53 protein-coding genes and 1 pseudogene are annotated in these 47,667 nt (G+C 67.1%); 27 read left to right on the top strand and 27 right to left on the bottom strand.

Features of this window, described 5'->3' with window-relative positions:
• The 8 genes and pseudogenes from JZZ72_RS19840 to JZZ72_RS19805 all read right to left on the bottom strand — a co-directional run.
• Window positions 1–113, bottom strand: a pseudogene (locus JZZ72_RS19840) (urease accessory protein UreF); the annotation flags it as partial.
• Window positions 113–658, bottom strand: a complete 546-nt coding sequence (locus JZZ72_RS19835; RefSeq protein WP_058540237.1) for a HupE/UreJ family protein — start codon at window positions 656–658, stop codon at window positions 113–115. The pseudogene JZZ72_RS19840 and the gene JZZ72_RS19835, both read right to left, overlap by 1 nt.
• Window positions 659–678: 20 nt before the next feature.
• On the bottom strand, window positions 679–1,164 hold the full coding sequence (gene ureE, locus JZZ72_RS19830; protein ID WP_210014993.1) for an urease accessory protein UreE: 486 nt from the start codon (window positions 1,162–1,164) through the stop codon (window positions 679–681).
• 9 nt (window positions 1,165–1,173) lie between these two features.
• On the bottom strand, window positions 1,174–2,877 hold the full coding sequence (ureC, locus tag JZZ72_RS19825; RefSeq protein WP_043859639.1) for an urease subunit alpha: 1,704 nt from the start codon (window positions 2,875–2,877) through the stop codon (window positions 1,174–1,176).
• Window positions 2,874–3,191, bottom strand: a complete 318-nt coding sequence (locus JZZ72_RS19820) for an urease subunit beta (protein WP_054914443.1) — start codon at window positions 3,189–3,191, stop codon at window positions 2,874–2,876. Before JZZ72_RS19820 ends, ureC begins: the two co-directional genes overlap by 4 nt.
• 18 nt (window positions 3,192–3,209) lie before the next feature.
• Complete coding sequence (locus tag JZZ72_RS19815) at window positions 3,210–3,512, bottom strand: urease subunit gamma (RefSeq protein ID WP_043859641.1); 303 nt, start codon at window positions 3,510–3,512, stop codon at window positions 3,210–3,212.
• An 11-nt stretch (window positions 3,513–3,523) separates the two neighbouring features.
• The gene (locus JZZ72_RS19810; protein ID WP_210014992.1) at window positions 3,524–4,360 is read right to left on the bottom strand and encodes an urease accessory protein UreD; all 837 of its coding nucleotides are present in this window, start codon (window positions 4,358–4,360) and stop codon (window positions 3,524–3,526) included.
• A 145-nt stretch (window positions 4,361–4,505) separates the two neighbouring features.
• Window positions 4,506–4,907: a hypothetical protein gene (locus tag JZZ72_RS19805; RefSeq protein ID WP_213085977.1), complete on the bottom strand. Its 402-nt coding sequence runs from the start codon at window positions 4,905–4,907 to the stop codon at window positions 4,506–4,508.
• Window positions 4,908–5,018: 111 nt separating this feature from the next.
• On the opposite strand from JZZ72_RS19805, the gene alkB reads away from it, so the two are divergent.
• The 8 genes from alkB (at window position 5,019) to JZZ72_RS19765 (ending at window position 12,504) form a co-directional block, all read left to right on the top strand.
• Window positions 5,019–5,684, top strand: coding sequence for a DNA oxidative demethylase AlkB (gene alkB, locus JZZ72_RS19800; protein ID WP_054914441.1), 666 nt, complete (start codon window positions 5,019–5,021; stop codon window positions 5,682–5,684).
• Window positions 5,685–5,745: 61 nt separating this feature from the next.
• Window positions 5,746–8,253 carry a DNA ligase D gene (gene ligD / locus JZZ72_RS19795; protein WP_210014991.1) on the top strand — a complete coding sequence of 836 codons (2,508 nt, stop codon included), beginning with the start codon at window positions 5,746–5,748 and terminating at the stop codon, window positions 8,251–8,253.
• A complete protein-coding gene (locus JZZ72_RS19790) occupies window positions 8,250–8,522 on the top strand; it encodes a hypothetical protein (RefSeq protein ID WP_078481216.1) in 273 nt (90 codons plus the stop codon). The genes ligD and JZZ72_RS19790 overlap by 4 nt, the downstream gene beginning before the upstream one ends.
• Window positions 8,519–9,562, top strand: a complete 1,044-nt coding sequence (locus JZZ72_RS19785; protein ID WP_210014990.1) for an acyl-CoA dehydrogenase family protein — start codon at window positions 8,519–8,521, stop codon at window positions 9,560–9,562. Before JZZ72_RS19790 ends, JZZ72_RS19785 begins: the two co-directional genes overlap by 4 nt.
• Window positions 9,559–10,320, top strand: a complete 762-nt coding sequence (locus tag JZZ72_RS19780) for a PIG-L deacetylase family protein (protein ID WP_088515078.1) — start codon at window positions 9,559–9,561, stop codon at window positions 10,318–10,320. Before JZZ72_RS19785 ends, JZZ72_RS19780 begins: the two co-directional genes overlap by 4 nt.
• Before the next feature lie 11 nt (window positions 10,321–10,331).
• Window positions 10,332–10,931, top strand: coding sequence for a class I SAM-dependent methyltransferase (locus tag JZZ72_RS19775; RefSeq protein ID WP_054914437.1), 600 nt, complete (start codon window positions 10,332–10,334; stop codon window positions 10,929–10,931).
• Complete coding sequence (locus JZZ72_RS19770; protein WP_043860031.1) at window positions 10,928–11,587, top strand: glycosyltransferase; 660 nt, start codon at window positions 10,928–10,930, stop codon at window positions 11,585–11,587. The genes JZZ72_RS19775 and JZZ72_RS19770 overlap by 4 nt, the downstream gene beginning before the upstream one ends.
• Window positions 11,584–12,504 carry a DUF72 domain-containing protein gene (locus tag JZZ72_RS19765; RefSeq protein ID WP_210014989.1) on the top strand — a complete coding sequence of 307 codons (921 nt, stop codon included), beginning with the start codon at window positions 11,584–11,586 and terminating at the stop codon, window positions 12,502–12,504. Before JZZ72_RS19770 ends, JZZ72_RS19765 begins: the two co-directional genes overlap by 4 nt.
• Window positions 12,505–12,582: 78 nt before the next feature.
• Here the strand turns inward: JZZ72_RS19765 and JZZ72_RS19760 are convergent, their stop codons facing one another.
• A complete protein-coding gene (locus tag JZZ72_RS19760; RefSeq protein ID WP_210014988.1) occupies window positions 12,583–13,470 on the bottom strand; it encodes a LysR family transcriptional regulator in 888 nt (295 codons plus the stop codon).
• A 113-nt stretch (window positions 13,471–13,583) separates the two neighbouring features.
• On the opposite strand from JZZ72_RS19760, the gene JZZ72_RS19755 reads away from it, so the two are divergent.
• The gene (locus tag JZZ72_RS19755) at window positions 13,584–14,777 is read left to right on the top strand and encodes an MFS transporter (protein ID WP_210014987.1); all 1,194 of its coding nucleotides are present in this window, start codon (window positions 13,584–13,586) and stop codon (window positions 14,775–14,777) included.
• Window positions 14,778–14,782: 5 nt separating this feature from the next.
• Window positions 14,783–15,154 (top strand): DUF4440 domain-containing protein, encoded by a 372-nt coding sequence (locus tag JZZ72_RS19750; RefSeq protein WP_210014986.1) that lies wholly within the window; start codon window positions 14,783–14,785, stop codon window positions 15,152–15,154.
• 78 nt (window positions 15,155–15,232) lie between these two features.
• Here the strand turns inward: JZZ72_RS19750 and ku are convergent, their stop codons facing one another.
• The 3 genes from ku to JZZ72_RS19735 are packed head-to-tail and all read right to left on the bottom strand — an operon-like array spanning window position 15,233 to window position 17,184.
• On the bottom strand, window positions 15,233–16,063 hold the full coding sequence (ku, locus tag JZZ72_RS19745) for a non-homologous end joining protein Ku (protein WP_210014985.1): 831 nt from the start codon (window positions 16,061–16,063) through the stop codon (window positions 15,233–15,235).
• Window positions 16,064–16,077: 14 nt separating this feature from the next.
• Window positions 16,078–16,986: an SDR family oxidoreductase gene (locus JZZ72_RS19740; RefSeq protein WP_043860037.1), complete on the bottom strand. Its 909-nt coding sequence runs from the start codon at window positions 16,984–16,986 to the stop codon at window positions 16,078–16,080.
• 27 nt (window positions 16,987–17,013) lie between these two features.
• Window positions 17,014–17,184 carry a metallothionein gene (locus JZZ72_RS19735; RefSeq protein ID WP_043860038.1) on the bottom strand — a complete coding sequence of 57 codons (171 nt, stop codon included), beginning with the start codon at window positions 17,182–17,184 and terminating at the stop codon, window positions 17,014–17,016.
• Between the two features lie 189 nt (window positions 17,185–17,373).
• Between JZZ72_RS19735 and JZZ72_RS19730 the strand changes: the two genes are divergently transcribed.
• Complete coding sequence (locus tag JZZ72_RS19730) at window positions 17,374–17,988, top strand: Yip1 family protein (RefSeq protein ID WP_054914434.1); 615 nt, start codon at window positions 17,374–17,376, stop codon at window positions 17,986–17,988.
• A gap of 15 nt (window positions 17,989–18,003) precedes the next feature.
• On the opposite strand, the gene JZZ72_RS19725 is transcribed toward JZZ72_RS19730, so the two are convergent.
• The 3 genes from JZZ72_RS19725 to JZZ72_RS19715 all read right to left on the bottom strand — a co-directional run bounded on the left by JZZ72_RS19725 (window position 18,004) and on the right by JZZ72_RS19715 (window position 20,700).
• Window positions 18,004–18,267: a DUF1652 domain-containing protein gene (locus tag JZZ72_RS19725; protein ID WP_088515081.1), complete on the bottom strand. Its 264-nt coding sequence runs from the start codon at window positions 18,265–18,267 to the stop codon at window positions 18,004–18,006.
• Between the two features lie 127 nt (window positions 18,268–18,394).
• A complete protein-coding gene (locus JZZ72_RS19720; RefSeq protein WP_043860041.1) occupies window positions 18,395–19,348 on the bottom strand; it encodes a methyltransferase in 954 nt (317 codons plus the stop codon).
• 11 nt (window positions 19,349–19,359) lie between these two features.
• Window positions 19,360–20,700 (bottom strand): iron-containing redox enzyme family protein, encoded by a 1,341-nt coding sequence (locus tag JZZ72_RS19715; protein ID WP_210014984.1) that lies wholly within the window; start codon window positions 20,698–20,700, stop codon window positions 19,360–19,362.
• Window positions 20,701–20,914: 214 nt separating this feature from the next.
• On the opposite strand from JZZ72_RS19715, the gene JZZ72_RS19710 reads away from it, so the two are divergent.
• From JZZ72_RS19710 to JZZ72_RS19700, 3 genes are all read left to right on the top strand, one after another.
• Window positions 20,915–21,088, top strand: coding sequence for a KGG domain-containing protein (locus JZZ72_RS19710; protein WP_371920451.1), 174 nt, complete (start codon window positions 20,915–20,917; stop codon window positions 21,086–21,088).
• A gap of 49 nt (window positions 21,089–21,137) precedes the next feature.
• Window positions 21,138–21,698: an ATP-dependent Clp protease proteolytic subunit gene (locus JZZ72_RS19705; protein ID WP_210014983.1), complete on the top strand. Its 561-nt coding sequence runs from the start codon at window positions 21,138–21,140 to the stop codon at window positions 21,696–21,698.
• A 104-nt stretch (window positions 21,699–21,802) separates the two neighbouring features.
• The gene (locus JZZ72_RS19700) at window positions 21,803–22,030 is read left to right on the top strand and encodes a DUF6555 family protein (protein WP_043860044.1); all 228 of its coding nucleotides are present in this window, start codon (window positions 21,803–21,805) and stop codon (window positions 22,028–22,030) included.
• Window positions 22,031–22,084: 54 nt separating this feature from the next.
• Here JZZ72_RS19700 and JZZ72_RS19695 read toward each other — a convergent pair whose 3' ends face one another.
• From JZZ72_RS19695 to JZZ72_RS19675, 5 genes are all read right to left on the bottom strand, one after another.
• Window positions 22,085–22,780 carry a glutathione S-transferase N-terminal domain-containing protein gene (locus tag JZZ72_RS19695; RefSeq protein ID WP_043860045.1) on the bottom strand — a complete coding sequence of 232 codons (696 nt, stop codon included), beginning with the start codon at window positions 22,778–22,780 and terminating at the stop codon, window positions 22,085–22,087.
• The gene (locus JZZ72_RS19690) at window positions 22,773–23,309 is read right to left on the bottom strand and encodes a GNAT family N-acetyltransferase (RefSeq protein WP_123753076.1); all 537 of its coding nucleotides are present in this window, start codon (window positions 23,307–23,309) and stop codon (window positions 22,773–22,775) included. Before JZZ72_RS19690 ends, JZZ72_RS19695 begins: the two co-directional genes overlap by 8 nt.
• Before the next feature lie 75 nt (window positions 23,310–23,384).
• Window positions 23,385–23,867 carry a DUF934 domain-containing protein gene (locus JZZ72_RS19685; protein WP_210014982.1) on the bottom strand — a complete coding sequence of 161 codons (483 nt, stop codon included), beginning with the start codon at window positions 23,865–23,867 and terminating at the stop codon, window positions 23,385–23,387.
• Window positions 23,855–25,537: a nitrite/sulfite reductase gene (locus JZZ72_RS19680; RefSeq protein ID WP_100632707.1), complete on the bottom strand. Its 1,683-nt coding sequence runs from the start codon at window positions 25,535–25,537 to the stop codon at window positions 23,855–23,857. The genes JZZ72_RS19685 and JZZ72_RS19680 overlap by 13 nt, the downstream gene beginning before the upstream one ends.
• A 184-nt stretch (window positions 25,538–25,721) precedes the next feature.
• Entirely contained in the window at window positions 25,722–26,798 is a 1,077-nt protein-coding gene (locus tag JZZ72_RS19675; RefSeq protein ID WP_043860049.1) for a sigma-54 interaction domain-containing protein, read from the bottom strand.
• A 300-nt stretch (window positions 26,799–27,098) separates the two neighbouring features.
• Here JZZ72_RS19675 and JZZ72_RS19670 point away from each other — a divergent pair, with 300 nt between their 5' ends.
• Genes JZZ72_RS19670 through JZZ72_RS19660 form a run of 3 tightly spaced genes read left to right on the top strand, consistent with a single transcriptional unit; the run spans window position 27,099 to window position 31,112 of the window.
• Entirely contained in the window at window positions 27,099–28,322 is a 1,224-nt protein-coding gene (locus JZZ72_RS19670; RefSeq protein ID WP_210014981.1) for an alpha/beta fold hydrolase, read from the top strand.
• A gap of 15 nt (window positions 28,323–28,337) precedes the next feature.
• A complete protein-coding gene (locus JZZ72_RS19665) occupies window positions 28,338–29,534 on the top strand; it encodes an LLM class flavin-dependent oxidoreductase (protein WP_043860051.1) in 1,197 nt (398 codons plus the stop codon).
• A gap of 3 nt (window positions 29,535–29,537) precedes the next feature.
• Window positions 29,538–31,112, top strand: coding sequence for an ABC transporter substrate-binding protein (locus tag JZZ72_RS19660; RefSeq protein ID WP_054914430.1), 1,575 nt, complete (start codon window positions 29,538–29,540; stop codon window positions 31,110–31,112).
• Window positions 31,113–31,230: 118 nt separating this feature from the next.
• Here JZZ72_RS19660 and hpaA read toward each other — a convergent pair whose 3' ends face one another.
• Window positions 31,231–32,133 carry a 4-hydroxyphenylacetate catabolism regulatory protein HpaA gene (hpaA, locus tag JZZ72_RS19655; RefSeq protein ID WP_043860076.1) on the bottom strand — a complete coding sequence of 301 codons (903 nt, stop codon included), beginning with the start codon at window positions 32,131–32,133 and terminating at the stop codon, window positions 31,231–31,233.
• 151 nt (window positions 32,134–32,284) lie between these two features.
• On the opposite strand from hpaA, the gene JZZ72_RS19650 reads away from it, so the two are divergent.
• From JZZ72_RS19650 to hpaI, 8 genes are all read left to right on the top strand, one after another.
• Window positions 32,285–32,956 carry a fumarylacetoacetate hydrolase family protein gene (locus JZZ72_RS19650; protein ID WP_043860075.1) on the top strand — a complete coding sequence of 224 codons (672 nt, stop codon included), beginning with the start codon at window positions 32,285–32,287 and terminating at the stop codon, window positions 32,954–32,956.
• Window positions 32,956–33,729, top strand: coding sequence for a fumarylacetoacetate hydrolase family protein (locus JZZ72_RS19645; RefSeq protein ID WP_054914429.1), 774 nt, complete (start codon window positions 32,956–32,958; stop codon window positions 33,727–33,729). The genes JZZ72_RS19650 and JZZ72_RS19645 overlap by 1 nt, the downstream gene beginning before the upstream one ends.
• 5 nt (window positions 33,730–33,734) lie before the next feature.
• Window positions 33,735–35,195 (top strand): 5-carboxymethyl-2-hydroxymuconate semialdehyde dehydrogenase, encoded by a 1,461-nt coding sequence (gene hpaE, locus JZZ72_RS19640; RefSeq protein WP_043860079.1) that lies wholly within the window; start codon window positions 33,735–33,737, stop codon window positions 35,193–35,195.
• Window positions 35,196–35,314: 119 nt separating this feature from the next.
• Complete coding sequence (gene hpaD, locus JZZ72_RS19635; RefSeq protein ID WP_210014980.1) at window positions 35,315–36,172, top strand: 3,4-dihydroxyphenylacetate 2,3-dioxygenase; 858 nt, start codon at window positions 35,315–35,317, stop codon at window positions 36,170–36,172.
• A 19-nt stretch (window positions 36,173–36,191) separates the two neighbouring features.
• Window positions 36,192–36,587 carry a tautomerase family protein gene (locus tag JZZ72_RS19630; protein WP_043860072.1) on the top strand — a complete coding sequence of 132 codons (396 nt, stop codon included), beginning with the start codon at window positions 36,192–36,194 and terminating at the stop codon, window positions 36,585–36,587.
• A 50-nt stretch (window positions 36,588–36,637) separates the two neighbouring features.
• Window positions 36,638–37,942, top strand: a complete 1,305-nt coding sequence (locus JZZ72_RS19625; protein ID WP_043860071.1) for an MFS transporter — start codon at window positions 36,638–36,640, stop codon at window positions 37,940–37,942.
• 12 nt (window positions 37,943–37,954) lie between these two features.
• Window positions 37,955–38,758 carry a 2-oxo-hept-4-ene-1,7-dioate hydratase gene (gene hpaH / locus JZZ72_RS19620; protein ID WP_100632704.1) on the top strand — a complete coding sequence of 268 codons (804 nt, stop codon included), beginning with the start codon at window positions 37,955–37,957 and terminating at the stop codon, window positions 38,756–38,758.
• 15 nt (window positions 38,759–38,773) lie between these two features.
• Window positions 38,774–39,577 (top strand): 4-hydroxy-2-oxoheptanedioate aldolase, encoded by an 804-nt coding sequence (hpaI, locus tag JZZ72_RS19615; RefSeq protein ID WP_058540257.1) that lies wholly within the window; start codon window positions 38,774–38,776, stop codon window positions 39,575–39,577.
• An 81-nt stretch (window positions 39,578–39,658) separates the two neighbouring features.
• Here the strand turns inward: hpaI and hpaR are convergent, their stop codons facing one another.
• Window positions 39,659–40,081: a homoprotocatechuate degradation operon regulator HpaR gene (hpaR, locus tag JZZ72_RS19610; RefSeq protein ID WP_043860068.1), complete on the bottom strand. Its 423-nt coding sequence runs from the start codon at window positions 40,079–40,081 to the stop codon at window positions 39,659–39,661.
• A 179-nt stretch (window positions 40,082–40,260) separates the two neighbouring features.
• Here hpaR and JZZ72_RS19605 point away from each other — a divergent pair, with 179 nt between their 5' ends.
• Window positions 40,261–41,559, top strand: a complete 1,299-nt coding sequence (locus tag JZZ72_RS19605; RefSeq protein ID WP_210014979.1) for an NAD(P)/FAD-dependent oxidoreductase — start codon at window positions 40,261–40,263, stop codon at window positions 41,557–41,559.
• A 34-nt stretch (window positions 41,560–41,593) separates the two neighbouring features.
• Window positions 41,594–41,959, top strand: coding sequence for a cupin domain-containing protein (locus JZZ72_RS19600; protein ID WP_100632703.1), 366 nt, complete (start codon window positions 41,594–41,596; stop codon window positions 41,957–41,959).
• Window positions 41,960–42,036: 77 nt separating this feature from the next.
• On the opposite strand, the gene JZZ72_RS19595 is transcribed toward JZZ72_RS19600, so the two are convergent.
• From JZZ72_RS19595 to JZZ72_RS19575, 5 genes are all read right to left on the bottom strand, one after another.
• Window positions 42,037–42,621 carry a TetR/AcrR family transcriptional regulator gene (locus tag JZZ72_RS19595; RefSeq protein ID WP_078481241.1) on the bottom strand — a complete coding sequence of 195 codons (585 nt, stop codon included), beginning with the start codon at window positions 42,619–42,621 and terminating at the stop codon, window positions 42,037–42,039.
• Window positions 42,622–42,637: 16 nt separating this feature from the next.
• Complete coding sequence (locus tag JZZ72_RS19590; protein ID WP_210014978.1) at window positions 42,638–43,852, bottom strand: multidrug effflux MFS transporter; 1,215 nt, start codon at window positions 43,850–43,852, stop codon at window positions 42,638–42,640.
• A gap of 119 nt (window positions 43,853–43,971) precedes the next feature.
• The gene (gene feaR, locus JZZ72_RS19585; RefSeq protein ID WP_058540261.1) at window positions 43,972–44,925 is read right to left on the bottom strand and encodes a transcriptional regulator FeaR; all 954 of its coding nucleotides are present in this window, start codon (window positions 44,923–44,925) and stop codon (window positions 43,972–43,974) included.
• Window positions 44,926–45,042: 117 nt separating this feature from the next.
• Window positions 45,043–45,633, bottom strand: coding sequence for a DUF3156 family protein (locus JZZ72_RS19580; protein ID WP_210014977.1), 591 nt, complete (start codon window positions 45,631–45,633; stop codon window positions 45,043–45,045).
• Entirely contained in the window at window positions 45,593–47,095 is a 1,503-nt protein-coding gene (locus JZZ72_RS19575) for an APC family permease (RefSeq protein ID WP_088515095.1), read from the bottom strand. The genes JZZ72_RS19580 and JZZ72_RS19575 overlap by 41 nt, the downstream gene beginning before the upstream one ends.
• Between the last annotated feature and the right edge of the window lie 572 nt (window positions 47,096–47,667).

Raw genomic sequence — 47,667 nt, 5'->3', positions numbered from 1 at the left:
ACCCAGCCCGCCTCCACCGCCCACTCCAACCCCTGGGAATAGGTGAAGCCCCCCACCGGCAGGTTGGCGCTGACCAGTTGCAGCAGGCGCAGCAACTGCAGGTTGGCGCTCATCAGCCGGCCAGCACCAGGGCGGCACCGGCCAGCAGGCCGCCGCCACAGGCCTTCTGCAGCCCAGGGTGACGGCGCAACAGGCGCCCGGCGCCATAGCCTGCCAGCAGCAACAGGCCGCTGACCGCGACAAAGCCTGCGCTGAACACCCAGAACGCGCCCGGGCTGGCTTCGACGCCGTGGGCCCAGCCGTGAAACAGCGCGAACACCGGCATGACCAGCGCCAGCAGCACCTGGCGGCTGGGCAGCAGCAGCGCCGCGGCGGCCACCAGCAGCGAGCCGATGATCATGCTCTCCATGCCGATCACGCCCCCGAACAGATGGCCCATCAGCGCGCCGCCGAACATCGCCGCCAGCGTGGCCAGCGGCAGCGCCAGGGTGCGCCCGGTCAGGGCGGCCAGCACCCCGGTGCCCAGCAGCATCAGCAGGTGGTCAAGCCCGGTGAGCGGGTGCAGCAACCCGTCCTGCAGGGGGTTGCTGTCGTGGCCGGGGTGGGCGAACGCAGGGACGGCGATCAGCAGCAAGGCAAACGCGAGGGTCTTTTTCATCGTGCAACTCCATGTCGAAATCAGTGGGCGTGGCCAGGCACGCGAACAAAGGGGTGATCGTTGTGGCTGTGGCTGTGCGGCGCGCTCTGGTAGGCGCCGGCCTCGGGCTCGAACGGCGCCTGCTCCACCGTCACCTCAAGGCCGAAGCCACGCACCATGTCGTCCAGCACATGGTCGTGCTGGTACCGCACGAAATCGCGCTCGATCTGCAACGGCACATGCCGATTGCCCAGGTGATAGGCGGCGCGGGCCAGCGCCAGCGTGTCGGCGCAGCGCACCGTCGAAACCTGCTCCGGCGCCGCCAGCACGCGAATCACCTCACGCCCCTGGGCGTCGGCCAGCAGCTCGCCGCCGCGAATCAGCTGGCCGCGTTCGAGCATCAGCCCGGCCTCGCGCCCGTCATCCAGGGTGATGCGCACGCGGCTCTTGATGCGCGTATCCAGGCTCAGGGTGGCAGTGGCGCCGATGTGTGCGGCCTGGTTCAGGCGTTGCGTCAACAGGATCATGCTCGCTCCTCAAAACAGAAAATAACGCTGCGCCATCGGCAGCACGCTGGCCGGTTCGCACACCAGCAGCTCGCCGTCGGCGCGTACCTCATAGGTTTGTGAATCCACTTCGATGGTGGGCATCAGCCCGTTGTGCAGCATGTCGGCCTTGCGCACCGTGCGACAGCCCCGGGCCACGCCGATCAGGCTGCGCAGGCGCAGTTCATGGTGAACGCCACGCTCCACCGCGGCCTGGGACAGGAACGTCATGCGCGTGGCGTTGCGCGCCTGGCCCAGGGCGCCGAACATCGGCCGGTAGTGCACCGGCTGCGGCGTGGGGATCGAGCCGTTGATGTCGCCCATCGGCGCCATCACGATCATCCCGCCCTTGAGCACCAGTGCAGGCTTGACCCCGAAGAACGCCGGCGACCACAGCACCAGGTCGGCCAGCTTGCCGGCCTCCAGCGAACCGACTTCATGGGCGATGCCATGGGTCAGCGCCGGGTTGATGGTGTACTTGGCGATGTAGCGCTTGACCCGGAAGTTGTCGCTGCGCGCGGTGTCAGGCGCCAACGGGCCGCGGCGCAGTTTCATCTGGTGCGCCACCTGCCAGGTGCGCAGCACCACCTCGCCCACCCGGCCCATGGCCTGGGAGTCGGACGAGGTCATCGAGAACGCGCCGATGTCGTGCAGGATGTCTTCGGCGGCAATCGTCTCGCGGCGGATGCGCGACTCGGCGAAGGCCACGTCCTCGGGGATGCTGGTGTCCAGGTGGTGGCACACCATCAGCATGTCCAGGTGCTCGTCCACGGTGTTGACGGTGTACGGCAGGGTCGGGTTGGTGGAGGACGGCAGCACGTTGGCGTAGCCCGCCGCACGGATGATGTCCGGCGCATGCCCGCCGCCCGCGCCTTCGGTATGGAAGGTGTGGATGGTGCGGTCGCCGATGGCGGCCAGGGTGTCTTCGATGCAGCCGCTTTCGTTGAGGGTGTCGCTGTGCAGCGCCACCTGCACGTCCATCGCCTCGGCCACGCCCAGGCAACAGTCGATGGCCGCCGGGGTCGAGCCCCAGTCTTCGTGCAGCTTGAGCCCCACCGCCCCGGCCTCGATCTGCTCGCGCAGGGCCTGGGGTTGCGAGGCATTGCCCTTGCCCAGCAGGCCGATGTTGATCGGCAGTTCGTCGGCGGCCTGGAGCATGCGCGCCAGGTACCAGGTGCCCGAAGTACAGGTGGTGGCGTTGGTGCCGGTGGCCGGCCCGGTGCCGCCGCCGATGAAGGTGGTGATGCCCGACACCAGCGCCTCGTCGACCTGCTGCGGGCAGATGAAATGAATGTGCGAGTCGATGCCGCCGGCGGTGACGATCTTGCCCTCGGCGGCGATCACCTCGGTGCCCGGCCCCACCGCCAGGGTCACGCCGGGCTGCACGTCGGGGTTGCCGGCCTTGCCGATGCCGAAGATGCGCCCGTTCTTCACGCCGATATCGGCCTTGACGATGCCCCAGTGGTCGATGATCAGGGCGTTGGTCAGCACCAGGTCCATGGCCTCGGCGGCCAGCATCTGGCCCTGGCCCATGCCGTCGCGGATCACCTTGCCGCCGCCGAACTTGACCTCTTCACCGTAGACCGTGAAGTCCTGCTCGACCTCCACCCACAGCTCGGTGTCGGCCAGGCGCACGCGGTCGCCCACGGTGGGGCCGAACATGTCGGCATAGGCACGCCGGGAAATACGGCTCATGCCACGGCCTCCAGCTTGCCCATCACCCGGCCCTGGAAGCCATACACCTCGCGCTTGCCGGCATAGGCCACCAGGTTGACGGTGCGCGCCTGGCCGGGTTCGAAGCGCACGGCAGTGCCGGCGGCGATGTCCAGGCGAAAGCCGCGGGTGGCCTCGCGCTCGAACACCAGAAAGGCGTTGACCTCGTAGAAGTGATAGTGCGAGCCGACCTGGATCGGCCGGTCGCCATGGTTGGCCACGCTGACGCTGATCGTGGCGCGACCGGCGTTGAGTTCGATGTCGCCGTCGGCGACCTGGATTTCTCCGGGAATCATGGGCTGCTCCTGGGCAGGTCAGACGATAGGGTCGTGGACGGTGACCAGCTTGGTCCCGTCGGGAAAGGTCGCTTCCACCTGCACGTCGTGGATCATCTCGCTGACACCTTCCATCACCTGGTCACGCCCCAGCACTTCGCGGCCCAGGCTCATCAGCTCGGCCACCGTGCGCCCGTCGCGGGCACCTTCCATCACGCTGGCACTGATCAGCGCCACCGCCTCGGGGTAGTTGAGCTTCAGGCCACGGGCCAGGCGGCGCTCGGCGAGCAACGCGGCGGTGAACAGCAGCAGTTTGTCTTTCTCTCTCGGGGTCAGCTCCATGGTGCGGTCTCTCAAGTGGCCCAGATGCGCGGCGGGCATGGCGGCAAGCCGACGACGATCGGTCGCAGGGCGCGCCACAGCCGCTGCAGGGTGGATTGCAGGCGTTGGTTGTCGTGGTCGAGCAGGCGCACTACCAGCAGCTGGCCAAGCAGCGTGGCGCCGGCGGGCACCGGCAGCGGGTGGGTCAGTTCGCGCACCTGTTCAAGCAGTTGCTCGTTGGCCGGGGCGGCGCAGAAGGTGGCCAGCAGCGGGTGGCCGCCCAGCTTGTGCAGGTGCCCACCCTGCAGGCGCAGGCGCTCGTGCAGGCCGGGGTCGTCGGGCATGTCCACCTGCAGCCGGCTGTCCACGGCGCCATGGCTGAAGGCCTCGCCCATTACCGGGCGGCCCAGGCACAGGGTTTCCCAGGCCAGCAGGCGCGCGCCGGGGGCCAGGCTGAAATGGCTGTGCAGCGATACCCGCGCGCCGGGGAAGCAGATGCTGTCCTGGGGCAGCCACTCCAGGGTGCTGCCCTCGGCCAGGTGAAAGCGCTGGCGCAGCACCGAGGTGGGCCCGGCGCTGCGGTAGAACTTGGTGGCGCCTGGCATGGTCAGCAGCGCATGGCTGCCCGGCTCCAGATGCAGATTCAGGGCCAGGCGATCACCCCCCACCACACCGCCCGGGGGGTGCAGCACATACACATGGCAGGGGTCGCCTTCGGGGTAGAACGGGCGCTGCACCAGAAGTGGGCCGAAATGCTGGCGTGCACCAATTCGGGTCCGCCCCTGACCTGCGACGAAGCGCAGGTTCAGTTCGGCGTTCCAGCCGGCCGGATCAACCGGCGCGGGGATAAATCGTTGAGCTTGCGTCATGCACGGCGGCCCTGGGCAATGGAGTGGCGACACGGCAAGGCCGGTGTCTGACCAATCGATCAGCTATCGATGCCAGGGGCAATGCAGGTTGCGAGCCAATGTTGTGCATTGGCGTGGTCACGGCGTAGGAAACGCCCTGCGATGGTTACTGCTGGCCAAACAGGTCATGGGCGTCGAGCAGCCGGTAGGCGATCTCGGGACGTCTTTCGAGGGCGCGGCGGATGGCCGCCGGTATGCTCTGACGGGTCTTGCGGCACAACCCTGGCGGGCCCTCGACCTCGATACGGATACCGCGCATGGTGCGCACTTCATTGGGGCCGGGGGCGATGTGCACCTGGATGCCGAGCTGATCGAACAGGCGGCGCTGCAGGTGTTCGAGGTCGGGCAGGCTCTGCAGGTTTTCCAGGCGTTGGAGCAGGCGGTTTTCTTCCTGGCGGGTCAGGCGCAGAATGCGCAGGTCGGCGCCCGGCGTTTGGAGCAGGCGTTCGCGCTCGCAGATGCAGGCACCGGGTGGGCAGGGTTGGCGCAGCGGTATGATGGGCTCCATGAGGCCCAAGCATAGTCACCGGCCCCTGCGCCGGCAACGCCCGCTCCTGCCCGGTTTGCGTCGCCTGCAGGCGCTGGCGTTGCCGGCGAAGGCGTCACTGGAGATCCTTGCATGAAACAACCCGAACTCGACCTGTTCGGCCCACCTGCCCTCGGCGCCCCCGAATGGATCGGCAAGCAGACGCTGCTGCTGCCAGGCTTTGCCCTGGACCTCGTCGAGCCCCTGCTGCCGGCCCTGCGCACGGTGCTGCGCGCCGCACCGTTTCGCAACCAGCTCACCCCCGGCGGGCGCACCATCGAGGTGGCGGTCACCAATTGCGGGCCACTGGGCTGGGTCAGCGACCGCCTGGGCTACCGCTACAGCCCCTTCGACCCGCTCACCGGCAAGCCCTGGCCTGCCCTGCCCACGCTGCTCGCCGAGCTGGCCGCTGCCGCCGCAGAGGCCGCCGGCTTCGCCCATTTCAGGCCCGACGCCTGCCTGATCAACCACTACCAGCCCGGCAACCGCCTGACCCTGCACCAGGACCGCAACGAACGCGACTTCAGCCAGCCCATCGTGTCGATCTCGCTGGGCCTGCCGGCGGTGTTCCTGTTCGGCGGGCACACCCGCAGCGAGCCCACCCGCAAGGTCGGCCTGCAGCACGGCGACGTGATGGTCTGGGGCGGCGAGGATCGCCTGCGCTTTCACGGGGTCAACCCGCTCAAGGACGGCGAGCACCCACTGCTGGGCGCCCGCCGCATCAACCTGACCCTGCGCAAGGCCGGTCAACCCGATTGAACTCCCGCCGGTCTGCGCCCCTCCCACTTCATAGGGTTTGTATGAACGATGGAGCACGGCAATGGCCAAGCCACTGCAGGAATACCAGCGCAAGCGCAACTTCGACGCCACCCCGGAGCCGGCCGGCAAGGCCCGCCGCGGTGCGCGCGCGCAGGCATTGCAGTTCTGCATCCAGAAGCACGACGCCAGCCACCTGCATTACGACTTTCGCCTGGAGCTGAACGGCACCCTCAAGAGCTGGGCCATCCCCAAGGGCCCGTCACTGGACCCCAAGGTCAAGCGCCTGGCCGTCCACGTCGAAGACCACCCGCTGGACTACGCCAGCTTCGAGGGCAGCATCCCCGCAGGCCATTACGGTGCGGGCGAAGTGATCGTGTGGGACCGCGGCGTGTGGCTGCCCGAGGGCGACCCGGCCCAGGGCTATGCCAGCGGCAAGCTGCGCTTTCGCCTGCAGGGCGAAAAGCTGAACGGCACCTGGCATCTGTTTCGCACCCGCCTTGGCGGCAAGAAGGAACAGTGGATGCTGGTCAAGTCCGACGACGAGGCTGCCCGCGCCGAGGCCGCCTACGACGTGCTGCAGGCCCAACCCGACAGCGTGCTCAGCGAGCGCAGCCTGATCCCCCGCACCAAGGGCAAGGGCAAAGACAAGGACAAGGACAAGCCCAAGGCCGCGCCCCCGCCTCGCCGCCCAGCCAGGGCCGGCACACTGAGTGCGGCCAGGAAGGCCACCCTGCCCGCCGCCCTCACGCCGCAACTGGCCACCCTGGTGGAAACCCCGCCACAAGGCGACTGGCGCTACGAGGTCAAGTTCGACGGCTACCGCATCCTGGCGCGCATCGACGGCGACGACGTGCGCCTGTTCACCCGCAACGGCCACGACTGGACCACGCGCATGCCGCTGCAGGCCAAGGCCCTGGCCAGCCTGGGGCTGAGCTCGGCCTGGCTGGATGGCGAAGTGGTGGTGGCCAACGCCGAGGGTATCGCCGACTTCCAGGCCCTACAGAACGCCTTCGACAGCGACACCGATGCCAACATCGTCTACTACCTGTTCGACCTGCCCTACCTCAATGGCATGGACCTGCGCCAATGCCCGTTGCAGGAGCGGCGCGCCGCCCTGGCGGCCGTGCTTGAACCGGCCGACGAACAACGCCTGCGTTTGAGTGCCGACTTCGACGAAGCCCCCGAGTCCCTGCTGGCCAGCGCCTGCCAGATGCAGATGGAGGGCCTGATCGGCAAACGTGCCGACAGCCTCTATGTATCGCGGCGCAGTCACGACTGGATCAAGCTCAAGTGCAAGCAGCGCCAGGAATTCGTGATCGTCGGCTTCACCGAACCCAAGGGCAGCCGCGCCGCCTTCGGCGCCCTGCTGCTGGGGGTGCACGACGCCGACAGCGGCCAGCTGCGCTACGCCGGCAAGGTCGGCACCGGCTTCAATACCGCCACCCTGCAGAGCCTGCTCCAGCGCCTCACCCCGCTCGAGGTGAAAAAGCCCGCGGTTGCCAACCCACCCACCGGCGCCGAAGCCCGCGGCGTGCACTGGCTCAGGCCGCAGCTGCTGGCCGAGGTGGCCTACGCCCAGATGACCCGCGAAGGGGTGGTACGCCATTCGGTGTTCCATGGCCTGCGCGAAGACAAGCCGGCCCGCGCCATCGGCCTGGAGAAACCCGTGAAAGCGCCTACCCGCAAAGCCTCCGACAACACCCTGCGCATCACCCACCCCGACCGGGTGATCGACGCCAGCAGCGGCACCGACAAACGCCAGGTGGCCGAGTACTACGCCCAGGTCGCCGAATGGATCCTGCCGCACCTCAAGCGCCGCCCCGTGGCGCTGGTGCGCGCACCGGAGGGCCTGAGCGGCGAGCTGTTCTTCCAGAAGAACGCCGCCCAGCTGAACATCCCGGGCCTGGAGAGTCACGACAAGGCCGAGGCCGGCCAGGCAGTGATGATCATCGACCGCGCCGACACCCTGCTGGGCGCGGTACAGATGAACACCCTGGAACTGCACACCTGGAACGCCACCGCCAGGGACTTCGACAAACCCGACCGTTTCGTGCTCGACCTCGACCCCGACCCGGCATTGCCCTGGAAGGCCATGGTCGAAGCGACCCAGCTGACCCTGGCGCTGCTCGACGAACTGGGCCTGCAGGCGTTTCTGAAAACCAGTGGCGGCAAGGGCATGCACGTGGTGGTGCCGCTGACCCGGCGTGCCGGCTGGGACGAGGTCAAGGCGTTCAGCCATGCCATCGTCACCCACATGGCCGGGTTGTTCCCCGACCGGCTGTCCGCCGTTTCGGGGCCTAAGAACCGCGTGGGGCGCATCTTCATCGACTACCTGCGCAACGCCCGTGGCGCCACTACCGTGTGCGCCTATTCGCTGCGCGCCCGCGAAGGGCTGCCGGTGTCGGTACCGATCCGCCGCGAAGAGCTCACCGAACTCAAGGGCGCCAACCAGTGGAACCTGCACAACCTGGGCGAGCGCCTGGCCAATGGCGACGACCCCTGGGCCGACTACGACAAGACCCGCCAGTCGCTCACCGTGGCGCTGCGCAAGCGCATGGGCGTGGCATGAAGGGCCTGGACTGGATCGACCTGCTGCAGTGGCCGGCCATGCTGCTCACCCTGGTGGCAGCCTGGTGGATCGGCTCGCGTCAGCCGCGTCGGCGGCGCATCGGCTTCTGCTGCTTCATGGCCAGCAACCTGCTGTGGGTGGTGTGGGGCTGGCAGACCGAGGCCTGGGCATTGATCGTGCTGCAGTTCTGCCTGTGCGCCATGAACCTGCGCGGCCTGAAAAAGAATACCTCGACCCACGCTGCGTGCCCCAAGGAGTCCGCCTCATGAGCATTGTTCAAACCTTCGACCTGGGCCGCCTGGACACCCTGCTGCGCCAGTTCGCCGAGCGCCCGCAACCGCTGAACCTGGACAGCCAGCTGCTCGAACTGATGCAGGCCCTGCAGGCGGCCGGCCTGGAACGCCTGCCGTTGCCCGGCCAGGGCCAGACGCTGCAGCGCTGGCAGACCCTGGCGCGGGTGGCCGGCGCCGACCTGGCCCTGGCCAAGCTGTATGAAGGGCATACCGATGCCCTGGCGATACTCGCCGAATGCGCCGGGGCGCACCTGGCCGGCAACGGGATCTGGGGCGTATGGGCGGCCGAGCCGCCCAGCGCACGGGTGAGCATCGTGGCTCGCGACAACCAGCGGGTGTACCTGCAGGGGCGCAAGGCCTGGTGCTCCGGCGCGCTGCAGATCGACCACGGCCTGCTCACCGCCTGGGACGAAGACGAACAGCCGCAACTGGTGGCGCTGGACCTTGCCGAGACGGGTCTGCACCGGGTGGCAGACGGCTGGCAGGCGGTGGGCATGGGCATTACCGCCAGCGTCGAGCTGGAACTGGAACATACCCCGGCGCACCTGGTGGGTGGCCCTGGCCAGTACCTCAGTCGCCCCGGCTTCTGGCACGGCGGCGCCGGCATCGCCGCCTGCTGGTACGGCGCCGCCGAGGCCCTGGCCGACTACCTGCGCGAACACTGTCGCCAGCCACGCCCCGACCCCCACGCCGACGCCCACCTGGGCGCGGTGGACGCTGCCCTGTGCGGCGCCGCTGCAGCCCTGCGCGAGTGCGCCGCACAGATCGACGCACAGCCCCAGGCCGATGCCCAGTTCGCCGTACGCCGGGTGCGCGCCCAGGTCGAATACGCCGCCACCCTGGTGCTGACCCACGTGGGCCGCGCCCTGGGTGCCACCCCGTTCTGCCGCAACAGCCACTTCGCCCGGCTCAGCGCCGACCTGCCGGTGTTCCTGCGCCAGAGCCACGCCGAGCGCGACCTGGCCGAACTGGGCCGGCAACTGGCCGGGCGTGAAGCCGGCGGGTGGCAGCTATGAGCGTCGACAACCCGATCAAGGCAGCCGGCAGTGGCACGCCATTGTCGCTGTGGCAGGCGTCCAGCGCCCTGGCCCAGGTCGCCACGGTGCAGGCCGATGAGCTGCTGCCCCCCGGTGCGCGCCTGGTGGTGGTGGCGCCCCACCCGGATGACGAGGTGCTCGGTTGCGGTGGCCTGCTGTCGACCTTCTGCGGCCGTGAGCAGGCGTTGCTGCTGGTGTCGGTGACCGATGGCGAAGGCAGCCACCCCGGCTCGCTCGCCTGGCCAGGCGAGCGCCTGCGCGTGCAGCGCCCCCTGGAAAGCCGCGCAGCCCTGGCCGCGCTGGGGCTGGACGTAGACCGGGTGGCCTGGCAGCGCCTGCACCTGGCCGACAGTGGCGTGGCCGCGCACGAAGCGCAGCTGGCCCATGCGCTGGTGCGTTGCCTGCGCCCCGACGACCGGGTGCTGAGCACCTGGCGCCTGGACGGCCACTGCGACCACGAGGCCGTGGGCCGTGCCAGCGCACAGGCGGCGCAGACCGTGGGCGCGCAACTGATCGAGGTGCCGATCTGGGCCTGGCACTGGGCCCGGCCGGACGACCCGCGCCTGCCGTGGCGCCGTGCGCGCAAGCTGGCGCTCAGCCCGCAGCAACTTGCGCGCAAGCGCGCCGCCATCGCCGCGCATGCCAGCCAGCTCCATGCCGATGGTGAGCAGCCACCGGTGTTGAGCCAGACCACCCTGCAACGCCTTCTGCAACCTTTCGAACTGCTGTTTCTATGACGGGTGTTTCCATGAGCGTATCGCCGCAGTATTTCGAACAGCTGTTCGAGCACGATGAAGACCCCTGGGCCTTTCGGACCCGCTGGTACGAGAAGCGCAAGCGCGACCTGACCCTGGCCTGCCTGCCGCGCCAGTACTACACGCGCATCTTCGAGCCCGCCTGCGCCAACGGCGAGCTCAGTGCAGCGCTGGCCGAGCGCACCGAGGCCCTGCTGTGCCAGGACCTCAATGCCACTGCCGTGGAGCTTGCGCGCCGGCGCCTGGCAGCCTGCCCCCAGGCCAGTGTGAGCCAGGGCCACCTGCCCGGCGACTGGCCGGGGGGCGAGTTCGACCTGATCGTGCTCAGCGAGATCGGCTACTACCTCGACCCCGCGCAGTGGCTGCAGGTGATCGAACAGGCCGTGGCCAGCCTGAGCCCTGGCGGTGCGCTGCTGGCCTGCCACTGGCTGCACCCCATCGACGGCTGCCCGCAGGATGGCCGCCAGGTACACGCCCTGCTCGATCAGCGCCTGCCGCTGTACCGCGCCGTGCGCCACGAAGAAGCCGACTTCCTGCTCGAATACTGGTGTTGCCAGCCGTGTGCCATTGACCTGCAGGAGCCTTGCCTATGATCGGCGTGATCGTCCCCGCGCATAACGAAGAACAGTACCTGCCGGCCTGCCTGCGCGCCCTCGGGCAGGCGGCGGCGCAGGCCGAGGCCCTTGGCGAGCGCGTAGAGATCGTGGTGGTGCTCGACCAGTGCAGCGATGCCAGCCAAGCCATTGCCCTGGCGCACGGCGTGCACACCCTGCAGGTCACTGCGCGCAACGTGGGCTACGCCCGGCGTGCCGGCGCCAGCTGGATGCTCGAGCGCGGCGCGCGCTGGCTGGCCTGCACCGACGCCGACAGCTGCGTGCCGGCCGACTGGCTGGTGTGCCAGCTGGACTGCGCCGCCGACGCCGTGTGCGGCACGGTGCACGTGGAGCAATGGCAGGCGCACCAGGATGCGGCGTTGCAGGCGCGTTACCTGGCCCACTACCAGGCCCGCGAGGACCACCGGCACATCCATGGCGCCAACCTGGGCATCTGCGCCAGGGCCTACCAGCGGGTCGGCGGGTTCCGGCCCGTGCCGCTGGACGAAGACGTGCAACTGATCAGCGACCTTGAGCTGAGCGGCGCGCGTATCGTGTGGACGGCACGCAACAGCGTGTCCACCAGCAGCCGTGGCGACTGCCGGGCGCGGGGCGGCTTCGGCGACTTCCTCACCACCCTGGCGGCTACCCCGTGAGCCGTGGCGCGGCGCAGGTCCATATCGGCATCTCGGGCTGGCGCTATGTGCCGTGGCGGGGCGACTTCTACCCCGAGGGCCTGCGCCAGAAGGACGAGCTGCACTTCGCCTCGCGGGCGGTCAACAGCATCGAGATCAACGGCACCTTCTATGCGCTGCAACGTCCCGAGCGTTTCGCCGGCTGGGCGGCCGAAACGCCGCCAGGCTTCGTGTTCAGCGTCAAGGCGCCGCGCTTCATCACCCACGTGAAGCGCCTGCGCGAGATCGACGAACCGCTGGCCAACTTCTATGCCTCCGGCCCCCTGTCGCTGGGCAGCAAGCTGGGGCCGACCTTGTGGCAGTTCCCGCCGAACATGCGTTTCGACGAGGGGTTGTTCGATGCGTTTCTGGCGCGCCTGCCGCACACCGGCAAGCAGGCCAAGGCCCTGGCCGCGCAGTGTGCCGAGCGGATGCAGCGTGCGGGTTACCTGGAGGGCGCCGACCGGCAGGTGGTGCGCCATGCAGTGGAGGTGCGTCACGAGAGCTTTCTGGACCCGGCGTTCGTGGCGTTGCTGCGCAAGTACCGGGTAGCGCTGGTGGTGGCCGACACGGCGAAGAAGTGGCCGCATGTGGAGGACTTGACCAGCGACTTCGTGTACATGCGCCTGCATGGGGATGTGGCGCTGTACAGCAGCGGTTATTCAGAGGCGGCCCTGCGCGGCTGGCAAAAGCGTATCCAGGCGTGGAAACGCGGGGCGCAGCCTGGGGATGCGCGCTTGATCGATGCGGCGAGTACGGCGCCGAAGGCGGCGCATCGCGATGTGTACTGCTACTTCGACAACGACATCAAGGTGCGCGCGCCCTATGACGCCAGACGGTTGCTGGAGCTGCTGAAGCTGGACAAGGGCCTGGAAGCGACACCGGGTGCTGCGCTGTAGGAGCCCGCCTGGCTGGCGAACCGGACACCGCGAAACACCGGCCAACGCAGCGCGCCCCTTCGCCGGCAACGCCGGCGCCTACATGCCGCTCACATACCCCTTGAGAAAATCGATCCAGGCCCGCACCTTGCGCGGCACGTGGTTGCTGGCCGGGTACAGTGCGTACACGCTCTGCTCGACAAAGCGATACCCCGGCAATGCATCCAGCAGGCGCCCGGTACGCAGGTCGTCCTCGATCAACCAGGCCGGCAGCAGCGCCACGCCCAGCCCCTGCAAGGCGAACGAACGCAGGATCGAGGCATTGTCTGCCACCATCACCGCCCGGCCCGAAGGCTCGTACACCGCCGCCTCCCCCCTCTGATCGAGCAACGCCCAACCGGCCTGGCGCTCGAAACGCCCATGCACCAGCCTGGGCAAGGCGTTCACCTGGGCAAGCGTCGCCCCCGGCACGCCCACGCCCGGCGCCATCACCAGGTGCACTGCATAGGTCTCCAGGCACACCCCGCGGTAGCCTGAGTCCTGCGCCTGCCCCAACCGGATGGCCACGTCGAAGCGCTCCTGCACCAGGTCCGCGTGGCTGGTGTGGGTTTCCAGCCGCACGTTGAGCAACGGGTGCTCGCGCATGAACAGCTGCAAGGCCGGCGCCACCACGCGCAAACCGTACTCCACCGTGGAGGTGACCCGCAGGCTGCCCTGCAACCCGCCATGCTCGGCACGCGCCTGCTCGATGGCCAACCGCGCCTGCTCCAGCACCAGCAGGCACTGACGGTAGAAGCCCTCGCCGGCATCGGTCAACGCCACCCGGCGCGTGGTGCGGATCAGCAGGGTCACGCCCAGCTGCGCCTCCAGCTGCTTGATACCGAAGCTGACCGCGGCACGGGTCTGGCACAGGCGTGTGGCCGCCGCCGTGAACGACCCCGCCTCCACCACGGTGCAAAACAGCTCGAAACGGTCCAGGCTGACCATGCAAAGACCCCTTGATTGTCAAAGTAATCCGACCAATGTGGCAGTATTGCGGGGCTTATTCAATCATCAGCACCGCCCTACACTGCGCCCATCGTTCTCCAGCGGCGCCCGTCATGCCTTTTCGCAGCAAAGTCAGCCTGATCTTCCTGATGGGTTTTGCCCTCGACCTGCTCAACCTGTTCGTGCTCAACAGCGCCTACCCCGCCCTGCAGCGCCAGCTCGGCGCCTCGGTCACGCAGCTGGGCTGGGTCGGCAACGCCTACATGCTCGGCCTGACCCTGATCATCCCGCTGGGTAACGGGCTGGCGCAGCGCATCGGCGAGCGCGCCACCCTGCTGCTGTCGCTGGCCCTGTTCGGCCTGGGCTGTGCCCTGGCAGGCTCGGCCCGGAGCATCGAGGCACTGATCGGCTGGCGCCTGCTGCAGGGCCTGGGTGGCGGCCTGCTGATCCCGGTGGGCCAGGCGCTGGCCTACCGCGCCTGCCCCGCCAGCGAGCGCGCCGGCCTCACCTCGCGGGTGATGATGGTGGCCCTGCTGGTGCCGGCGCTGTCGCCGGCGCTGGGCGGGCTGATGGCCGACCAGAGCGACTGGCGCTGGGTGTTCTTCGCCCTGCTTGCGCCCACCCTGGCGTGCGCCGCGCTGGTGCTGGCCTGGCTGCCCGACGGTCGGCCCCAGCCCAGCGTACGGCCGGCCCTGGACCTGCGCCTGTTGCGCCAGCCACTGCTGCACACCGCCATGCTCATCTACCTGTGCGTACCGGGCGTGTTCATGGGGATCAACCTGGTGGCGGCGCTGTACCTGCAAGGCACGCTGGGCCTGAGCGCCACTGCCACCGGCGGGCTGATGCTGCCGTGGGCCGCCGGTGCGCTGGCGGCGATCGCCCTGAGCCGGTGGCGCTTCAACGCACTGGGCCCACGCCCGCTGCTGCTGGCCGGCATGGGCATTCAAAGCCTGGCGGTGCTGGCGTTGGCCAGCCCCTGGCTTGTCGCCCACCCCGGTTGGCTGGTGCTGCTGTATGCGCTGCTGGGCCTGGGCAGCAGCCTGTGCAGCAGCACCGCGCAGACGGCGGCGTTCGTGGCGATCCCCGAGGCGGCCATGGGCGCGGCCAGTGCGTTGTGGAGCCTGAACCGGCAGTTGAGTTTCTTTTTCGGGGTGGCGTTGCTCGGCGCAGTGCTCGACTGGCGATTGCCGGAGCCTACAGCCTACGCGCAAGCGCTGGCGCTGGGCGCCGCGCTGACCTTGCTGCCCTTGCCCTGGGTGCTGCGCCTGCCGGGCGCCCGGGCCCTGTTTGTTCAACCTGTGGAGTGAGTGCAATGCCAGAGCGTAATGCGGGGTTTGAAGAGGTGCTGGAGGCGCATGTGCAGATCCGCCAGTGGCTGGCCGGCGAGGCACGGCCGCCGTTGCTGGAGCGCTTTGCCGAGGGGTTCTCGATGTTCACGCTCAAGGGCACGGTGCTCGACAAGGCGCAGCTGGAGAGTTTTTTTGCCCAGGCCTATGGCTCACGGCCTGGCCTGCGCATCGAGATCGATGAGATGCACGACGTTGCGCCGGGGGTGGTGACCTATCGCGAGCATCAGCAGGATGACAGCGGCCAGACCACGCTGCGCTGGTCGACGGTGGTGTTCGACGCGCAGGGCAAGTGGCTGCATTTGCAGGAGACCGCGGTAACGCCGCAGCCTGTGTAGGAGCCAGCCTTGCTGGCGAAGCGAACACCGCAAAAGCCCGACAGACCGCAGTGTGGCCTTCGCCGGCAACGCCGGCTCCTACCGCGAAGGTGCGGCCTTCCTGGCCGGCGCCTTCTTGCCCCCACCCAGGCTGCGCTTGAGCAGCTCGGTGAGGTCGATGATGTCCGCCCCCTTGCCTGCTGCCTGGTCTTCGGGCGCCTCCACGGTGGCGATCTTGCCCTGGCTGGCCTTCTCCTCCACCAGCGCCATGATGGTGTCCTTGAAGTCGTTGTGGTACTCCTGCGGCGTCCAGTGCCCGGCCATGTCCTCCACCAGACGCTTGGCCATCTGCAGCTCCTTCTTGTCCACCGTGGCCGCGCTCACGCTCTTGTCCAGCTCCAGCCCTTCGAGCCCGCGGACCTCACCGGGCCAGCGCAGGGTGATCATCACCAGGGCGTCCTCCAGCGGGCGCAGCAGCGCCAGGTGCTGCTGGGTATGCAGCACCACCTTGGCCAGCGCCACCTTGCCGGTGCTCTCCAGGGTCTGGCGCAGCAGCGCATAGACCTTGCCACCGCGCTTGTCCGGCGCCAGGTAGTACGGCGTGTCGAAGTGCTGCAGCGGGATCTCGTCACTGCCCACGAACGAGAAGATATCGATGGTCTGGGTGGCCTCGGGCCGCGCCTTGCGGATCTCGTCCTCGCTGATCACCACATAGCGGCCCTTCTCGAACGCCACGCCCTTGACGATATGCTCTTTGTCGATCTCCTTGCCGGTGACCTTGTTCACCCGCTTGTAGCCCACCGGGTCCATGCTGCGCTTGTCGAGCCAGTCGAAATCGACCCGGTCGCTGCTGACCGCCGTGGTCAGCGACACCGGGATATGCACCAGCCCGAAACTGATCGCGCCCTTCCAGATCGCCCTGCTGGCCATGCTCGTCTCCTCGCCTAAGGCAATGGGTTGCCACCGGTCACGCCAAACACTTCACCGGTGATGTAACTGGATTCCTGCGACGCCAGCAGCACGTACAACGGCGCACACTCGGCCGGCTGGCCGGGGCGCTTCATCGGCGTGTGCCCGCCGAAGTCGGGGATCTTCTCCGGCGGCTGCCCGCCGCTGGGCTGCAGCACCGTCCAGATCGGCCCCGGTGCCACCGCGTTGACACGGATGCCGCGCTCGATCACCTGCTTGGCCAGGGCCTTGGTAAAGGCCACGATCGCCGCCTTGGTGGTGGCGTAGTCGAGCAGGGTCGCCGACGGCTGGTACGACTGGATCGATGCGGTGTTGATGATGGTGGCCCCGGCCGGCATCAGCGGCACGGCCGCCTGGCACAGCCAGAACAGCGCGTACACGTTGGTCTTCATGGTGGCGTCGAACTGTTCGCTGCTGACCTGGCCCACCTGCTTGCGCGCCACCTGCTTGCCTGCCACGTTGACCAGGATGTCCAGCCCACCCAACTGGTCGTGGGCCTGGCTGACCAGTTCGCGGCAAAAGGCCTCGTCCTTGAGGTCGCCCGGCAAGGCGATGGCACGCCGGCCCTCGGCCTCGATCAACTGGATGACTTCCTTGGCATCGCTGTGCTCGATGGGCAGGTAGTTGAGCACGATGTCCGCACCCTCGCGGGCAAAGGCGATGGCCACCGCACGGCCGATCCCGGAGTCGGCGCCCGTGATCAGCGCCTTGCGCCCCTGGAGCCGGCCAAAGCCCTGGTAGCTGTGCTCACCGTGGTCCGGCTTGGGTTGCATGCCGCTATCCAGCCCAGGCGCCGATTGGCCCTGGGCCGGAAACGGCGGTTGCGGGTACTGGGTCAGCGGGTTGCGCATGCTGTACTGGTTGCTGGGTTTTGGCGTCGACATCGGGATCCTCCGGTACGGTTCAGTGCCTCAGTGCGTGGGGGCCTGCCTGGCGCAGCCGCAGCCACTGGCAGAACAGGGTTTGCCGGCCGGGTGATGATCGGCGCAGGCCTGACAGCAATAAGACTTGCCTTCGCGTTGCACGGGGTTGTCGCCGACCTTGCAGTTGCAGTCCGGGCAGGCACAGGTCTGTTGGTCCATGGTCTTGACTCCTGAAGGTGATGGTCGTCATCGGTGGCGCCGTTTGGCGCCCCTGCAAGAAGTGACCGGCCCGCGCGCGCAATGGTTCAAGGCAGTTGGTCCGCTTGCGGCAAAGCCGATGAAACCCTGGCCGCTTTGTGACCTCCACAGAACACGAGGGGCCCTTTCGCCCCGGTACCGGAGACCGCCATGACAAGCCACCTGGTCAAGCTGTTCACCCAACCCAACTCGGCGTGGGCCGATATTCGCCACGACGAGGAAGCCCACCCGCGTCACTACCTGTCACACCTGCTGTTGCTGGCACTGATCCCCACCGTATGCCTGTTCATCGGGATCACCTCGGTGGGCTGGAGCCTGGCCGAAAACGAGAACGTGCGCCTGAGTGCCAGCAGCGCGTTGCAGCTGTGCATCCTGCTGTTTCTGGCGATCATGGCGGGCACGGTGCTGATGGGGGCATTCATCCGCTGGATGTCGCGTACCTTCGATGCACGCCCCACCCTCAACCAGTGCATCGGCTTTGCCGCCTACACCGCCACACCGTATTTCGTAGCCGGGCTGGCCGGGCTGTACCCGAGCCGTTGGCTGGCGGTCACGATACTGGGCGCGGCCACGGTGTACGCGACCTTTCTGCTGTTCACCGGTCTGCCGACCTTCATGCGCATCCGCAAGGAAGACGGCCTGCTGTACTCGGCCAGCGTGTGGGGGGTGGGGTTGCTGGTGCAGGTGACCATCCTGGTGTCGATGATCCTGTTCTGGTTCAACACCCTGCAACCGGAATACCTGCGCCCGGCCGGCCTGGGCTAGCCGGGCGCATGGGGGTCAGGCGCGGTACAGCCTGCGCGGCCGCAGGCCCATGGTGCGGCGCTCTTCGCGGATCTGACCCACCAGGTCCGCGATGGCCCGCATGTCGGGCAAGGCGCTCAGCTGGATACCCGTGACCGTAAGCTCGGCATACTCGGCATCGGCCGGCAGGTGGATGGTCAGCGCCAATCCGTCGCTGCACGCCACTTCACAGCGCCATGGCAGAAAGGCGCCTTCTATCAGGCGACGCAGTTCCAGATCACACACTCCGTTCATTGGCATGATGCAACCCTCGATGTCTCAGGTGTAACCACTAGTAAGGGCTCCCCGGGCCCGACATTCAAATCGAAAACTCCGATACAGCCCCCGGCATCTGATTGACCGGGGCAATGAAACCGCACCGGCATGTTCAGCCGTTGCGCGTCACCGTCAGCCCCACCGCTGCAATGCGCTCGACCTGCTCGTAGCCAGGTTCGAGCAGTTGCTCGCCAAACACGTCAGGGTCCAGCTCCTGGTAGTGCCACGACCATTGCGGGGCGGTGAGCTGGGCACGGATGGCGGCCAGGAACGGGTCGTGCCCGTCGACCATCGCCACCCCGGTGTACAGCAGCAGCGTGCCGCCCTGGCTCAGGCGCCCGATTGCCTCGTTGACGATGCGCAGCGACAGGTCGGCGCCCAGGCTGCCGCCACCGTGCCGATAGGCCCGGCGGCCGGCATCGAGCATGTACGGCGGGTTGGCGACGATCAGGTCGAAGTTGCCGGTAATGCCCTGCAGTACATCGCTGTGCGCCACCGACACATTGGCCAGCCCGGCCAGGGCCACGTTGATCGCGCTCAGGCGCAGGGCGTCGGGGTTGATGTCCAGCGCGGTGACCTGGGCGTGCCGGCGTGCACGGCCGATCAGTATCGCCCCTACCCCGGCCCCGCAGCCGATATCCACCGCGTGGTTGATTTCGCTGAAGCGGCCCTGCAAGTGGCTGGCAATGAAGTGTGCGAAACGGTAGCTGTCGGGCCCGAAGAACACAGCATCGGCCTGCGTGGTGGGAAAGCCCGAATGCACGAACAGCAGGTCCTCCAGGCTCGACCAGCGCACCCGGCTGCGCCAGCAGTCGCCGTCTTCGTCGAGAATCTGTGCCACGCGCATCTGCGCCAGTTCGTCGGCCGACAGCAGCGAAGCGGTGAACGGACGGTTCCAGCCAAAAATGTCGCGCAGGGTGCGCGCCCGCGCCGCGCTCTGGCGCTCGTTGTTGCGCTGCTGGGTCAGCGGGGTGACGCAGGTGAAGCGGTAGCCGTCGGCCTGCAGGCGCCGGCCCAGTTGCAGCAGGGCCTTGTCCGCTTCAGGCTGGCAGGTGTTCAGCAGCATGGTGCACTCCTTCAGTTTAGGCCCGTGAGCTGGCGGTACATCCGCGTGGCCTGCAGGCCGCGCGGCAGTGCATGGCGGTTGCCGGCCATGGCGTCGATCAGGCGTTCGATACGGCACTGTGCGGGCAGCGCCTGCAGCTCGATGTCGAGCGCGGTGTCGTCCGAAGGCATCGAGGGTTGCAGGGCGCTGCCCTGGGTACGCTCGGGGTTGCTGGCCGGCTGCCAGTCGCCGGCAATCCAGTCATGCAGCAGCTGCTTTTCATACACGCTGAACACCCCGAACATCGCCGCGCCCGGCCCCTCGATCACCTGCCAGAAGCGGCTGAGCTGTGGGTCCTGCCCGCGCTTGATCCAGCCCTTCTGTTCCAGTACGCCAAGAAAGCCCGGCATGCTGCCCGGCTCGGCCAGCCATTGATTGACGGTGCGCCCCTGGAAGCGGCAGTAATCCGAATGCATGTGCTGGCCGAAGGCGCGTTTGCGTTCGAGCAGCGCCACCACCTCGGCCTCCAGGTCAAAGCCTGCGATGATCGCCGCCGAGCCCTGGCCCAGGTCGTTGAGCCGGTAGCCGGCGGCCACGCGCTGGTAGAAACGCCCGTCGTCCTGCTCCGGGCGCAACTGCTGCAGGGCCTGCACGGCCTTGCGTGCATGGCCGCTGCTGGCGTTGTCGATGGTGACGTGCAGGCGAAAGTACTGGGCATCCAGGCCCAGTTCGTCGAGCTCATAGGCGCTGATCAGCAGGTGCAACGGCAGCTGCTCATAGCCCAGGTTGTAGCCGATCACCTCGGGCAGGAACATATCGCTGTTGGCCCCCAGCGCCAGTTGCAGGCAGCCTTGCAGGTAACGCTCGTCGGGCAGCGGCACCGGCTCGTGGCAACCGGCCTCGGCCAGCAGGCGGCGATAGATCAGCACATGGTTGCAGGCCGGGTCGCCATCGCCCAGCTCTTCGAGGTAGATACGGATCAGCCCGTGATAGCGCGGGTCGGCCCAGTGTCGCAGCAGCCCGTGCAGCCAGGCGCCGTCCACCGCCTTGGTGGGGGCCACATGGTGCAGAAAGTACAGCGCGTGAGCGCGAGTGCTGAAATAGCGCCGGGGCGCGCCGGCCTTGCGCCCGGCCAGGTACTCGGCGTATTCGCCGGCAACTGCGGCGGTGCGCCGGTCGGTCCACGCGTCCAGTTCGCCCGGGGTTGCCGGCAGGTCGTCCTGCAGACCCTGTGTGCGCAGCAGTTGCTCGGCCAGCCAGGCGGCACTGCCCACCAGGTCACCGCGCAGCAGCGCCTGGTAGCGGTTGAGCAGGTCGCCGGCCTGAACCTGCGCCAGGTCGGCAGTCGGGCGGGTTGCGTTCATCACGGTCATGGCCGTTGTCCTCTTGGCTGCCCCTTGCAGTCGATATGCAAGGGAATGGGCGCTGCGCTGCAAAGTTCCACAGCCCCGCCAAGCGGATGAAAAAGTCGTGCGGGCTTACCGTTCGTCTCATGCACGCAAAGATTTTAAAACTTTGCCCCGTGGCCTATCTCCACACCTATGTGAGGTCCACAAGGCTTCGCATCCCAATGACATGAGGATCAGCATCATGGACAAGAAAGAAAACTCGGGAAACTTTGCCAACGACAAGAACAAGGCGTCGGAAGCCGGCAAAAAAGGTGGGCAGGCCTCCGGAGGCGGCGCTGGCAGCCAGGGCAACAGGAAGCCTGACGCCACCAAGTCTGACACCCGCAAACCAAGTGGTGGTGGTCGTAGCTGACGCTCGAGCGACCGGCGCACCGAGGGTGCGTCGGTCTTGAGGACTCTTGATGAAGCAGTACGTCATCCACTTTCACTGCCCGATCGATCAGGGCACCACCGAGCGCTTTCGCGACCGTTGCCTGCAGGCGATCGACGAAGGGGCCAGCGCCCTGCTGCTCAACCTGTCGACCATCGGCGGCAGCACCCACCTGGGGTTCTCGATCTACAGCTTTCTCAAGTCGCTGCCGGTGCCGGTCAGCGCGGTGAATGCGGGCAACATCGAATCCATGGGCATCGTGATGTACCTGGCCGCCAGCGAACGCCTGGCCGTGCCCCACTCGCGGTTTCTGATCCACCCCATGACCTGGCACTTCAGCCAGAGCGCGGTGGACCACTCGCGCCTGCGTGAATACCTGTCGAGCCTGAACAACGACCTGGAGCGCTATGCGCGGATCTTCGAACTGGAGACCGCCCATGCCGAGCGCAAACTGGACATCATCCACTGCCTGTCGGCCGAGGAGCGGGTGATCCCTGCCTACGATTCGCTGGCCTGCGGCATGGCCCACCGGCTGGAACAGGTAGTGTTCGAAACCGATGCCCGCCACCTCACCGTCAGCGCCGAACACTGATGTCGAACAATCAGACTGAATTATTTGGTGGTTGGAAGGTACTTAGTTAGGCGGTATGAGTGAACACGCATCGGTCACCACGTTGAAAGGATTTTCAGGGAACCATGAACAACGCAAAACTCTTCGTCATCGACTATCAATTGCACGGCAAACAGAAGTCCTTCGTGATTCGTGCCGAGGCGATGGACAACGCCGAAGCCTGGCACTGGGCCAGCTGTGACGCCGGGGTGGGGCATATTCCGCGCTATGGGCGCGAGAAGGTGAAGAAGGTCAGCAAGCCACTGGCCGAGCGGTACGGAATCACCGAGGTGACGTGGCGCCAGAGCCACTGAGACGGCGCTGCGGTCAGCGCGGGCCAGGCCCGCGCTGACCGCAGCACAACCCGGTCAACCCGGAATCAGCAAGCCACGCTGCACCGCCGGCCGCGCCAGAAACGCCTCCAGCACGCGTCGAACCTCGACGAACTCTTCGATCCGCACCAGATCCCCCGCTTCGTAGAAACCGATCAGGTTGCGCACCCACGGCAGCGTGGCGATGTCCGCGATGCCGTACTCGCCCATGATCCAGTCGCGCCCGTGCAGGCGCCGGTCCAGCACGCCCAGCAGGCGCCGCGCCTCGTCCACGTAGCGCTGCAGCGGGCGCTTGTCTTCATAGGCCTTGCCGGCGAACTTGTTGAAGAAGCCCACCTGGCCGAACATCGGGCCGATGCCGCCCATCTGGAACATCAGCCACTGGATCGTCTCGTAGCGCGCAGCCGGGTCTTCAGGCAGCAGCTGGCCGGTCTTCTCGGCCAGGTACAGCAGGATCGCCCCCGACTCGAACAGCCCCAGCGGCTTGCCCCCCGGCCCGTGCGGGTCGAGGATCGCGGGGATCTTGTTGTTGGCACTGAGCGAGATGAACTCGGCGCTCAGTTGATCCTCGGTGGCAAAGTCCACCTTGTGCGCCTCGTAGGCCAGGCCCGTCTCTTCGAGCATGATCGACACCTTCACCCCGTTGGGCGTGGGCAGCGAATACAGTTGCAGGCGCTCGGGGTGGCGGGCAGGCCATTTGCGGGTGATGGGGTAGGCAGAAAGATCAGTCATCGGCAGCCTCTGGTTCGGCAGTGGCGCAGGCGCGCACCATCACCCAGTCACGGTGACGTTCCGGCCCGCAGACAAAAATGGCCTCGCCCACCTGGCGGAAGCCATTGCGTTGGTAAAAGCGGATCGCCCGGCTGTTGTGTTCGTTGACCGTCAGGCGGATCGCCCCACCCACCTGGGCCAGGGTGTCCTCGAGCAGGCGCTGGGCCGCGCCCTGGCCATGGTGCTCGGGCAGCACGTAGCAGCGGCTCAGTTCCGGCAGGCCGTCGGCCACCTCGATACCCAGCGCCTGCGCCGCCTTGTCGATCAGGGTGTAGCCCACCACCACGCCGTCATGCTCCAGCACGCGCAATTGCTTGGCGCGGCTGATCAGGTGCAGGCAGAAGTGTTCGGGCTGAAGATGGCCTCGGATATAGGCGGCAAGCGCCTTGGCCGATGAATCGGCGGGGCTTGCCAGGGCGAAGGTCTGGCTGGCGATGTCGCTGAGGGCTTCAGCATCGGCCGGCCGGGCAGTACGGGTACTGAAAAGCATGCTGCAACATCCTGTCCAACGGGCGAACCTGCATGGTAGCCCGTTCCATCACCGGCGCGACAGCACCCTACGCACTCAACGTCGCCGAAACAGCGGCCTGGGCTCGATCACCGAACGCCCGTAGAGCACGCTCATGCCCTGCAGGCCCTTGAGCGCGTCGGCTGCCGACTTGTCCTCGCGCACGGCAAAACTGTCGAAACCGCACTGGCGCATGTGGCTCAGCTGGTCGCGCAGCACATCGCCGACAGCACGCAATTCGCCCTGCCAGCCCAGCCGCGTGCGCAGCAGGTAGGCCTGGCTGTAGCCACGGCCATCGCGAAACGAGGGGAAGTCGATGGCGATCAGCGGCAGCACGCCCAGCCACAGCTGCAGCGACTCGACATCGTCATCCGGCCCCAGCCACAGCCCGTGATAACCACTGGGCTGCGCCAGCCAGCGGTGCAGCGGCAAAATCAGCGCGCCCGTCGGCAGCGGCGCCTCCTGCTCGCCCAGCAACTGCCAGCTGTCGCCCTCCACAAGCTGCGCCTGCCCTTGGCGTATCGCGATCACATTGCGCATGTGGACACCTCCGGCTGCCTGGCATAGACGCGCTCCTTGAACGGCTCCAGCCCCACCCGCGCCACGGTGTCGACGAAGGGCTCGTCGAGTTCGCGGTAGGCGCAGTAGGTGGCCACGATCTGCTCGATCACGCGGGGGATCTCGGCGGCGCTGAACGACGGGCCGATCACCTTGCCCAGTGCGCTGGCCTTGCCCTGCGCCCCGCCCAGGGTCACCTGGTACCACTCGCTGCCGTTCTTGTCCACGCCCAGGATGCCGATGTTGCCGATGTGGTGGTGGCCACAGGCGTTGATGCAGCCCGAGATGTTCAGGCTCAGCTCGCCCAGGTCGTGCAGGTAGTCGAGGTCGTCGAAGCGGCTCTGGATGGCCTGGGCGATGGGGATCGACTTGGCGTTGGCCAGCGCGCAGAAGTCGCCGCCCGGGCAGGCGATGATATCGGTCAGCAGGCCGATGTTGGCGGTGCCCAGGCCCTGCTCGCAGGCCAGACGCCACAGCGGGTACAGGTCGGCCTTGCGGACATCGGGCAGGATCAGGTTCTGCTCGTGGGCGATGCGGATTTCACCGAAACCGAAGTGCTCCGACCAGTCGGCCACGTTGTCCATCTGCTCGGCGGTGAGGTCGCCGGGGGGCGCCGCCGGGCCGGGCTTGGTCGACAGCACCACGCTGGCATAGCCGGCCACCTTGTGCGGCTGCACGTTGCGCGAGACCCAGCGGGCGAAGGAGCGGTCCATGGCCAGGTGGGTGCCGTAGTCCAGGTCGCCGTCGGGCTGCGCGGCGTAGCGTGGCGGCGCGAAGCCTTCGGCCACCCGCTGGAACTCGGCTTCGGTGAGCTGCGCCGGGCCGTCCTTGATGTGTTGCCATTCCTGTTCGACTTCACGGGCAAAGGCCTCGATGCCCAGTGCCTTGACCAGGATCTTGATGCGCGCCTTGTACTTGTTGTCGCGCCGGCCATGGCGGTTGTACACCCGCAGGATGGCCTCGACGTACGACAGCAGGTGCTCCCACGGCAGGCCCTCGCGGATCTGCAGGCCCAGGATCGGCGTGCGCCCCAGGCCGCCGCCGACCATCACCCGCAGGCGCATCTGCTGGCGCCCGTCGCGGTAAAGGTACAGGCCGATGTCGTGCATCATGATCGCTGCGCGGTCCTGGCGGGCCGAACAGATGGCGATCTTGAACTTGCGCGGCAGGAACAGGAACTCGGGGTTGATGGTCGACCACTGGCGCAGGATCTCGGCCAGCGGGCGCGGGTCGATGATCTCGTCGGCGGCGACGCCGGCGAAGGCCTCGGTGGTGATGTTGCGCACGCAGTTGCCAGAGGTCTGGATCGCATGCATGTCGACCTCGGCCAGGCGCTGCAGGATATCCGGCACCTGGGCCAGCTCGACCCAGTTGAACTGGATGTTCTGGCGCGTGGTGAAGTGGCCGTAGCCGCGGTCGTAGTCGCGCGCGATGCTGGCCAGGGTGCGCATCTGGCGGGCGCCGAGGGTGCCGTAGGGGATGGCCACGCGCAGCATGTAGGCATGCTTTTGCAGGTACAGGCCATTTTGCAGGCGCAGTGGCAGGAATTCTTCTTCGCTCAGTTCACCGGCAGTGAAGCGCTGCACCTGGTCGCGGAACTGGGCTACGCGCTCGAACACCAGTGCACGATCGTATTCGTCGTAGTGATACATGGTCGGACCTCATCAGGGAGGCCGCTACTATGGCTTCGAGGTGTACTGGGTTACAGATTCAGGTTGGGGGGATTAATGCGAATCAGTTGACCCGGTGGCGCCTGTATCGCGGGTCAAGCCCGCTCCCACAGAACGTTCACAACCCCTCAAGTCGGTGCACAACCTGTGGACCCGCGAAGGGCCCTTACAGGCCGACAGTATCGCTACGCTTGAGCTCGCCGATCTTCTCCAGCCGCGCCCGCACGATGTTGCGGCTGATGTTGAGCAGGCGCCCGGTCTGCAGCTGGTTGCCGTGGCAATAGCGGTACGCGGTGCGAAACACCGTCTCTTCGATATGCTCGTACAAATCCTCGACGTTCTGCTCGAACAGCGCCGTCAGCGCCGCCTCCAGGCTTGGCGCCTCGGGCGTCTGCAGGCGCAGCGGCTGGGCGCTCTCCTCCTGGCGGATACCCACCGAACGCATGTCCACCAGGTGCAGGTCGGCCGGCTGCACCACCTGCTGGCGGCACACCAGCAAGGCATGGTGAATGGCATTCTCCAGCTCGCGGATGTTGCCTGGCCAGCTGTGCCCCAGCAGCTTGCGCTCGCTCTCCAGGCTCAGGCTGGCGCGGCTGTAGCCCAGGCGCTGGCAATGCTCCTCGAGAAAGAATTCGGCCAGCGGCAGGATGTCGCCGGGGCGTTCGCGCAGCGGCGGCAGGCGGATGGTCGCCACGTGCAGGCGGTAGAACAGGTCTTCGCGAAAGTGCCCCGCCACCACCGCATCGGCCAGGTTGACGTTGGTGGCCGCCACCAGGCGCACGTTGATCGGGATCGGCGTGCGCGACCCCAGCCGCACCACTTCGCGCTCCTGCAGCACACGCAGCAGCTTGACCTGCATGTTCAGCGGCAGGTCGCCGATCTCGTCGAGAAACAGCGTGCCGCCATTGGCCGCCTCGAACCAGCCCGCCTTGCTGTTGGTGGCCCCGGTGAATGCGCCCTTTTCATGGCCGAACAACTCGCTCTCCACCAGGGTTTCGGCAAAGGCGCCGCAGTTCACTGCCACGAACGGTTCGCGACCGCGCCGACTCAACTGGTGGATATGCCGCGCCACCAGTTCCTTGCCGGTGCCGGTCTCGCCGATGATCAGGGTGTTGGCCTCGCTCGGCGCCAGGCGCTCGATACGGGCCAGCAGTTCCTGGGAGCGAGGGTCCTTGAACACCAGCACGGTGGCACGAACGGATTTGGTCAGTTCCCGGGCATGGGGATGGGTAATCAGCGACATGGTGCATTCCTGGCATTGATAGCGCCGGCCCATAGTGCACGAAACAAATTAGAACAAATAATTATTAATTCATCTTTGTATATTCCAATTTCACCTATCAGAAACCACCTGCTGAGGCACTGCTGCCACAGCAGCAATCCGGCCCCGGCGGTTGCTTGCGAATCAGCAGCGTGGTGCTGCGCAGCGACTGGATAAAACCAGGAAAAACCTTTTTATTCAGCAAGTTGCGTGAACATTTCAGCACCTGGCACGGCTTTCGCTCTGCACCCGGCATCGTTGTTTCGCCCAAGGAAGCCCCTGATGAAATTCCCGCACTCCGTGGCCTTCGGCCTGAGCCTGCTCGCCCTCTCCTGCGCCGCCATGGCCGCCGACACCTACGCCCCCACGCCCGACCCGCTGCAGGGCGACGGGCGCGTTTCGGCGTTCTACCACTGGGAACAGGCGATCCCGGCCACCCCCGGCAGGTTGCTGCGCAGCGAGCCGCTGGAGCAGACCCTCAGCCTGCCCGGCGCGGCCAGCCAGTTGCGCATTCTCTACAGCTCCACCGACGGCATCGACGGCAAGACCCCGATCGCGGTCTCCGGCGCGCTGTTCATTCCCCAGGGCAAGGCCCCGGCCGGCGGCTGGCCGGTGGTCACCTGGGGGCATGGCACCGTCGGCGTGGCCGACATCTGCGCGCCGTCCTGGTCGGGCCGCTCGTACCGCGACGTGCAGTACCTGGCGCGCTGGCTGAACGAGGGCTATGCCATCGTCGCCACCGACTACCAGGGCCTGGGCGTGCCCGGCGGCCACCCGCTGCTGAACAACCGCATGGCCGCCTACGGCATCCTCGACGCGGCCCGCGCCGTGGTCAGCGGGGTGCCGGGCCTGGCCAACAAGGTGCTGGTGGTCGGCCAGTCCCAGGGCGGCGCCGGGGCCTTAGCCTCTGCCGCCTATGCCCCCACCTACGCTCCGGACCTGGGCCTGAAGGGCAGCGTCGGTACCGGGGTGATCTACACCGTGGGCGCCAGCAACGTGGGTGAGCAGGACCCGAACAAGGTCGACGCGTCACTGGCCTACGGTTTCTACACCCTGCTGGCCGCGCAGCAGTACGACCCGAGCATCGACCCGCGCGACTTCTACACCGACAAGGCCCTGCCACTGTTCGAACAGGCTCGCACCACCTGCCTGGCGTCGCTCACCGCCGATGTGATCGGCACCGAGCTGACCCCGGCCAACACGCGCAAGGCCAACGACGGCGCACAACTCAAGCCGTGGCTGGCGCAGGTCTCCTACCCGACGCTCAAGCTTGCGCAGCCGATCTTCATCGGCACCGGTGCCGAGGACAAGACCCCCGCCGCCGTCACCCAGGTCAGCCTGATGAAGGACGCGTGCGCTGCCGGCTCGGTGGTCGAGGGCCACCTGTACAAGGGCCTGGGCCACAGCGAGACGGTCAATGCCTCGCTCAAGGACTCGCTGCCCTTCGCGCGCAAGGTGTTCAGCGACCAGCCCGTCACCCCGATCTGCAACCCCAGCGTGCAATAAGCCAGGAGCCTGCCCATGAGCATCGAATTCTTTACCCGCCTGCCGCTGCACGGTGAAACCCAGTTCCTGCCCGGCGACCCGCGCAACCGCGGCGACTGGCATGCCGGCGGCGCCAGCACCGGCGCGGTGTCGGGGTTTGCGGTCGGTGACCACTTCACCTACATCGACTACCTGGGGCAGATTGCCCGGGCCGCCGAAATCAACGGCTTCGGCGGTGCGCTGATGGTCAATGCGCCGTCCGGCGAAGAGCCCTGGACGGTGTGCTCGCTGCTGGCCCGCGAAACCCGCACGCTGAAGTTCGTCACCGCGTTCCAGCCCTACCACTACACCCCGTGGGTGGCGGTGCAGCAGGCCGCCACCTACCAGCGCGCCAGCGGCAACCGGCTGGTGTGGAACATCATCAACGGCGGCTCGGACGCCCTCCAGCGCCAGGTCGGCGACCTGGCCGAGCACGACGAGCGCTACGCCCGCGCCACCGAGTTCATGGATGTGGTCAAGGGCTACTGGCACTCGGAGCACTTCCACTACGACGGGCGCTTCTACAAGGCCGAAGGCGGCGGCCTGCGCGGGCCGCAGAAAAAGGCCGAGCTGCCGCTGATCTGCACGGCCGGCTCGTCGATTGCCGCCCGCGAGTTCGCTGCAAAGCATGCCGACTTCTACCTGATGCGCGCCGAGCACCCCGACGAGATCGCCGCGCTGATCGCCGACATCCGCCAGCGTGCGCTCACGTTCGGCCGCAGCGACATCCGCTTCGGCCTGTCGATCGACGTGATCGCCCGCGAGACCGAGGCACTGGCGCTGGCCGAAGCCAAGCGCTTTTTCGACGAGGGCGTGGCCAGGGGGGCCGCCAAGGCCAAGGCGGCCCACGAAGGGCTGCGTACCGCGCGCAAGCTCAGCTACGAGGAGGACTACCGGCCCGAGCACGACGAGCGTGCCTTCGACGATTTCTTCATCTACCCCAACGTGTGGTCGGGCTTCAGCCACATCGGCATCCCGCCGGGCCTGGCGTTGGTGGGCAGCTACGCCAACGTGGTGGCGCGCATTCGCGAGTACAACGCGCTGGGCATCGACCTGTTCTTCCTGGCCGGCTACCCGCACCTGGAAGAAGCCTACCGCCTGGGCGAGCACGTCCTGCCGCACTTTCGCGGTGAACGGCAGGCGCTGAGCCGGCCCGTGCAGGCCACCGCGCAGTTGCGCGCGGCAGGAGCCTGAGCCATGAACCCCAACCACTACAGCCGGCGCCAGTTCATCGGCCAGGGCCTGGCCATGGGCGGCGGCCTGCTGCTGGGCACCAGCCTGCTCAGCGGCTGCGGCCCGGATGACGCCCCCGCCCCCGCCGCCGGGGTTGCCCAGCCGCGGCACGGCGGGCGCCTGCGCCTGGGCATCCTGGACGGCGGCCAGACCGGCAACCTCGACGCCCACAAGCCCATCGGCAGCGGCATCGTGCGCGGCTTTGCGCTGTACAGCAAACTGTGGGAATGGGACGAGCAGATGCAGCCGCGCCTGGCCCTGGCCGAGTTCGCCGAGGCCAGCAGCGACGCGCGCAGCTGGACCCTGCGCCTGCGCCAGGGCCTGGAATTCCACAACGCCAAGACCATCGATGCCGACGACCTGATCTTCTCGATCCGCCGCCTCACCGACCCGCAGCTGGCTTCGCCCTACGCCGCCTTGCTGCACTGGGTGGACCGCGACAACCTGGTCAAGCTCGACAACCGCACGGTGCGCCTGAGTTTCAAGGACGGCCGCAGCTTCCTGCCACTGCCGGAAACCTGGGTGAATTTCGGCGGCATCGTGCCGGTGGACTATCACCCGGTCACCAACCCGGTCGGCGCCGGGCCCTACCGGTTCAAGAGTTTCACCCCCGGCCAGCGTTCGGTGTTCAGCCGCTTCGAGAACTACTACAAGGCCGGCAGGCCGTATGCCGATGAACTGGAGATCATCGACTTCAAGGACCAGGTCTCGCGCCTGGCCGCGCTGCGTGCCGGGCAGATCGACATGGCCAACGGCATGCCCAGCGAGCAGTTGCAGGTGCTCGAGCGCGACCCGCGGCTGAACCTGGTGACGTCGATCAGCGGCAACTGGCTGTCGTTCGAAATGAACACCAGCAAGCCGCCATTCAACGACCCGCGGGTGCGCGAGGCACTGCGCCTGCTGGCCGACCGCGACGAGCTGGTGCGCCGCGCCCTCAACGGCCAGGGCCGCGTGGCCAACGACCTGTACGCCCCGTTCGACCCCACCTTCAACCACGCCCTGCCCCCGCGTGCCCATGACCCGCAGCGCGCCGCGCAACTGCTGCGCGAGGCTGGCCAGGAACACCTGCGGGTGGAACTGGTGACCACCGCCGGGCCGGCGCTGGCCTCGGCGCTGGTGCTGGCCGAGCAGGCCAGGCGCATCGGCGTGACCCTCGATGTGCGCCAGGTCGACAGCGCCACCTTCAACGGCCCGCAGCAGGACCAGTGGCTGCTGAGCACCGGCGGCACCATCGGCGCGCCGTTCCTGGCCAGCGCCATGCACACCGACGCGCCGTTCGCGGTGGCCAACAAGACCCACTTCGACGACCCGCAGTTCACCCAGCTGTTTCTGCAGGCCATGGCCCAACCGGACCTGGCCAGGCGCACCGCACTGGTCCACCAGGCGCAGCAGATCCAGTACGACAAGGGCGGCCTGCTGATCTGGGGCTACGCCAACCTGCTCGATGCGTTTTCACGCAAGGTCGGCGGCGCGGCGCCGGAGCAGACGTTGTTCAGCACCTGGCGTTTTGAAAACCTGTGGTTGAACAACGCCGCCTGAGCGCTCTGAAAAGTACAAGCGCACCCCTGTAAAAGGCATTTTTCCGTTACACCGCTACCGCCATCATGGCGGCAGCGGCGCTTGCCGCGCCTAACAACAAAAACGGAAAAATGCCATGTCAGCGCACGCCCGCCTGCCGTTGGCGGTACTCGCCCGGCGTCACCTGCGCATAGCGCAGGAAAAACCGGCTGAAGTACGCCGGGTCCTTGAAGCCCAGGCTGTAACAGATCTCGTTGGCCGAACTGCCGGTGAACAGCAGCAGGCGCTTGGCTTCCTGCATCAGGCGCTCCAGGATCAGGCGCTTGGACGGCAGGTCGGCGATACGCCGGCACACGTCATTGAGCCGCGCCTCGGTCACCCCCACCCCCAGCGCATAGCGCGACAGCGGCCAGTGCTCCAGGTAATGCGCCTCGATCAGCTCGTTGAAGCGGTGGAACACCTGCAGGTCCTCATGCCGGGTCTGGCGCGCCGGCAGCGAACGCGCGCACAGGCGCAGCAGGCTGAGCATGATCAGCCGGGTCAGGCTGTCCAGCGCCGGGCCACGGCCCACCTGCGCGGCATTGATCTCGCGGTGCAGCTCGTCGAACAGCAGCACCAGGCGCCGCGCCTCGTCGGCAAACCGACCCTCCAGCCCGCTCAGCGCCACGCACGCCGGCGCCACCTGCGGCCCAGGCGCCAGCGCAGGGTCGGCTTCGAGCAGTTGCCATACCAGTTGCTGGCGCACGGTCAGCACGTGGCCATCGGCGTCGGGCTCGGTGACGAACGAGTGCGGGATGGTCGGCGGGGTAAGGAAGAACATCGGCCCCGACTCCACGTACTGCTGGTCGTCCAGGTACACCCGCACCGTGCCGCTCTTGACGTAATGCACCTGAAAGTAGCGGTCGTGGCGGTGCACCGGCATGTTGCGGCCGAAAAAACCGGCCAGGTTGCCGAGCTTGTCGTAGTGCACCTCGGCATCGCTGTACCGCTGGTCGTAGACCTGCCCGATGTTGATGTTGGGAATCGGCGTGCGTTCGTTCATGACGGGGTTTCCTGCTGTGTTCCTGTTCTGCCGGCAGCTTAACGCCTGACACGCGCCGCTTGCCTTTCATTAACATCTTAATTATAACGTTAACACATTAACGATTTGTCCCGCAGGGTGCTTGCCGCCCTGCCCTTGCCAGGAGAAGAGCATGAGCCGTGCCCTGCACGACGTTGCCACCGGCACCCTGTTCGGCGTTGCGCTGAACTACCAGGGGTTGCTGAACCAGCGTCTCGCCGAATTCGAACAGGCGCCGTACCAGAAGCCCCCGGTCAAGCCGGTGCTGTTCATCAAGACCCCCAACACGCGCAACCGCCATGGCGCCCCGGTGGTGTACCCGCAAGGTGTCGAACGCCTGCAGCCGGGCCCGGCGCTGGGCGTGGTGATCGGCAAGCGCGCCAGCCGCGTGAGCGTCGAACAGGCCCTGGAGCACGTGGCCGGCTACACCATCGTCAACGAGTTCAGCCTGCCTGAAGACAGCTATTACCGCCCGGCGGTCAAGGCCAAGTGCCGCGATGGTTTCTGCGTACTCGGCCCTGAGCTGGTGCCGACCGCGCAGGTGGCCGACCCGCATCAGCTGGCCATCGAGCTGTTCGTCAATGGCGAACTGCGCCAGCACAACAGCACCGCCAACCTGGTGCGCAACATCCCGCAGCTGATCGCCGAGATCAGCGAGTTCATGACCCTGCACGCAGGCGACGTGCTGATTACCGGCACCCCCGAAGGCCGCGTGGACGTGCTGCCAGGCGATCAGGTCGAGGTCCGGATCAGCGGCCTGGGCCGCCTGGCCAACCCGATCGTGGCCGAACAGGAGCAACGCTGATGAAACACGCCCGTATCCGTTACCAGGGCCAGGACCACGCCGTGACCGTGGAAGATGGCAACAACGTGCGCCTGGCCGATGGCCGCCTGCTCGCCGAGCACGAGGTGCAGTGGTTGCCGCCGGCCACCGGCAGCATGTTCGCGCTGGGCCTGAACTACGCCGACCACGCCGCCGAACTGGCCTTTGCCGCACCCACCGAGCCGCTGGCCTTCGTCAAGTCGCCCGGTACCTACACCGGCCACAACCAGGTCACCTGGCGCCCGGACAACGTCAAGTACATGCACTACGAGTGCGAGCTGGTGGCGGTGATCGGCAAGCCGGCGCGCAACGTCAGGCGCGAGGACGCGCTGCAGTACCTGGCCGGCTACACGGTGTGCAACGACTACGCGATCCGCGACTACCTGGAGAACTACTACCGCCCCAACCTGCGGGTGAAGAACCGCGACGCCACCACCCCGGTGGGCCCGTGGATGGTCGATGTGGCCGATGTGCCGGATGCGTCCAACCTCACCCTACGCACCTGGATCAACGGTGAGCTCAAGCAGCAGGGCAGCACCCGCGACATGATCTTCGACATCCCCTACCTGATCGAATACCTGTCCAGCTTCATGACCCTGCAACCGGGCGACATGATCGCCACCGGCACCCCCGAAGGCCTGGCCGACGTGGTGCCGGGTGATGAAGTGGTGGTGGAAGTGGAAGGTGTCGGCCGCCTGGTCAACCGCATTGTCAGCGAAGCCGAGTTCTTCGCCCTGAACCCGCAAGAGGCATGAACCCGATGATCAAGCACTGGATCAATGGCCGTGAGGTCGAAAGCAAGGACGTCTTCGTCAACTACAACCCGGCCACCGGCGAGGCCATCGGCGAAGTCGCCAGCGGCGGCGCCGAAGAAGTTGCCCAGGCAGTTGCAGCAGCCCGGGAGGCGTTCCCCAAATGGGCCGGCACCCCGGCCAGGGAGCGTGCGCGGCTGATGCGCAGGCTGGGCGAGCTGATCGAGCAGAACGTGCCCCGGCTGGCCGAGCTGGAAACCCTGGATACCGGCCTGCCGATTCACCAGACCAAGAACGTGCTGATCCCGCGGGCCTCGCACAACTTCGACTTCTTCGCCGAAGTGTGCACGCGCATGGATGGCCACACCTACCCGGTCGACGACCAGATGCTCAACTACACCCTGTACCAGCCGGTCGGCGTGTGTGCGCTGGTGTCGCCGTGGAACGTGCCGTTCATGACCGCCACCTGGAAGACCGCGCCCTGCCTGGCCCTGGGCAACACGGCGGTGCTGAAGATGAGCGAACTGTCGCCGCTGACCGCCAACGAACTGGGCCGCCTGGCGGTAGAGGCCGGCATCCCCAATGGCGTGCTCAACGTGATCCAGGGCTACGGCGCCACCGCAGGCGATGCCCTGGTGCGTCACCCGGACGTACGCGCCATCTCGTTCACCGGCGGCACCGCCACCGGCAAGAAGATCATGCAGACCGCGGGCCTTAAGAAGTACTCGATGGAACTGGGCGGCAAGTCGCCGGTGCTGATCTTCGAGGACGCCGACCTCGAGCGCGCGCTGGACGCGGCGCTGTTCACCATCTTCTCGCTCAACGGCGAGCGCTGCACCGCCGGCAGCCGCATCTTCATTCAAGAGAGCGTGTACCCGCAGTTCGTGGCCGAGTTCGCGGCGCGGGCCAGGCGCCTGATCGTGGGCGACCCGCAAGACCCCAGGACCCAGGTCGGCTCGATGATCACCCAGGCCCACTACGACAAGGTGACCGGCTATATCCGCATCGGCATCGAGGAAGGCGCCACCCTGCTGGCCGGTGGCCTGGAGCGCCCGGCCAACCTGCCGGCGCACCTGGCGCGCGGGCAGTTCATCCAGCCCACGGTGTTTGCCGATGTGAGCAACAGCATGCGCATCGCCCAGGAGGAGATCTTCGGCCCGGTGGTGTGCCTGATCCCGTTCAAGGACGAGGCCGAGGCACTGAAGCTGGCCAACGACACCGAGTACGGGCTGGCCTCGTACATCTGGACCCAGGACATCGGCAAGGCACATCGCCTGGCCCATGGCATCGAGGCCGGCATGGTGTTCATCAACAGCCAGAACGTGCGTGACCTGCGCCAGCCGTTCGGCGGGGTGAAGGGCTCCGGTACCGGTCGCGAAGGTGGCCAGTACAGCTTCGAGGTGTTTGCCGAGATCAAGAACGTGTGCGTGTCGATGGGCAGCCACGCCATTCCGCGCTGGGGCCTCTGAGGGCTTCGCCGGCAAGGCCGGCTCCTACAGACGGCACAACCCCTGTAGGAGCCGGCCTTGCCGGCGAAAGCACCCGCCCTGACCCACCACAAGAACAACAGATCCAGGAGTACCCCACCATGGGCGAAGTCGTCCTCGCAGCCAAAGTCTGCCACGTCCCCTCGATGTACCTGTCCGAACTGCCCGGCAAGCACCACGGTTGCCGCGAGGCCGCCATCGCCGGCCACAAGGAGATCGGCCGCCGCGCCCGCGAACTGGGCGCCGACACCGCCGTGGTGTTCGATGTGCACTGGCTGGTCAACAGCGGCTACCACATCAACTGCGGCGAGCACTTCAAGGGCACCTACACCAGCAATGAACTGCCGCACTTCATCAAGAACATGGACTTCGAGTACCCCGGCCTGCCGGCACTGGGCGAGTTGATCGCACAGGAGGCCAATGCCGCCGACGTGCGCACCCTGGCCCACAACATCCCGAGCCTGGAGCTGGAATACGGCACCCTGGTACCGATGCGCTACATGCACATGGACGTGCCCGCTGCCGACAGACTCAAGGTGGTGTCCATCGCCGCCTGGTGCGCCTGGCACCGCCTGGAAGACAGCTTCACGTTCGGCGCCGCCGTGCGCCGGGCCATCGAGAAGAGCGACCGCAAGGTGCTGGTGCTGGCCTCCGGCTCGCTCTCGCACCGCTTCTCGGACGACCGCAACGCCGAGGCCAACATCCACAACTGGACCCGCGAATTCGACAAGCAGATGGACCTGCGCGTGGTGGAACTGTGGAAGCAGGGCCGCTTCAGGGAGTTCTGCGCGATGCTGCCCGACTACGCCAGCCACTGCTACGGCGAAGGTGGCATGCACGACACCGCGATGCTGCTGGGCCTGCTTGGCGGCGCCGACTACGCCAGGCCGGTGGAGGTGCTGACCGAGCCGTTCGGCAGCTCCGGCACCGGCCAGATCAACGCCATCTTCCCCGTCTGACCCCGCCAAGGAGCCCAGGATGCCCCACTTCATCGCCGAGTACACCGACAACCTCCAAGCCCAGGCCGACCTGCCCGGCCTGTTCGAAAAGGTCCACCACTGCCTGGGCGCCACGGGCGTGTTCCCGCTGGGCGGCATCCGCAGCCGTGCGGTGCGCCTGGACACCTGGCGCATGGCCGACGGGCAGCACGACTACGCCTTCGTGCACATGACCCTCAAGGTCGGCCACGGGCGCGACCTGGCCACCCGCGAACAGGTGGCCAAGGCCCTGTTCGCGGTGATCACCGAGCACTTTGCCGACCTGCAGAGCCAGCGCCTGCTGGCCCTGTCGTTCGAAATGATCGAGCTGCACCCGCAACTGAACTTCAAGCAGAACAACGTGCACGCGTTTCTGAACCAGCAGCAGCCGGGCTGAACCCGGCCCTGCGCTCCCCCATCGGCCCTCTGACCAAAAAGAACAAGATCATGAGCACAGCCAATACCGCCGCATCGGCCAGCCTTGCCCAGCACGACTCCACCCACGGCACCGTCACCTGGCGGCTGATGCCGCTGCTGCTGGTCTGCTACCTGTTTGCCCACCTGGACCGCATCAACATCGGCTTCGCCAAGATGCAGATGAGCAGCGACCTGCACTTCAGCGACACGGTGTACGGCTTCGGTGCCGGCCTGTTCTTCATCGCCTACGCGCTGTTCGGCGTACCCAGCAACATGGCCCTGGACCGGGTCGGCCCGCGGCGCTGGATCGCCACCCTGATGATCGTGTGGGGCGCGCTGTCCACCGGCATGCTGTGGGTCGAGTCGGCCTCGGGCTTCTACGTGCTGCGCTTTCTGCTGGGCGTGGCCGAGGCCGGGTTCTTCCCCGGCATCCTGGTGTACCTCAACCGCTGGTACCCGGCCCGGCGCCGTGGCCAGATCACCGCGCTGTTCGCGATTGCCGTGCCGATGGCCGGGGTGATCGGCGGGCCGCTGTCGGGCGGCATCCTGGAACTGTTTCACGACGCCGCCGGCCTGCGCGGCTGGCAGTGGATGTTCCTGATCGAAGGGGCCCCGGTGATGCTGCTGGGCCTGGTGGTGCTCAAACGCCTGCCCGACAGCTTCGAGCACGTCAGCTGGCTGGACGCCGGCCAGAAGCAGCACCTGCGCGAGCAGTTGGCCAGCGAAGAGCAACGCAAGTCGATCACCTCGTTCGGCGGCATCCTGCGCAACCGTCAGGTATGGCTGCTGGTGGCGGTGTACTTCGCGGTGATGCTGGCGGTCAACACCCTGGCCTTCTGGATGCCGACCCTGATCCACGGCGCCGGTATCGGCAGCGACGGCCGCGTGGGCCTGCTCAGCGCCATCCCCTACCTGGCCGGCTGCCTGTTCATGATCGCCTGCGGGCGCTCGTCCGACCGCCAGCGCGAGCGGCGCTGGCACCTGTGCGTGCCGCTGCTGATGTCGGCACTCGGCATCGCCGTGGCCGGGCTGGCCCCGGGCAACCCGCTGATGGTGCTGGGCGGCCTGATCGTCGCCGGCATGGGCGCCAGCGCCGCCCTGCCGATGTTCTGGCAGCTGCCGCCGGCGTTTCTGTCCAACACCACGCAGGCGGCCGGTATCGCGCTGATCAGCTCGTTCGGCAGCATCGCCTCGTTCCTTGCGCCCTACCTGATCGGCTGGATGCGCGACACCACCCACAGCGCCAGCCTTGCGCTGTACGTGCTGGCCCTGTTTATCGCCCTGGGTGGCCTGCTGGTGCTGCGCACCCGGGCTGCCATCGTCAACCCCCAGTAAGAGACGCCGAACATGCTCGACCCTAGCCAGATCCTTCAAGCCGCCGCCCAGCTCGACCGCGCCGAGCGCAGCCGCGAGCAGGTGCGCCAGTTTTCCCTCGACCACCCGGCCATCAGCATCGAGGACGCCTACGCCATCCAGCGCGCCTGGGTAGCGCAAAAGATCAAGGACGGGCGCAAGCTGGTCGGGCACAAGATCGGCCTGACCTCGCGCGCCATGCAGGTGTCGTCCAACATCACCGAGCCGGACTTCGGCGCGCTGCTCGACGACATGTTTTTCGACGAAGGCAGCGACATCCCCTTCGAACGCTTCATCGTGCCGCGGGTGGAGGTGGAGCTGGCGTTCATCCTCGGCAAGCCGCTCAAGGGGCCCAATGTGACCCTGTTCGATGTACTGGATGCCACCGAATGGGTGATCCCGGCGCTGGAGATCATCGATGCGCGCATCCAGCAGGTGGACCCGCACAGTGGCGCCACGCGCAAGGTGTTCGACACCATCTCCGACAACGCCGCCAATGCCGGGGTGGTGATGGGTGGGCGCGCGGTGCGCCCGGGCGACATCGACCTGCGCAAGGTGCCGGCGGTGCTGTACCGCAACGGCGTGATCGAGGAATCCGGGGTGTCGGCGGCGGTGCTCAACCACCCGGCCAAGGGCGTGGCGTGGCTGGCCAACAAGCTGGCGCCGTATGACGTGGCGCTGGAGGCCGGCCAGGTGATCCTGGGCGGTTCGTTCACCCGGCCGGTGGCCGCCAACCCCGGCGACACCTTCCATGTCGACTACGACATGCTCGGTTCCATCGCCTGCCGTTTTGTCTGACCTTCGGAGACTGCCATGCACCTGCCTGTGAACCGTTTCAAACAACGCCTGGCCAGTGGCGAGCCGCAGATCGGCCTGTGGCTGGGGCTGGCCAGCGCATATTGCGCGGAGCTGGCGGCCAATGCCGGCTTCGACTGGCTGCTGATCGATGGCGAGCATGCGCCCAACGACCTGCGCGGCATGCTCGCGCAGCTGCAGGCGGTGGCGCCCTACCCTGGCGAGGCGATCATCCGCCCGGTGATCGGCGACACCGCGCTGATCAAGCAGGTGCTGGACATCGGCGTGCAGACGCTGCTGGTGCCGATGGTGGAAAGCGCGGCCCAGGCCGGCGAGCTGGTGCGCGCCATGCGCTACCCGCCGCTGGGCGTGCGCGGGGTGGGCAGTGCACTGGCGCGGGCGTCGCGCTGGAACAGCATCCCCGGCTACCTGGACCAGGCCGATGCGCAGATGTGCCTGCTGGTGCAGATCGAGAGCGCCGAGGGGCTGGCGCAGCTGGACCGGATTGCGGCCGTGGAGGGGGTGGACGGGGTGTTCATCGGCCCGGCCGACCTGAGTGCGTCGATGGGGCACCGGGGCAATCCGGGGCACCCTGACGTGCAGGCGGCAATCGAAGACGCGATCGTGCGGATTCAGCGTGCGGGCAAGGCGGCCGGGATTCTCAGCGCCGATGAAGCGCTGGCGCGCCGCTACATCGAACTGGGCGCGGCGTTCGTGGCGGTGGGGGTGGATACCACGGTGCTGATGCGCGGGTTGCAGGGGTTGGTGGGCAAGTTCAAGGGTGAGGCGGCACCTGTCGACAAGGCTGGCGGGGTGTATTGATCTGACGGGCCTCTTCGCCGGCAAGGCCGGCTCCTACACAGGCTGCGGTGTCTGCAGGAGCCGGCCTTGCCGGCGAATGAGTTAGCGCCGTACTTGCTTCAGTTCTTCCAGCAACCCCAGCAACTGCTGCAGCTTCTGTTCACCGAACTGGTCCTGCAGCTGCTGGTAGTTGGCCTCCATGCTCTGGCTCATGGAGTCGAAACACGCCACGCCCTTGTCCGCCAGCTTGACCAGCACCCGCCGCTGGTCCTGCTCGGCCTTGCGCCGGCATACCAGCCCCGCCGCCTCCATGCGCACCAGCACACCGGTCATGCTCGGCTTGAGGATGCACGCCTGTTCGGCCAGCCGGTAGATCTCCAGCTCGCCCTGCTGGCTGAGGATACGAATGACCCGCCACTGCTGCTCGGTCAGGCCATGCTGGTTGAGCGAGGGGCGGAAGAAGCTCATTGCCGCCTCGCGGGCTTGCAACAAGGTAAGAGTCAGCGAAACACGAGGTTTGGACATGGAAGGCTACGGTCATCAGGTTATTTGTTAACACTTTAACAAAGAAGCCGGCGGCCACCTACCCGCCTGCGCAGCGCTGGCACCCGCGGTCAAGGCACGCGGCACGCAGGATCAAGACACGCCACCCCGCCAAGCCCCCTAATAGGCCTCGAAAGCTCCTCCACTTTTCAGGCTGCGCCATGATCACGATCGAAACGCCGACCTACTACACGGCAACCAAGAAATACAACCTGAGCTTCCCGACCCTGGAACACGATGAAGACGCGGACGTGGTCATCATCGGCGGCGGTTTTTCCGGCATCAACACGGCGCTGGAGCTGGCCGAAAAGGGCATCACCAACATCGTCGTGCTCGAGGCCCGCTACCTGGGCTTTGGCGGCACCGGGCGCAACGGCGGGCAGATCATGGCCGGCATCGGCCACGATCTTGAAAAGATCAAATCAGCCGTGGGCGAAGATGGCCTGCGCCAGATCTTCGAGATCAGCGACCTGGGCGCCGACATCATCAAGCAGCGCATCGCCCGGTACGCCATCGATGCCGACTTCTGCCACGGCTATGGCTACATGGGCTTCAATGCCCGCCAGGAGAAAACCCTGCGCGCCTGGGAGAAAGACTTCAAGTCGGTGAATTCCCAGCACGAGATCCGCTTTCTGGGCGGCAGCGAGGTCAGCCAGATCATCGGCTCCAACGCCTACGGCAGCGCCCTGCTGCACATGGGCGGCGGGCATGTGCACTCGCTCAACCTGCTGCTGGGCGAGGCCAAGGCCGTGGCCGGGCATGGCGTGCGCATCTTCGAGAACAGCCCGGCGCTGCAGGTGCAGTACGGCAAGCGCATCACCGTGCGCACCGGCCGCGGCTCGGTACGCGCCAGCAAGCTGCTGTGGGCCTGCGACAGCTTTCTGAACAGGCTTGAACCCGAACTGCACCGCTCCACCATCAACACCTACGCCTTCCAGATGATGACCGAGCCGCTGCCCGAGGAGCTGATCCGGCGCATCAGCCCGATTCGCGGCGCCTACAGCGACATCCGCCCGGTGATCGACTACTACCGCGTGACCAACGAGAACCGTCTGCTGTTCGGCGCCGCGACGCCGCTGGTGGAGCATATCCCCCGCGACCTCAAGGCCTGGAACCGGGCTTTGATGCTGAAGATCTTCCCGTACCTGAAGGACGTGAAGATCGACCTGGCCTGGGGTGGCCCGATGGCCTGCAGCCCCAACCTGTTCCCGCAGGTCGGCACCCTGCCCGGGCGCAGCAATGCATTCTACGTGCAGGGCTACTCCGGGTTCGGCGTGACGCCCAGCCACATCATCTGCAAGGTGCTGGCCGAAGGCATGAGCGAAGGCTCGGCCCGCTATGACCTGGTCAGTTCGATCCCGCGCCCGACAATTGTCGGCAAGGACCATATCCGCCCGCTGCTGCTCACGGCCGGCAAATCCTGGCACCAGCTGTCGGGGTACTGGAATGGCCGGCGCTGACCCCCTTTTTTTCCACTGTTCAAGGAACACTGCCATGACCCTGACTGCACTCAAGCACAACATCCAGCTCGGCGAACTCGACGCCTGGGGCACCGTTGCCGACCTGGGCTCGGAGATTCTCGAAGGCGAGGTGCGTGCCTTCGGCAAGATGACCTTCGGCGCGCCGACCGACGCGCTCAGCAGCGCCTACTTCGGTACCACCCAGGGCAGGTTCCGCATGGTCTACCCGTTCAACGAGCAGGCCACGGTGATGACCGGCCAAGTGCGCCTGACCGATGAAAGCACCGGGCAGAGCACGCTGTACAAGGTGGGCGACAGCTGGTTCGTGACCAAGGGCACACCGGTGCTGTGGGAGGTGCTGAGCGAGAGCTTCGTGAAGCATTACCTGGCGGTGGCCTGACGGGCCTCTTCGCCGGCAAGGCCGGCTCCTACGGGATGACGCGGTGCCTGTAGGAGCCGGCCTTGCCGGCGAAGGCATCACCTCGGTGCCGCGCCCAGCGCATCCCCGAACACCACCCACATCGCCCGCAACCGCCGCGCGTACGCCTGCGGCCCGGCATAGATCAGCTCTACATTCAGGCTGTCCACCACCCCCAGGTACGCGTCCACATACACCCCCCGCCGCGCCACCGGCACCTGCGGCAGGCACGTGCCCAGCGCCTGCTCGAACACCTCGCCCAGCCGCGCCAGGTACCCCTCGAAGCCTGCCGAGATGATCGGCCGCAGCGCCGCCGGCGGAAAGAACGCGGTACGCAGCAGAAACCGCAGGTGCGCCGACTGCTGATAGCGCTCACCCAGGCAGTGGGCATAGCCGGCCCCCGGCAACGCGTCGTCGCACTGCGCAAAGCACTGCTCCACATACAGCCGCTCGGCCTCCACCGCACGCTCGAACACCGCCTCGAACAGGTCGTCCTTGCTGCTGAAGTGCGCATACAGCGACGGCTTGCGCATGCCGGCCGCCGCCGCGATGTCGTTGAGCGAGGCGGCATCGTAGCCATGCTCGGCAAACTGCTCGACCGCGATCGCGCAGACCTTCTGCGCCGAAGGCGTGAGGGTTCTCATGCAGGGTTCTCCCGTATCAATGCCCGGCCAGGCTGCTCGCCTCGGCCGGCACGTGCCGGGTGCAGGCGCGCACCAGCAGCGCCACGACAACACCCGAAATCACCAGCAATGACGCCCAGTGCGCCGCGCCCAAAGGCGCCATGATGCCCGACAACGGCGTGGCGAACGACGAAATGATCAACTGGAAGGCGCCCAGCAAGGCCGCCGTGGAGCCCAGCGCGCGGCTTTGCGAAGACATCACCAGCGACATCAGCGTGGCCTCGAGAATGCCCAGGCCGAACATCGCCAGCGCCATGCCGGCAACGATGCCGGCCAGCCCCGCCGCGCTCAGGGCCCCTGCCAGTACCACCAGGGAACCGATCAGCAGGCACCCCGCACCAGCCTTGGCCAGGCGCAGCAGGCCCTTGCGCGCCACCAGCCGACCCGCCGCGATGGCGCCGAGCAGAATTGCCACCCCGGTGGCGCCGAACAGCGTGCCGAAGGCTTGCACCGACAGGCCGAAGTGGGTCTGGTAGACGAACGCCGCACCGCCGATGTAGGCAAACAGAAAGAAGAACACCGCCGCCAGCGCCAGCGCCGGGCGCAGGAACTGGCCATCGCTGCCGATGCGCAGGTAGGTGCGCAGAATGTCCCGCGGCTGCCAGGGCTGGCGCTTGTCGGCGGCCAGGGTTTCCTTGAGCACCCAGGCCGAGTTCAACAGCACCAGCACGCCGAGCCCGGCCAGGGTGAACATGATCGCGCGCCAGCCAAGGTGCGCCCCCACAAAACCGCCCACCGCCGGTGCGAGCACCGGCGCCAGGCCCTCGACGGTCATCAGCAGGGCGAAGATCTGCGCGGCGCGCGCCCCTTCGGCCACATCGCGGACCATGCTCATGATCACCACCAGAGTCAGCGCACTGCCCAGGCCCTGGACAAAGCGCGCCGCCAGCAGGGTTTCGAGGCTGGGCGCCTGGGCCGCGGCCAGCGAACTGAGCACGAACACCAGCAGCCCGGCCAGCAGCGGCCGGCGCCGGCCCAGGGTGTCGACCAGCGGGCCGAACAGCAATTGACCGGCGCCCATGGCCAGCAGAAACACCGTCAGCGTCAGTTGCACCCCGGCATAGGTCGCGCCGTACTCGGCGGCGATGCTCGGCATGCTGGCCAGGTACATGTCGATGGCCGACGGCCCCAGGGCGCCGATCAGCGCCAGGGACACGGCAAATTTCACGTGGGGGGACTGCGGGGTGTGCATAGCTCGAATCCACAAAAAGGTCACAGGTCTGGCTGCCGAACGCCTAACCTACCGACCGGTAGGTAGCCAGAGCGTGCGAGCCTATACACTGTGCCCCGCAGGGTCAAGCCAGTGGTTTATCAGGCCGGGCCGGCCAGGCTATGGGAGCGGTAGTCCTTGGGCGAGCGTTCGAACTGTTTCTTGAACGAGCGGCTGAAGTGCGCCGAATCGGTGAAGCCCCATTTGTAGGCGATGGTGGTGATCGACTCGGTCTTGAGGATCGGGTTGGCCAGGTCGTCGGCGCTGCGTTGCAGGCGCGTGCGCTGGATGTAGCGGCACACGCTGTCGCCCTGCTCTTCGAACAGGCGGTAGAGGTGGCGCACCGAAATGTTCAGGCGGTTGGCCAGGTTCACCGGCGACAGGCCAGGCTGGCCCAGGGACTCGTCGATCACCTTCTGCACATAGCTGCGCAGGTTGGCGCCGTGCAGCGCCGCGCCCGGCTGCACCTGGTCATCGCCGCCCTCCAGGGCCGACCCCAGCAGCGACAGAAATGCACTGTGCAGGGCCTGGCCCTCGGCCAGCTCGCCCTCCCCCGGAGCGCTTTCCTTGCACAGCTGATCCATCAGCACATGCAGCATGCGCCCGCAGGCCTTGGTCTGGGAGATCTTGCCGAAGGTACGCGCATCGCCCCCCAGCTGCCGGCACACCGCCTCGCGCGAGAGCGACAGCGAGGCGTGTTCGATCAGGCCGAACGGCATGATTTCACAGGCCCCGACCGCGTCCATCAGCAGCATCTCGCCCGGTGCCAGCTGCACGCTGACGCCGTTCTGGGTGACCTGGGAGAAACCGGTGCGCTGGCTGACCAGAAAGCAGTGCTGGTCGTTGTCGCGGTCGGGCTTGATGCCGTCGCGGCGGATCAGCCCGGCGTTGGTGCGCAGGTTGGCCAGGGCCAGGCCGCCGCGTGACCAGGTGGAAATCTCGCCGATGAACAGCGAGCGATTGAACGCAAGTTCGGTCTCGAAATGCCCGCAAATGTGTTGCATGTCGGCATTCCAGCGGTCCAGCGCAGTGCCGGCGAGCTGATGAGTACTCATGGGTACCTCCACGATGGCATCTTGTTTTTGTTGGGCAATAGTTAACATGTTAGCTATATGCACGCAACACGTTCGTCGTCGCCAGGGTGGAAGCAGTTTTGGTGCCAGTCTGCGGGTTCAGAGGCCTTCGACAAGCCGCGCCAGACCTTTCAATGCGGCCAGCAGCAGGTCACGCTGTGCGGGGTTCAGGCTGATGTAGCGACGAAACGCCGGCATGCGGTTGACCACCTCGCTGCCGCCCATGTGCTCCAGGGTCAGGGTCCAGCAGCCGCCTGCCAGGTCCAGGTGCAGGCGCTTGAAATCCAGCGGCATCAGCGCCTGTTGCAGGGCCGGGTCGTGGGCCAGGGCCTGCTCCAGCCGCGCCTGCCAGGACCGCTCGCCACGCAGCCGGCGCCAGCGCAGGCCGCTGCGCCGCAGTGCACCGGTATGCTGCAACGCCAGCCGCGCCGTGCCCTGTTGCGGGCCAGGCACCTGCAGGCGGAACTCGCACAGCACCAGGTGCATCAGCAACTGCGACTCGGTGCGCTCACGCACCTCGAACGCCAGGCTGCCATCGGCCAGGGCGTAGCGTGCAATGCCCGGCCCCAGCACCTCGCAACCGGCCAGGCCGAGGTTGCGCTGCAGGTGCGCCAGCGTCACCCCGGGGCGGTAGCCCGAGGGCGCGCGGTCAAACAGCCTTTGCCACAGTGTGGGCAGGGTATGCGCCATGCTCGACTCCCGGTTGGTGGGCAAATTCGCGCGCCAGCACCTCTTCGACCGAGGCCGGCTTGAACGGGTTGACCTTCTGCACCACCAGGGTCCAGAACAGCGCGTACACCGCCGTGGCGCCGAGCATCCAGGCGAATGGCACGTACACCTGGGCCGGGTTCATGCCCGGCGGGGTGATGAACCACATGCCCAGGCCGATGCCGACGCTCGACAGCAATTGCGGCAGCGGGAACAGCGGCGAGCGGTAGGCCCGTGGCAGGTCGGGCCGGCGAATGCGCAGGATCACCACCGACAGCGTCACCAGCAGGTAGGCGGTGCTCCAGGCACACACCGCCGCCAGTACCAGGTGCAGGATGGTGTCGGTGTTGCCGCCCAGCCACCAGGCGTGCAGGCACGGGATCAGCATCGCCACCAGAATGCACACGATGGGGGTCTTGAAGCGTGGGTGCAGGTAGGTGAACACCCGGGGCAACGCGCCATCCACCGCCATGCCATAGAGGATGCGCGGCACCCCGGCCATCAGGGTGTTGATGGTGGCGGCGCCGGCGAACAGAAAGCCGATGCCCAGCCACAACGGGCCGATATCGCCCATCACCTGTTGGGCAAAATGCGGAATGGCCATGGGCGTGTCCAGCAGGTGCGTGCCGCTGGCGGCGTCGAGCAGCACGTTGTCGACCTGGCGCTTCATCGCCGCGCCATAGATGAACATGCACGAGGCCACGCCCAACAGCCCCAGCGCCATGGCCCTGGGCAGGGTGCGCGCCGACTGGCGCAGGTCGGGTGCCAGCGGGGTGACGAACTCGCAGCCGACGAACATGAACATCGCCATGCCCACCAGCGACAGCACGGTGATCAGGTCGGTGCCCACCAGCGACGCGCCGAACCAGCCGTCCAGTTGCACCGCCGGGGCGGCGATCAGGCCGAGCACGCCGAACACCATCAGCGTGGTCCACATGCCGAAGGTGAGGATGATCTCGGCCTTGCTGAACACACTGATGCCGAACGCATTGAGGATGCCGAACACCACTACGAAGCCCACCCCCAGCAGCCACGAGCCACCGGCGGATTCGGCCAGGGTGTTGAGGTGTTCGAAGTTCACCAGCGCCATCACCCCGGCCAGGATGGTTTCTGCGGTGCCGGCAAACACGTGCACGATCAGGTAGGCCGACAGCGTGCCGGTGATGGCGAAGAAGCGCCCCATGCCGCAGTTGATATAGTCGTACACCGAGCCGGTGGTGGGCAGGATGGCGGCGGCTTCGGCGAAGGTGGTCGACTGGGCGAGCATCATCAGCATGGCGATCAGCATGGCCACGGCGAACGCACCGCCGCCGATGCCGAAACCGGTAGTGGCGGTGAGGATCACCGGGCTGGCCATGATCAGGCCGATGGTGCTGGCCAGCGCGGTGGGGAACCCGACCGTGCCACGGTTCAGGTGCACGCTGAGGGTGTGGTTGAGCGACATGATGAGCGACCTCGAATGCCGTTGTTGTGGTTATGCGCCACTGTGCGCTGGCGGTTGACTGGCGTCTTGCCCGTGGCTGCCTGGGGTTTTGTTGCAGGCTGCCAGGGCACTTCTGGCCGTAGCCGGTTTGCCTGGCGGACCGTGCACTCAGGTTTTACGACCGCTTCGCGCTCGATCGTCGGCCAAGCCAACTCCCACGCCCTGCGGGCAGAAGCCGACCTCACAGCCCCTAACAACCTGCTTCTGGCCGCAAGGCCGTGGGAGCGGGCTTGCCCCGCGATCTGGCGCAAAGCGGCAGCAAAACCAGCGCGCACGGTTTGCCTGACACACCCTGCGGGCAGAAGCCAACCTCACAGCCCCAAACAACCTGCTTCTGGCCGCAAGGCCGTGGGAGCGGGCTTGCCCCGCGATCTGGCGCGAAGCGGCAGCAAAACCAGCGCACCCGGTTTGCCTGACACACCCCGCGGGCAGAAGCCGACCTCACAGCCCCAAGCAACCTGCTTCTGGCAAGCACCCCGGCACCTACCCGCCTGGCGCACACAATCAATCCATGTGGCAGCCAGATCAAAGAC

Origin of the sequence: Pseudomonas palmensis (assembly GCF_017848315.1) — a bacterium.
In the GTDB taxonomy this organism is placed as follows: domain Bacteria; phylum Pseudomonadota; class Gammaproteobacteria; order Pseudomonadales; family Pseudomonadaceae; genus Aquipseudomonas; species Aquipseudomonas palmensis.
The sequence above is the reverse complement of the archived record's forward strand: the minus strand, read 5'-3'. Positions and strand labels throughout refer to the sequence as shown.

Bases quoted from the DNA above. Each gene is read 5' to 3' on its own strand.
- hpaR (WP_043860068.1), bottom strand. From the start codon at position 40,081: ATGTCCAAACCTCGTGTTTCGCTGACTCTTACCTTGTTGCAAGCCCGC.
- JZZ72_RS19630 (WP_043860072.1), top strand. From the start codon at position 36,192: ATGCCCCACTTCATCGCCGAGTACACCGACAACCTCCAAGCCCAGGCC.
- JZZ72_RS19695 (WP_043860045.1), bottom strand. From the start codon at position 22,780: ATGACTGATCTTTCTGCCTACCCCATCACCCGCAAATGGCCTGCCCGC.
- JZZ72_RS19670 (WP_210014981.1), top strand. From the start codon at position 27,099: ATGAAATTCCCGCACTCCGTGGCCTTCGGCCTGAGCCTGCTCGCCCTC.
- JZZ72_RS19705 (WP_210014983.1), top strand. From the start codon at position 21,138: ATGAAGCAGTACGTCATCCACTTTCACTGCCCGATCGATCAGGGCACC.
- JZZ72_RS19580 (WP_210014977.1), bottom strand. From the start codon at position 45,633: ATGGCGCATACCCTGCCCACACTGTGGCAAAGGCTGTTTGACCGCGCG.
- hpaE (WP_043860079.1), top strand. From the start codon at position 33,735: ATGATCAAGCACTGGATCAATGGCCGTGAGGTCGAAAGCAAGGACGTC.
- JZZ72_RS19645 (WP_054914429.1), top strand. From the start codon at position 32,956: ATGAAACACGCCCGTATCCGTTACCAGGGCCAGGACCACGCCGTGACC.
- hpaD (WP_210014980.1), top strand. From the start codon at position 35,315: ATGGGCGAAGTCGTCCTCGCAGCCAAAGTCTGCCACGTCCCCTCGATG.
- JZZ72_RS19590 (WP_210014978.1), bottom strand. From the start codon at position 43,852: ATGCACACCCCGCAGTCCCCCCACGTGAAATTTGCCGTGTCCCTGGCG.
- JZZ72_RS19785 (WP_210014990.1), top strand. From the start codon at position 8,519: ATGAGCATTGTTCAAACCTTCGACCTGGGCCGCCTGGACACCCTGCTG.
- JZZ72_RS19665 (WP_043860051.1), top strand. From the start codon at position 28,338: ATGAGCATCGAATTCTTTACCCGCCTGCCGCTGCACGGTGAAACCCAG.
- feaR (WP_058540261.1), bottom strand. From the start codon at position 44,925: ATGAGTACTCATCAGCTCGCCGGCACTGCGCTGGACCGCTGGAATGCC.
- JZZ72_RS19660 (WP_054914430.1), top strand. From the start codon at position 29,538: ATGAACCCCAACCACTACAGCCGGCGCCAGTTCATCGGCCAGGGCCTG.
- JZZ72_RS19650 (WP_043860075.1), top strand. From the start codon at position 32,285: ATGAGCCGTGCCCTGCACGACGTTGCCACCGGCACCCTGTTCGGCGTT.
- JZZ72_RS19780 (WP_088515078.1), top strand. From the start codon at position 9,559: ATGAGCGTCGACAACCCGATCAAGGCAGCCGGCAGTGGCACGCCATTG.
- JZZ72_RS19595 (WP_078481241.1), bottom strand. From the start codon at position 42,621: ATGAGAACCCTCACGCCTTCGGCGCAGAAGGTCTGCGCGATCGCGGTC.
- JZZ72_RS19690 (WP_123753076.1), bottom strand. From the start codon at position 23,309: ATGCTTTTCAGTACCCGTACTGCCCGGCCGGCCGATGCTGAAGCCCTC.
- JZZ72_RS19835 (WP_058540237.1), bottom strand. From the start codon at position 658: ATGAAAAAGACCCTCGCGTTTGCCTTGCTGCTGATCGCCGTCCCTGCG.
- ureE (WP_210014993.1), bottom strand. From the start codon at position 1,164: ATGATCCTGTTGACGCAACGCCTGAACCAGGCCGCACACATCGGCGCC.
- JZZ72_RS19625 (WP_043860071.1), top strand. From the start codon at position 36,638: ATGAGCACAGCCAATACCGCCGCATCGGCCAGCCTTGCCCAGCACGAC.
- JZZ72_RS19680 (WP_100632707.1), bottom strand. From the start codon at position 25,537: ATGTATCACTACGACGAATACGATCGTGCACTGGTGTTCGAGCGCGTA.
- ureC (WP_043859639.1), bottom strand. From the start codon at position 2,877: ATGAGCCGTATTTCCCGGCGTGCCTATGCCGACATGTTCGGCCCCACC.
- JZZ72_RS19770 (WP_043860031.1), top strand. From the start codon at position 10,928: ATGATCGGCGTGATCGTCCCCGCGCATAACGAAGAACAGTACCTGCCG.
- JZZ72_RS19730 (WP_054914434.1), top strand. From the start codon at position 17,374: ATGACAAGCCACCTGGTCAAGCTGTTCACCCAACCCAACTCGGCGTGG.
- hpaH (WP_100632704.1), top strand. From the start codon at position 37,955: ATGCTCGACCCTAGCCAGATCCTTCAAGCCGCCGCCCAGCTCGACCGC.
- JZZ72_RS19760 (WP_210014988.1), bottom strand. From the start codon at position 13,470: ATGGTCAGCCTGGACCGTTTCGAGCTGTTTTGCACCGTGGTGGAGGCG.
- ku (WP_210014985.1), bottom strand. From the start codon at position 16,063: ATGGCCAGCAGGGCGATCTGGAAGGGCGCGATCAGTTTCGGGCTGGTG.
- JZZ72_RS19750 (WP_210014986.1), top strand. From the start codon at position 14,783: ATGCCAGAGCGTAATGCGGGGTTTGAAGAGGTGCTGGAGGCGCATGTG.
- JZZ72_RS19775 (WP_054914437.1), top strand. From the start codon at position 10,332: ATGAGCGTATCGCCGCAGTATTTCGAACAGCTGTTCGAGCACGATGAA.
- hpaI (WP_058540257.1), top strand. From the start codon at position 38,774: ATGCACCTGCCTGTGAACCGTTTCAAACAACGCCTGGCCAGTGGCGAG.
- JZZ72_RS19740 (WP_043860037.1), bottom strand. From the start codon at position 16,986: ATGTCGACGCCAAAACCCAGCAACCAGTACAGCATGCGCAACCCGCTG.
- JZZ72_RS19600 (WP_100632703.1), top strand. From the start codon at position 41,594: ATGACCCTGACTGCACTCAAGCACAACATCCAGCTCGGCGAACTCGAC.
- JZZ72_RS19675 (WP_043860049.1), bottom strand. From the start codon at position 26,798: ATGTCGCTGATTACCCATCCCCATGCCCGGGAACTGACCAAATCCGTT.
- JZZ72_RS19700 (WP_043860044.1), top strand. From the start codon at position 21,803: ATGAACAACGCAAAACTCTTCGTCATCGACTATCAATTGCACGGCAAA.
- JZZ72_RS19715 (WP_210014984.1), bottom strand. From the start codon at position 20,700: ATGACCGTGATGAACGCAACCCGCCCGACTGCCGACCTGGCGCAGGTT.
- JZZ72_RS19725 (WP_088515081.1), bottom strand. From the start codon at position 18,267: ATGCCAATGAACGGAGTGTGTGATCTGGAACTGCGTCGCCTGATAGAA.
- JZZ72_RS19790 (WP_078481216.1), top strand. From the start codon at position 8,250: ATGAAGGGCCTGGACTGGATCGACCTGCTGCAGTGGCCGGCCATGCTG.
- JZZ72_RS19820 (WP_054914443.1), bottom strand. From the start codon at position 3,191: ATGATTCCCGGAGAAATCCAGGTCGCCGACGGCGACATCGAACTCAAC.
- JZZ72_RS19805 (WP_213085977.1), bottom strand. From the start codon at position 4,907: ATGGAGCCCATCATACCGCTGCGCCAACCCTGCCCACCCGGTGCCTGC.
- hpaA (WP_043860076.1), bottom strand. From the start codon at position 32,133: ATGAACGAACGCACGCCGATTCCCAACATCAACATCGGGCAGGTCTAC.
- ligD (WP_210014991.1), top strand. From the start codon at position 5,746: ATGGCCAAGCCACTGCAGGAATACCAGCGCAAGCGCAACTTCGACGCC.
- JZZ72_RS19815 (WP_043859641.1), bottom strand. From the start codon at position 3,512: ATGGAGCTGACCCCGAGAGAGAAAGACAAACTGCTGCTGTTCACCGCC.
- JZZ72_RS19720 (WP_043860041.1), bottom strand. From the start codon at position 19,348: ATGCTGCTGAACACCTGCCAGCCTGAAGCGGACAAGGCCCTGCTGCAA.
- JZZ72_RS19755 (WP_210014987.1), top strand. From the start codon at position 13,584: ATGCCTTTTCGCAGCAAAGTCAGCCTGATCTTCCTGATGGGTTTTGCC.
- JZZ72_RS19575 (WP_088515095.1), bottom strand. From the start codon at position 47,095: ATGTCGCTCAACCACACCCTCAGCGTGCACCTGAACCGTGGCACGGTC.
- alkB (WP_054914441.1), top strand. From the start codon at position 5,019: ATGAAACAACCCGAACTCGACCTGTTCGGCCCACCTGCCCTCGGCGCC.
- JZZ72_RS19810 (WP_210014992.1), bottom strand. From the start codon at position 4,360: ATGACGCAAGCTCAACGATTTATCCCCGCGCCGGTTGATCCGGCCGGC.
- JZZ72_RS19735 (WP_043860038.1), bottom strand. From the start codon at position 17,184: ATGGACCAACAGACCTGTGCCTGCCCGGACTGCAACTGCAAGGTCGGC.
- JZZ72_RS19605 (WP_210014979.1), top strand. From the start codon at position 40,261: ATGATCACGATCGAAACGCCGACCTACTACACGGCAACCAAGAAATAC.
- JZZ72_RS19685 (WP_210014982.1), bottom strand. From the start codon at position 23,867: ATGCGCAATGTGATCGCGATACGCCAAGGGCAGGCGCAGCTTGTGGAG.